This window comes from Caballeronia sp. GAFFF1, assembly GCF_023630705.1.
Classification (GTDB): Bacteria; Pseudomonadota; Gammaproteobacteria; order Burkholderiales; family Burkholderiaceae; genus Caballeronia.
The window spans coordinates 172,416-229,099 of the sequence record NZ_JALQEM010000040.1; the positions used below are offsets into that span (position 1 = coordinate 172,416).

The 56,684-nt window shown below is 63.4% G+C and carries 51 protein-coding genes and 1 pseudogene (1 of these 52 only partly in view); 27 read left to right on the top strand and 25 right to left on the bottom strand.

What is annotated here, in order from left to right; translation table 11 throughout:
- Window positions 1-400 carry the final stretch of a type VI secretion system membrane subunit TssM gene (tssM, locus tag NCR37_RS24995; RefSeq protein WP_250475491.1) on the top strand. The gene continues 3,041 nt to the left of window position 1, outside the view, so only the last 400 of its 3,441 coding nucleotides appear in the window; its start codon lies off the left edge, out of view; it ends in the stop codon at window positions 398-400.
- Window positions 400-972: a type VI secretion system-associated protein TagF gene (gene tagF / locus NCR37_RS25000; protein WP_250475492.1), complete on the top strand. Its 573-nt coding sequence runs from the start codon at window positions 400-402 to the stop codon at window positions 970-972. Before tssM ends, tagF begins: the two co-directional genes overlap by 1 nt.
- A gap of 932 nt (window positions 973-1,904) precedes the next feature.
- Here tagF and NCR37_RS25005 read toward each other — a convergent pair.
- Genes NCR37_RS25005 through NCR37_RS28450 form a run of 6 tightly spaced genes read right to left on the bottom strand, consistent with a single transcriptional unit; the run spans window position 1,905 to window position 7,610 of the window.
- Window positions 1,905-2,741 (bottom strand): PP2C family protein-serine/threonine phosphatase, encoded by an 837-nt coding sequence (locus NCR37_RS25005; protein WP_250475493.1) that lies wholly within the window; start codon window positions 2,739-2,741, stop codon window positions 1,905-1,907.
- Window positions 2,742-2,763: 22 nt separating this feature from the next.
- The gene (locus NCR37_RS25010; RefSeq protein WP_250475494.1) at window positions 2,764-4,113 is read right to left on the bottom strand and encodes a serine/threonine-protein kinase; all 1,350 of its coding nucleotides are present in this window, start codon (window positions 4,111-4,113) and stop codon (window positions 2,764-2,766) included.
- A 6-nt stretch (window positions 4,114-4,119) separates the two neighbouring features.
- A complete protein-coding gene (locus NCR37_RS25015) occupies window positions 4,120-4,998 on the bottom strand; it encodes a Tll0287-like and HAMP domain-containing protein (protein WP_250475495.1) in 879 nt (292 codons plus the stop codon).
- Entirely contained in the window at window positions 4,995-5,891 is an 897-nt protein-coding gene (locus tag NCR37_RS25020; protein WP_250475496.1) for a FecR domain-containing protein, read from the bottom strand. The genes NCR37_RS25015 and NCR37_RS25020 overlap by 4 nt, the downstream gene beginning before the upstream one ends.
- A gap of 12 nt (window positions 5,892-5,903) precedes the next feature.
- Window positions 5,904-7,439, bottom strand: a complete 1,536-nt coding sequence (locus NCR37_RS25025; protein ID WP_250475497.1) for a hypothetical protein — start codon at window positions 7,437-7,439, stop codon at window positions 5,904-5,906.
- A gap of 36 nt (window positions 7,440-7,475) precedes the next feature.
- Complete coding sequence (locus NCR37_RS28450) at window positions 7,476-7,610, bottom strand: hypothetical protein (protein ID WP_256465423.1); 135 nt, start codon at window positions 7,608-7,610, stop codon at window positions 7,476-7,478.
- 353 nt (window positions 7,611-7,963) lie between these two features.
- Here NCR37_RS28450 and NCR37_RS25030 point away from each other — a divergent pair, with 353 nt between their 5' ends.
- The 8 genes from NCR37_RS25030 to NCR37_RS25065 all read left to right on the top strand — a co-directional run bounded on the left by NCR37_RS25030 (window position 7,964) and on the right by NCR37_RS25065 (window position 14,456).
- Entirely contained in the window at window positions 7,964-8,914 is a 951-nt protein-coding gene (locus tag NCR37_RS25030) for a ketopantoate reductase family protein (RefSeq protein ID WP_250475498.1), read from the top strand.
- Entirely contained in the window at window positions 8,911-9,303 is a 393-nt protein-coding gene (locus NCR37_RS25035; RefSeq protein ID WP_250475499.1) for a VOC family protein, read from the top strand. Before NCR37_RS25030 ends, NCR37_RS25035 begins: the two co-directional genes overlap by 4 nt.
- 2 nt (window positions 9,304-9,305) lie before the next feature.
- A complete protein-coding gene (locus NCR37_RS25040; RefSeq protein WP_206470018.1) occupies window positions 9,306-9,767 on the top strand; it encodes a MaoC family dehydratase in 462 nt (153 codons plus the stop codon).
- Window positions 9,767-10,990 carry a CaiB/BaiF CoA transferase family protein gene (locus NCR37_RS25045; RefSeq protein WP_250475500.1) on the top strand — a complete coding sequence of 408 codons (1,224 nt, stop codon included), beginning with the start codon at window positions 9,767-9,769 and terminating at the stop codon, window positions 10,988-10,990. Before NCR37_RS25040 ends, NCR37_RS25045 begins: the two co-directional genes overlap by 1 nt.
- Window positions 10,987-11,820 (top strand): shikimate dehydrogenase, encoded by an 834-nt coding sequence (gene aroE / locus NCR37_RS25050; protein ID WP_250475501.1) that lies wholly within the window; start codon window positions 10,987-10,989, stop codon window positions 11,818-11,820. The genes NCR37_RS25045 and aroE overlap by 4 nt, the downstream gene beginning before the upstream one ends.
- Window positions 11,821-11,930: 110 nt before the next feature.
- Window positions 11,931-13,010 (top strand): Gfo/Idh/MocA family protein, encoded by a 1,080-nt coding sequence (locus tag NCR37_RS25055; RefSeq protein ID WP_250475502.1) that lies wholly within the window; start codon window positions 11,931-11,933, stop codon window positions 13,008-13,010.
- Window positions 13,011-13,019: 9 nt separating this feature from the next.
- A complete protein-coding gene (gene aroQ, locus NCR37_RS25060; protein WP_250475503.1) occupies window positions 13,020-13,457 on the top strand; it encodes a type II 3-dehydroquinate dehydratase in 438 nt (145 codons plus the stop codon).
- 51 nt (window positions 13,458-13,508) lie between these two features.
- Window positions 13,509-14,456, top strand: coding sequence for a LysR family transcriptional regulator (locus NCR37_RS25065; RefSeq protein ID WP_284507029.1), 948 nt, complete (start codon window positions 13,509-13,511; stop codon window positions 14,454-14,456).
- Between the two features lie 127 nt (window positions 14,457-14,583).
- Here NCR37_RS25065 and scpC read toward each other — a convergent pair whose 3' ends face one another.
- The 3 genes from scpC to NCR37_RS25080 form a co-directional block, all read right to left on the bottom strand.
- Complete coding sequence (gene scpC / locus NCR37_RS25070; protein ID WP_250475505.1) at window positions 14,584-16,122, bottom strand: succinyl-CoA:acetate CoA-transferase ScpC; 1,539 nt, start codon at window positions 16,120-16,122, stop codon at window positions 14,584-14,586.
- Between the two features lie 166 nt (window positions 16,123-16,288).
- Window positions 16,289-16,483, bottom strand: a complete 195-nt coding sequence (locus NCR37_RS25075; RefSeq protein WP_250475506.1) for a hypothetical protein — start codon at window positions 16,481-16,483, stop codon at window positions 16,289-16,291.
- A 126-nt stretch (window positions 16,484-16,609) separates the two neighbouring features.
- Entirely contained in the window at window positions 16,610-18,712 is a 2,103-nt protein-coding gene (locus NCR37_RS25080; protein WP_250475507.1) for an FUSC family protein, read from the bottom strand.
- A gap of 157 nt (window positions 18,713-18,869) precedes the next feature.
- Between NCR37_RS25080 and NCR37_RS25085 the strand changes: the two genes are divergently transcribed.
- Entirely contained in the window at window positions 18,870-19,865 is a 996-nt protein-coding gene (locus tag NCR37_RS25085) for a LysR family transcriptional regulator (protein ID WP_250475508.1), read from the top strand.
- Here the strand turns inward: NCR37_RS25085 and NCR37_RS25090 are convergent.
- The gene (locus NCR37_RS25090) at window positions 19,862-20,845 is read right to left on the bottom strand and encodes a helix-turn-helix domain-containing protein (protein WP_250475509.1); all 984 of its coding nucleotides are present in this window, start codon (window positions 20,843-20,845) and stop codon (window positions 19,862-19,864) included. The two genes, NCR37_RS25085 and NCR37_RS25090, sit on opposite strands and share 4 nt — an antisense overlap.
- A 93-nt stretch (window positions 20,846-20,938) precedes the next feature.
- Between NCR37_RS25090 and NCR37_RS25095 the strand changes: the two genes are divergently transcribed.
- From NCR37_RS25095 to NCR37_RS25105, 3 genes are all read left to right on the top strand, one after another.
- Window positions 20,939-22,183 (top strand): DUF1479 domain-containing protein, encoded by a 1,245-nt coding sequence (locus NCR37_RS25095; RefSeq protein ID WP_250475510.1) that lies wholly within the window; start codon window positions 20,939-20,941, stop codon window positions 22,181-22,183.
- An 80-nt stretch (window positions 22,184-22,263) separates the two neighbouring features.
- Entirely contained in the window at window positions 22,264-23,511 is a 1,248-nt protein-coding gene (locus tag NCR37_RS25100) for an ABC transporter substrate-binding protein (protein WP_250475511.1), read from the top strand.
- Window positions 23,512-23,546: 35 nt separating this feature from the next.
- Window positions 23,547-24,563, top strand: coding sequence for an aldo/keto reductase (locus NCR37_RS25105; RefSeq protein WP_250475512.1), 1,017 nt, complete (start codon window positions 23,547-23,549; stop codon window positions 24,561-24,563).
- Window positions 24,564-24,658: 95 nt separating this feature from the next.
- On the opposite strand, the gene NCR37_RS25110 is transcribed toward NCR37_RS25105, so the two are convergent.
- The 3 genes from NCR37_RS25110 to NCR37_RS25120 form a co-directional block, all read right to left on the bottom strand.
- Complete coding sequence (locus NCR37_RS25110; RefSeq protein ID WP_250475513.1) at window positions 24,659-25,579, bottom strand: NAD(P)/FAD-dependent oxidoreductase; 921 nt, start codon at window positions 25,577-25,579, stop codon at window positions 24,659-24,661.
- A 459-nt stretch (window positions 25,580-26,038) separates the two neighbouring features.
- The gene (locus NCR37_RS25115; protein ID WP_250475514.1) at window positions 26,039-27,391 is read right to left on the bottom strand and encodes an MFS transporter; all 1,353 of its coding nucleotides are present in this window, start codon (window positions 27,389-27,391) and stop codon (window positions 26,039-26,041) included.
- A gap of 317 nt (window positions 27,392-27,708) precedes the next feature.
- Window positions 27,709-28,587: a LysR substrate-binding domain-containing protein gene (locus NCR37_RS25120; protein ID WP_250475515.1), complete on the bottom strand. Its 879-nt coding sequence runs from the start codon at window positions 28,585-28,587 to the stop codon at window positions 27,709-27,711.
- Window positions 28,588-28,717: 130 nt separating this feature from the next.
- Here NCR37_RS25120 and NCR37_RS25125 point away from each other — a divergent pair, with 130 nt between their 5' ends.
- Together NCR37_RS25125 and NCR37_RS25130 are read left to right on the top strand one after the other, a co-directional pair.
- On the top strand, window positions 28,718-29,707 hold the full coding sequence (locus tag NCR37_RS25125; RefSeq protein ID WP_250475516.1) for a zinc-dependent alcohol dehydrogenase family protein: 990 nt from the start codon (window positions 28,718-28,720) through the stop codon (window positions 29,705-29,707).
- A gap of 15 nt (window positions 29,708-29,722) precedes the next feature.
- Window positions 29,723-30,019, top strand: a complete 297-nt coding sequence (locus NCR37_RS25130; RefSeq protein WP_250475517.1) for a putative quinol monooxygenase — start codon at window positions 29,723-29,725, stop codon at window positions 30,017-30,019.
- 173 nt (window positions 30,020-30,192) lie between these two features.
- On the opposite strand, the pseudogene NCR37_RS25135 reads toward NCR37_RS25130, so the two are convergent.
- A pseudogene (locus NCR37_RS25135) lies at window positions 30,193-30,561 on the bottom strand (antibiotic biosynthesis monooxygenase family protein).
- 215 nt (window positions 30,562-30,776) lie between these two features.
- Between NCR37_RS25135 and NCR37_RS25140 the strand changes: the two are divergent.
- From NCR37_RS25140 to NCR37_RS25175, 8 genes are all read left to right on the top strand, one after another.
- Entirely contained in the window at window positions 30,777-32,261 is a 1,485-nt protein-coding gene (locus tag NCR37_RS25140) for a sensor histidine kinase (RefSeq protein WP_250475518.1), read from the top strand.
- Window positions 32,246-33,622 (top strand): sigma-54-dependent transcriptional regulator, encoded by a 1,377-nt coding sequence (locus NCR37_RS25145; RefSeq protein WP_250475519.1) that lies wholly within the window; start codon window positions 32,246-32,248, stop codon window positions 33,620-33,622. The genes NCR37_RS25140 and NCR37_RS25145 overlap by 16 nt, the downstream gene beginning before the upstream one ends.
- 142 nt (window positions 33,623-33,764) lie before the next feature.
- Complete coding sequence (locus tag NCR37_RS25150; RefSeq protein ID WP_250475520.1) at window positions 33,765-34,547, top strand: hypothetical protein; 783 nt, start codon at window positions 33,765-33,767, stop codon at window positions 34,545-34,547.
- A 50-nt stretch (window positions 34,548-34,597) separates the two neighbouring features.
- A complete protein-coding gene (locus NCR37_RS25155) occupies window positions 34,598-35,149 on the top strand; it encodes a hypothetical protein (protein ID WP_250475521.1) in 552 nt (183 codons plus the stop codon).
- Window positions 35,150-35,181: 32 nt separating this feature from the next.
- Window positions 35,182-36,297: a metallophosphoesterase family protein gene (locus tag NCR37_RS25160; protein ID WP_250475522.1), complete on the top strand. Its 1,116-nt coding sequence runs from the start codon at window positions 35,182-35,184 to the stop codon at window positions 36,295-36,297.
- Window positions 36,298-36,300: 3 nt separating this feature from the next.
- Window positions 36,301-37,539 carry an MFS transporter gene (locus NCR37_RS25165; RefSeq protein ID WP_250475523.1) on the top strand — a complete coding sequence of 413 codons (1,239 nt, stop codon included), beginning with the start codon at window positions 36,301-36,303 and terminating at the stop codon, window positions 37,537-37,539.
- Window positions 37,536-38,789 (top strand): arsenic transporter, encoded by a 1,254-nt coding sequence (locus tag NCR37_RS25170; RefSeq protein WP_250475524.1) that lies wholly within the window; start codon window positions 37,536-37,538, stop codon window positions 38,787-38,789. The genes NCR37_RS25165 and NCR37_RS25170 overlap by 4 nt, the downstream gene beginning before the upstream one ends.
- A 22-nt stretch (window positions 38,790-38,811) precedes the next feature.
- Entirely contained in the window at window positions 38,812-39,258 is a 447-nt protein-coding gene (locus tag NCR37_RS25175; RefSeq protein WP_250475525.1) for a DMT family transporter, read from the top strand.
- Between the two features lie 156 nt (window positions 39,259-39,414).
- On the opposite strand, the gene NCR37_RS25180 is transcribed toward NCR37_RS25175, so the two are convergent.
- Entirely contained in the window at window positions 39,415-41,319 is a 1,905-nt protein-coding gene (locus NCR37_RS25180) for a hybrid sensor histidine kinase/response regulator (protein ID WP_250475526.1), read from the bottom strand.
- A 486-nt stretch (window positions 41,320-41,805) separates the two neighbouring features.
- On the opposite strand from NCR37_RS25180, the gene NCR37_RS25185 reads away from it, so the two are divergent.
- The gene (locus NCR37_RS25185; RefSeq protein WP_250475527.1) at window positions 41,806-42,417 is read left to right on the top strand and encodes a dioxygenase family protein; all 612 of its coding nucleotides are present in this window, start codon (window positions 41,806-41,808) and stop codon (window positions 42,415-42,417) included.
- A 45-nt stretch (window positions 42,418-42,462) separates the two neighbouring features.
- On the opposite strand, the gene NCR37_RS25190 is transcribed toward NCR37_RS25185, so the two are convergent.
- The 8 genes from NCR37_RS25190 to tauA all read right to left on the bottom strand — a co-directional run bounded on the left by NCR37_RS25190 (window position 42,463) and on the right by tauA (window position 51,508).
- Window positions 42,463-43,593, bottom strand: a complete 1,131-nt coding sequence (locus NCR37_RS25190; protein WP_250475528.1) for an SMP-30/gluconolactonase/LRE family protein — start codon at window positions 43,591-43,593, stop codon at window positions 42,463-42,465.
- A 40-nt stretch (window positions 43,594-43,633) separates the two neighbouring features.
- The gene (locus tag NCR37_RS25195) at window positions 43,634-44,806 is read right to left on the bottom strand and encodes a zinc-dependent alcohol dehydrogenase (protein ID WP_250475529.1); all 1,173 of its coding nucleotides are present in this window, start codon (window positions 44,804-44,806) and stop codon (window positions 43,634-43,636) included.
- Between the two features lie 11 nt (window positions 44,807-44,817).
- Window positions 44,818-45,579, bottom strand: a complete 762-nt coding sequence (locus NCR37_RS25200) for an SRPBCC family protein (protein WP_250475530.1) — start codon at window positions 45,577-45,579, stop codon at window positions 44,818-44,820.
- Between the two features lie 223 nt (window positions 45,580-45,802).
- Window positions 45,803-46,951, bottom strand: a complete 1,149-nt coding sequence (locus NCR37_RS25205; RefSeq protein WP_250475574.1) for a glutathione-independent formaldehyde dehydrogenase — start codon at window positions 46,949-46,951, stop codon at window positions 45,803-45,805.
- Between the two features lie 818 nt (window positions 46,952-47,769).
- On the bottom strand, window positions 47,770-48,126 hold the full coding sequence (locus NCR37_RS25210) for a hypothetical protein (protein WP_250475531.1): 357 nt from the start codon (window positions 48,124-48,126) through the stop codon (window positions 47,770-47,772).
- Window positions 48,127-48,825: 699 nt separating this feature from the next.
- Window positions 48,826-49,701: an ABC transporter permease subunit gene (locus NCR37_RS25215; protein WP_250475532.1), complete on the bottom strand. Its 876-nt coding sequence runs from the start codon at window positions 49,699-49,701 to the stop codon at window positions 48,826-48,828.
- The gene (locus tag NCR37_RS25220) at window positions 49,698-50,477 is read right to left on the bottom strand and encodes a taurine ABC transporter ATP-binding protein (RefSeq protein ID WP_250475533.1); all 780 of its coding nucleotides are present in this window, start codon (window positions 50,475-50,477) and stop codon (window positions 49,698-49,700) included. The genes NCR37_RS25215 and NCR37_RS25220 overlap by 4 nt, the downstream gene beginning before the upstream one ends.
- Entirely contained in the window at window positions 50,474-51,508 is a 1,035-nt protein-coding gene (tauA, locus tag NCR37_RS25225; protein ID WP_250475534.1) for a taurine ABC transporter substrate-binding protein, read from the bottom strand. The genes NCR37_RS25220 and tauA overlap by 4 nt, the downstream gene beginning before the upstream one ends.
- A 234-nt stretch (window positions 51,509-51,742) precedes the next feature.
- Here tauA and NCR37_RS25230 point away from each other — a divergent pair, with 234 nt between their 5' ends.
- A complete protein-coding gene (locus NCR37_RS25230) occupies window positions 51,743-53,074 on the top strand; it encodes an LLM class flavin-dependent oxidoreductase (protein ID WP_250475535.1) in 1,332 nt (443 codons plus the stop codon).
- Between the two features lie 183 nt (window positions 53,075-53,257).
- Here NCR37_RS25230 and NCR37_RS25235 read toward each other — a convergent pair whose 3' ends face one another.
- Complete coding sequence (locus NCR37_RS25235; RefSeq protein WP_250475536.1) at window positions 53,258-54,238, bottom strand: LysR family transcriptional regulator; 981 nt, start codon at window positions 54,236-54,238, stop codon at window positions 53,258-53,260.
- A gap of 107 nt (window positions 54,239-54,345) precedes the next feature.
- Here NCR37_RS25235 and NCR37_RS25240 point away from each other — a divergent pair, with 107 nt between their 5' ends.
- Window positions 54,346-55,440 carry a tartrate dehydrogenase gene (locus tag NCR37_RS25240; protein WP_250475537.1) on the top strand — a complete coding sequence of 365 codons (1,095 nt, stop codon included), beginning with the start codon at window positions 54,346-54,348 and terminating at the stop codon, window positions 55,438-55,440.
- A gap of 98 nt (window positions 55,441-55,538) precedes the next feature.
- On the opposite strand, the gene NCR37_RS25245 is transcribed toward NCR37_RS25240, so the two are convergent.
- Window positions 55,539-56,036 carry a response regulator gene (locus tag NCR37_RS25245; protein ID WP_250475538.1) on the bottom strand — a complete coding sequence of 166 codons (498 nt, stop codon included), beginning with the start codon at window positions 56,034-56,036 and terminating at the stop codon, window positions 55,539-55,541.
- Window positions 56,037-56,684 lie beyond the last annotated feature (648 nt).

A 56,684-nucleotide genomic window follows, 5' to 3' on the forward strand; every position in this document is an offset into this window, starting at 1 on the left:
CGGCAGCCGCACTGTCGCCATGCGCTTTCGCGTGAAGGCGCTCGCGCTGGATGCGTCCGTCGCGCGCCTGAATCTGGATGTCGACGGACAGCAGTTCGCCGTCAGCGCCGATGGCGCGCAGTCGGCGCTGCTCCAATGGCCGGGCAACAAAAGCACGGGCCGCGCGAGCGCCCAGTTCGATCCGCCTTCGGGCGACGCATCGTTTCAGGCGAGCGGTCCGTGGGCGCTGCTGCATCTGCTCGATGCAGGCAGGCTCGACGCGACGCGCGAACCGGATCGTTATACGCTGACCCTGCAAGCTGCGGGGCGGAAGGCTGTGCTGGAACTCGATGCGGCGAGCGTCGTCAATCCGTTCCGGCGCGCGCCGCTCGAACAGTTCCGCTGTCCGGATCTGCTGTGATGCGCGCGCTGGGCACCGCCGGATGCTTCGGCAAACTGCGCAGCAATGGCGACTTCGTGAGGCGGCGTCTTCCGTCATCGTTTGTCGAGCCGTGGGACGTCATGCTGCAAGCGGGCCTGCTCGCGAGCCGCGACGCGCTCGGTCCGGCCTGGCTCGATGCTTATCTGACCGCGCCGCTCTGGTGCTTCGCGCTGGGCGGCGCGGTGCTCGGCAGCGTGGCGTGGGCGGGCGTGCTAATGCCGAGCGTCGATCGCGCGGGCCGGCATTTCCCGTTGACGATCGCCGCGCCTATTGCCGCCGATGCTTGTGCCGACTGGATGCCGCATTCCGGTGGCTGGTTTGCCCGATGCCGCGTACTGGCGCTCACTACGCTGATGCCGCACGCGCGCCTCGCCGATTTCGACGCGGAGTTGAGCGCGCTTTCGAATGCGAGCGACGAGGGCGAAGCGCCGCCGAGGATGGCGGGAGCGAAGGGCCGGTGCGTCTGGTGGCACGAAGGGGATGTGCGCGCGGCGGCCGGTCTGCCCGACGCCGCTTTCGTCGCCGCGCTATTCGACGGCGGCGCTTTCTGATCGCCATTCGCGCAGGCCGTGACATGGTCGCGTGGTCTGTGCGGCATGCGGCCGGCCAGTTCGACTGGCACTTTCCACGTTGATGTTGGTCGCGCTTTCGGATGCGTGCGAGAAAGGCGATGCGCCGCCGCGCTTGGCAGGCGGAGAAGGCGTGTGCGTGCGGTACGGGGTCGCCGACTCCGCCTTCGCCGCTGCGCTGTCCGACGGCCGCGCTTCGTAGTCGCCACTCGTGCAGACGATCGCACGGTAGCATTCTGCGTGGGCATGCCGCCGACTACTTCGACTGGCACTCTCCACGCTGGTACGGAACGCGCGTCTCTAGGGTCTCGACGCGGAGTAGATCGTGGTTTCGGATGCGTGCGCCGCCGCCGCGCGGGCGAGTGTAAAGGGCGTGTGCGTGCGGTACGCGGGTCGCCGACTCCGCTTTTGTCGCCGCGCTATTCGACGACCGCGCTTTCTGATCGCCATCCGCGCAGGCCGTGACATGGTCGCGTGGTCCGTGCGGCATGCGGCCGGCCGGTTCGACTGGCACTTTCCACGCTGTTGCCGGACACGCGTCTCTCGGGTCTCGACGCGGCGTTGATCGTGCTTTCGGATGCGTCCGACACCGCTGCGCTTGGCGGGTGCAAAGGGCGTGTGCGTGCGGTACGCGGTCTGCCCGACGCCGCTTTCGTCGCCGCGCTATTCGACGGCCGCGCTTTCTGATCGCCAATCGCGCAGTCGATCGCACGGTAGCGTGCGGCATGCGGCCGGCCAGTTCGACTGGCACTCTCCACGCTGATGCCGAAAGCGCGTCTCGCCCCATGCGATGTGTCATGGTTTGCGCTTGCTGATGCGCCGCCGCAAGGGCGGGCGGCTGATGGCACGAAGGCGGCGAGGCCCGTTTGGCCCGCCGCCGCTTTCGTCACTGCCTCCCTAGACGGCCGCGCTTCCTAGCCGCCATCCACGCAAGCGATCACCGCGGTCACGTTGTCCTTGCCGCCCGCCTCGCATGCGAGCTCGATGAGACGCCGGCATGCCGCATCCGCGTGTTCGGGCTGCGTCTGCGCGAGCACGCGCTCGATCTCGCAATGCGAGACTTCGCCGTGCAAACCGTCGCTGCATAGCAAGAAGCGGTCGCCGGGGCGCGCGGCGTGCGCGCTGATTTCCGGCGTGATCGACGGCTCCGGGCCGAGCGCCTGCAACAGCAGGTTGCGCGGCGGCAGACACTCGAAGTCGCCGGTTTCGAGCGCGCGCTGCAAAAGCGTCTGATCGCGCGTCAGTTGCGCGAGCGCGCCGTCGCGGCAGCGATACAGCCGGCTGTCGCCCACATGAAACGCAAAGAGAACGGAAGCGGCGCGCGGCAGCCAGATTCCGGTGACGGTCGTGCCCATCGACCGATGCGTGCCGATACCCTCGCGCAGATTGATGGCGTAGAGCGTCGCGTTTGCATCGTCGAGCGCGGCCGCGAGCACGCGGGTCGCATTGAGCGATGCGTCGAGCACCGTGGCGTCGGGATCGTCGTCGCGCGATGCATCGGACGAAATCGCCGCGATGTCATCGACCGCGAGCGCCAACGATGCGGCGATGCGCTCCAGCGCAAGCGCGCTGGCCCGCGCGCCGAACGCGTGCCCGCCCATGCCGTCCGCGACGGCAATGAGACGCGCGCGCGGATCGATCACGAAGCGGTCCTGATTCTCGCGGCGCACGCGGCCCGCATCGGTGGCGCCGGACGCGCGGCAGCCCGCGAGACGAACCGGCGTAAAGGTGGGCGATGGCTTGCGGTTCATGCGGCAGTCTTCCGGTGTCGGGTCACAACAAACCGACGTCGCGTGAGAAAAGCTCACGGTCTCGCGGATTCGAGATGGCGGCCGCGAGCCTTGCATGCAGCGCGCCGATGTCTTGCACGCGCGCCGCTTCCCGTTTCGCAAGGATGACCGCGATGGGGCCGAGATAGACGGCGAGCTTGCGCGCCGCGGCCTGCACTTCTTCCGGGGGAAGCGAACTCTGCGCGTGGCCGGTACGCGAAGCGGCAATCGAAGCGTCGCTCGCGAATGCCGCGATGAACTGCGCCCGCGCTTTCTCCGATGGAATGCTCGGCGCGACCAGCGTAACGAGCGCGGCAAGGTCGGCCGCACGCTGCGCGCATCGCCGCACGAGCAGTCGCGCGACGGGGCCGATCTGCGCGGCGAGGCACGCTTCCAACTGCGCAAGCGTGCCGTCGGGCCACTGCGTGAGCGAAGGCAGAGAAGCGCACCGTGACGGTGGCGCATGTGAAGCTGTCCGCGCTTCTAGCACCGTGCGATCGTCGTCGCGGCGCGCCGCCGTGCCGGCCGCTTCGCGCAGCGCCTCGGCGAGCGCGGCTGCGGTCGCATAACGCGCCTCGCGTTCCTTGCTCAGGGCGCGCATGAGCACCGCGTCGAGGGCGGGCGGCAGGGCAGGATTGCAGGCGGACGGCAACGGCGGCGTGTCGTGCATGACCTGCTGCATGACCGCGGCCTGCGATGCGCCCGCGAACGCGCGCTGTCCGGTCAACGTCTGATACAGGACGACCGCCGCCGAGAACAGATCCGAGCGCGCGTCGATGACATCGCCCGAAAACTGCTCCGGCGACATATAGCCCGGCGTGCCGATCATGGCGCCGACCATCGTCAATGACGACGACTCGACATGCGCGATGCCGAAGTCCGTCACTTTGAGCCGGCCTTGCCCGTCGATCAGCAGATTGGCCGGCTTGATATCGCGATGGATGACGCCGCGTTCGTGCGCGAAGCCGAGCGCCGCGAGCAGTTGCGCGAACCAGTCGAGTGCGGTCGCGAAATCCGGTACGCGGCCGCCTTCGAGCACGCTCTTAAGGCTCTGGCCGCTCACGAGTTCCATCACGATGTACGCGGTGTCGGCGGTCTGGCCGAAGTCGTAGACGCCGACGATATTCGGATGCGCGAGCCGTCCCGCCGCCTGCGCTTCATTGCGAAAGCGCGCGATGAGGCTCGCCCTTTCGCCGTTCGCGAGCAGTTCGCGGCGAACCGTCTTGATCGCGACGTGACGCTCGATATCCGGATCGAACGCGCGATAGACGATACCCATCGCGCCCGCGCCGAGCGTCTCGCCGACGCGGTACTTGCCGAGCGAAGTCACGCGCGGTTCCGTGGTGGCCGTCATGGTTCGCTACGCCTCGATCATGCGGAATGCCTCGACGAGGCTCGTCTTCATGCGCGCGAACGATGCCGCGAGCGAAGCGATCTCGTCGCGGCCGCGTTCGTTGAACGTGGCGTCGTCGAGTTCGCCGAGGCTCGCCTGATCCGCGGCACGCGACAGCGCACGGATGCGGCGCGTCACGAGCAGATGCACCATCGCGTTGAGCGCGAGCAGAAGCAGCGCGAACACGCCGAGCAGCGAGGCGAGGAAGGTGCGCAGCAACGCATCGCTGCGCGCGACGGGCAGAGCCATCGGCACCGATACGAAGTCCGCGCCGATCACTTCGTGCATCGCCCAGTTGAAGCCGTTGTCGGGACCGTATTTGTCGATGAGCGTTCGCGGCGCGCGCGACGGCACGCTGTGGCATTCCATACAGGCGGCGTCGGTAATGCGGTTGGGGCGCGCGATATAGAGCGCCTTGCCCGACGGCGTATCGCGCAATCCGACGATTTCCTTCAGTTCCGGCTTGTCGTGCAGATGACGAATGACGTCCGCTTCCCAATCGGATGGGCGGTCGCGCGGGTTCGTCGGGTTCAGCATGGTCGAGCGATACGAGTAGCCGGACAAGTGCTTCTCCAGCGCCATCAGCGTTTCGACGGCGGAGAACGCCGGCACCGATTGCGGCACGAAGCCGTACTTGAGCTGCGTCTGAAGCAGCGGCGTGACCTGCGTGGCCGTGTAGTTCTGCGACGCGCCCGCCGCTTCCATGAGCACGCGCGCGTTCTGCACGGTTTCATCGATCGCGGCGCGGCGCAGCAATGCTCGCGCGGCAAGACCAGCGGATGCGAAGCCGATCATGAAGACCGCCAGGAATACGAGGTTGAATTTGACGGCAAGCGACAGTCTCATGATGGCTCCTCGGATATGGCTTCGATGGGTGCGTGGATGCGCGCGCGCGGCGGCGCTGGCGGCGGGCACAGCACGCGCCGCCAGTCGGGCAGGTCGCGCAGGTGCTGCTGTACTTGCGCGCGAAACGGTCGCGCCTGCGCGAGCGGCCTGAAGCGCGCGGCGAACGTGCGGCGCAGCGGCAGCGATGCCGTCAGCCAGTCGCCGATGTCCGCGTACGATGCCGTGCGCCCGTCCGCCAGCGCGTCGTCCTTTGCCGCCGTGCGTCGGACGATCGGGCCGAGCGGATCGCGAAACGGCGCCGGCATGGCGGCGATGAACTCGGGCGCGGGACGCGGTTGCGTCGCCAGCGGCTTGCCGGCGTCGCTTGGCGCGCGTTGCACGTAGCGTTCGCCCGAGACGGGCTGCGGCCGCTCTCCGCGCCCCGTCACCGTCAATACGATGCTGCCGCTTTCCACGAAAAGCGATACCGAGACCGCGTCCGCGTGCACGACAGCGGAGCCGTCGGAGAGCATCGCGCGCCATGCGGTCGTGTCGATCGACAACGCGCTCGATGGCAACGCGTGCGTTCGCGTGACCTTGGTCCAGCCGCTCAGCAGCGCAAGCGAGTCGGTCGACGCGGTGGCATCGACGGCGAGACGCGTATCGGCGGCAAGCGCGGCAAGGGTGCCGTCGTCGTATTGAATCTGCGCGCCTGCTTGCGGGCCTGTCGCGAGCAAATCGCCCGGCTCCAGCGCAACGGGCGCATTCACGCGATAGACGGTCGTGGCGCGAATCAGCGTGACCGGCCCTTCGGGCGTGAGCGTTGCATGGGCGGCATGCGCAGCCGACGCAGCACAAAGGCACGCCAGCAAGGCGCAGACACGCGAGCATCGCAGGGCAGAGCGAGCGTTCATCGTCCTGCCTTGTTATGCGTTGAGAAAACCGAGGACGGCCTTGCGGAGTTTCAGATCCCAGGTCTGTTCCTCCGTGTGGCTGACCGCCAGCTTGAGCAAGCCCTGGATCATCGGGTCGTCCGACTTGAACGTGAAGCCCGAGTCGTTCAGATAGTCGGCACCCCACACCTTGAGGCTGTCGATGTACCGGCAGCCCGATGCGAAGGCCGCCTCGCTAATGACCGTCTCGTCGTCCTTGAACATCGCGAGAAAGTGCATCTTGTCGCCGCAGATGCCCGAGTTCAGCGTGAGCACGGAGAGCGCCGGTATGGAGACCGCGTAGCCCTTGTACCAGCTGTTGAAGGCAACGGGCCGCGTATGCAGCGCATCGCGCTCCATGCGCGCCTGCCAGTGCTTTCGCGCCAGTTCGCAGAACCGTTTGATGCGTCGGATCTCCACCAGCTTCCAGATGGTCTTGGCGAGCGTTTCGACGATGGATACGACGACATCGACGATAGTCGATGCGCCCTGGCTCGCGAACTGCATGCCGAGGCTCGCGCCGCCTTTCACCAGGTCGTACACGCCCGCGCCGATGGAGAGCTTCATCGCACGCCGGATGGCTTCGATGATCGTGCCCGGATGCCCGGCAAGCACGTCGACATCGCGACCGGCCACCCATTCGCGATACTTGGTAATGCTGCTGTCGACCGTATTGGCGATGCCCTTCGCAATGTCGAGGCCCGCGCCGATGAAGGGCGCGACGCTCGCGAAGAGCTTCGCGCACAGCGTGTCCACGAGCTTGCGCAACAGTCCCGGCATGGTGTCGAGCGCGAACGCGCCGGGATCGTTGCGAATGTCCGTCACTTTGTTGCGTATCGTCTCCCACAGCTTTTTCGCGGCTTCTTCCACCTTCGCGCGGATCGAGTCGTAGAGCCGCCGGGCGGCGCTGCCAAGCGCGGGCAGGCTCACGGTGCTGTTATTCAACTCCTTCGCATCGACGCGTTTCTGGCCCTTGTGCTTCTTGATCTTCTTCTGCACCTGTTCGAGCGCGACGGACGCGGACTTTTGCACGAGACTGTTCTCGAGCACTTCGGCGGCGCGCGATGCCGCGGCATTCGATTCGGGCGCGAGCCCGAGACCGGCGTTCGTGACTTCGAACGCGCCGTCGAGCAACACCTGAAACGTGTCGTCCTCGATCTCCATATTGCCGAACAGGTACAGTACGCCGAGCCGCGAATTAATCAGCGCGGGCGTCATGAAGTCCATCGCGCCCGCGGCTGCGTCGGTGTCGCCCTGGCCGCGTAGCTGCCGGTCGAGAAGCGTGAAGTAGTCCGAATCGTTGCGCAAGCTTTCTTTCCAGGCATCGCCGGGTCCGATGGACGCCTTCCAGTTGTCGAAGGCGTTGACGAGTTCGTGGAAGCGATACGCGGTGCGATTACGTCCGTACTGGAGTATCTGCTCGTCGAGGCGCTTGAGCGCCGCGCTGCGAACCTGCAAGCGCGACGACGTCTTGCGCATCCACTTCTCGTAAGAAACGATGTCGGGCAGCCGGGCATAGGAATAAGGCATGAATAGTCTCCCTGCGGTGGAACGAAGCAGACGCTTTCAGCACCAGGTGATCTGGTTGAGCTCGACGTAGTGCGTTTCGATCAGACGGCCGCTGCGGCTGCGCACGTCGACGCGATAGAAGCAGCCGAGGTTGAAGAAGCTCTGATCCATGACATAGATGGCGCGGTGCATGACTGTCTCCGTGTACGTGCGTTGCGTCTGTGTTCGCTACGAAAACAACGGGCACGGCTGATTTGTTCCGCGGTGGGCGGGGAGAATATTTGTGGACCGAAAAGGAATAGAGGCGCGGGGTCGAGTGTTACTTGCGCGTGCGGTCCGGGTCAGGCGAAGCCCGCCGGGCGGCGTCGCCGGCCTTGGACGTGGAACGTCATTAAAAGATCAGACGGAATGTATTCGCCCGGTGACGTTCATCGGCTTCGCGAAGCCATCCGCCACATTGCCGGGGACAATGGTGCTATTGAAGCCATTGCATTGCCAATATGAGCGCATGGTCGTATCTTCGTCTCCATGTCAAGGAGACGCCAATGAAGATCGCTTTTCTCGGGGCGGGCGCACTCGGTTGTGCCATCGGCTCCGCGCTCACCGAAGGAGGCCACGAGACCTGGCTCGTCGATCGTTTCGCGGAACACGTTGAAGCCATGTCGCGCGACGGCCTGCAAGTCGACGACGAGCGCGGCACCCGCCGCGTCAAGGTCCGCGCGACGATGGACCCGGCCGAAGTCGGCGCGGTCGACCTGGTGATCGTGCTGGTCAAGTCGTTCCACACCGATTCGGCGATGCGCGGGGCGCTCGATCTCGTCGGAGCCGAAACGGTCGTGCTATCGCTGCAAAACGGCCTCGGTCACGAAGACGTGCTGAGCGAGATCGTCGGACGGGAGCGCGTGCTTGCCGGCAAGACATACGTTGGCGGCGTGCTGCGCGCGCCCGGCCATATCCAGTCCGGCGTCACCGGAAAACTCACGATCATCGGAGAGCTCGACGGACGGATGACGAGCCGCGCCAACGCGATCGCGGACGCGTTCAATAGCGCCGGTCTGACGACCACGGTCAGCGACAACATCCTCGGCACGATGTGGGACAAACTGCTGATCAACGTCGCCACCGGCGCGATTACCGGCATCACCGGACTCACCTACGGACAGCTCTACGACGAGCCCCTTCTCAAGGCCACATCGCTTGCAGCCATCGAAGAAGCGATGGCTACGGCGAAAGCCGCGGGCGTTACGCTTTCCATTGCAACTGCCGAGGACGCCTGGAAGATGGCAGCGGAGGGCCTGTCGCCCGCATTCAAGACCTCGATGCTGCAAAGCCTGGAGAAGGCATCGGTCACGGAGATCGACTTCATCAACGGAGCAGTGGTGCGTTGGGGCGAACGTCTCGGCGTGCCCACGCCCGTCAACTCGACGCTGGTCGCCTGCATCAAAGGCATCGAGCGCGCGATGAAGGATCGCCAAAAGGAAGGAGCCGCAGCATGAGCGCGCCGAAAGCCTATCTCGAACATGTCGCGATCTGGGTGAAGGACATTCACTGGCATATCCGGTTCTTCGAGCAGGTGCTCGGCATGACCATGCGCGAAGTGGACGGCTCCGTGGATGAGCCGCGTCAGTACTGGACGCTCGGCGGCCTGCAGTTCGTCAGCGAACCTCGCTATGAAGGCCCGGAGGGCCGGCTAGCGCATCTGGGCGTGATGTGCGAAGACCTCGATGCCGCCCTGCAAGCGGCGCAAGCGTTCGGTGTCAGCGAGATGCCGCAAGGCCCCAACTGGCTACGCCTGCCGGACGGACTCGCTGTCGAACTGATTCAGGCGAAACCGGTAGCGTGCGTCGCGCAGGCGCTGTCGATCAATCCACGCGCGGAGGCGTGAGCATGAGCACCATCACCGAAAAGTACTGGGACGACGCGCGCGAAGGCGACGAATGCGTGAGCCCAACTTACACCGTCACCAAAGAGCGCATTCTGGCTTACGCCGATCTCACGGGCGACCATACCCCGGTGCACGTCGACGAGGACTACGCCAACGCGAGCCACTTCGGTTCCATCGTGGCGCACGGGCTCTTCGGCTTGTCGATAGCAGATGGCCTGAAGACGCAGAGTGACTATCGGTTCCTGCCGGGCATGTCGCTCGGGTGGACGTGGGACTTCCTGCTGCCGATCAAGGTCAACGACGTGCTGCATGTCAAGTTTCGCGTCGGCTCGATGCGCGCAAGCAAGAGCAAGCCGCAATGGGGCATCGTCGTATTGCCATCGGAACTGATCAATCAGGACGGTCACGTCGTCCAGCGCGGGGAACATCGCCTGATGATTCCGCGCCGTCCGGGAGCGAACTGATGCAAGCCCGTCCGTTAGAAGGTATCCGCGTGGTCGATTACAGCCACTTTCTCGCTGGTCCGTATGTCGGCAGATGTCTCGCCGCCCTCGGCGCGGAGGTCATCAAGGTGGAGCGCCCCGGTAGCGGCGACGCGGGACGTCAGCACGCCACGATTCTGGACGATCAGCAAAGCGCCTATTTTCTGCAGCTCAACATGGGCAAGCGCGGCGTGAGCGTCAACATGAAGGACCCGCGCGGTAAGGCGTTCATGGAGCGTCTTTGCGATTCGGCCGACGTGTTCATCGAGAACTATCGCCCGGGTGCGCTCGACAAGCTCGGTCTCGGCTACGCTGCGCTGTCAGCGCGCAATCCGGGCCTCGTCTATTGCTCGATCTCCGCATATGGCCACACCGGGCCGGACGCGCATCGTGCAGGCTTCGGTCTCATCGCAGAAGCCAAGAGCGGCATCATGCAGATGATCGGCAATCCGGGCGAGCCGCCGCCGCTCATGCGCATTTCGCTCGGCGACATGTACACAGGCATCCACGCGGTTGCAGCCATCAACGCGGCGCTGCTCGGTCGTGTCAAGAGCGGACGCGGCCAGCACATCGACATGGCGCTGTACGACACGCTCTTTTCGATGCACGAGTACGCAGTGCAGTGTTACACCATGCAGGGCGTCGTTCCCGAGCAGACTGGCCACGATATGCCGACCTCGACGTTGTACGGCGTGTTCCGTGCAGCGGATGGCGACCTCGTGATTGCCGCCCAAGTGGATGATTCGTGGAAGCGGTTCGCCGCGCTCGTCGAACGTCATGGCGGACCCGAGGGATTCGGCACGGATACGCGCTTTTACAGCCTGAACGGGCGCAATGCAAATCGCGAAGCGATCCTTGCTGTCGTCAAGCCCTGGGTCGCATCTCGGCCTGTCGCCGAAGTGCTGGCCTTGCTCGACAGCGTCGACGTCCCGTGCGCGAAGGTTCAGCGTATCGATGAAGTCGTGGCCGATCCGCAGATCGTCGCGCGGGGCATGGTGGTGGAACAGGAGCACCCGCGTCTTGGCAAACTGCGTCTGCCGAATCTGCCGTTCCGTTTTTCCGATTGCGATACGTCGATCGCCGAAGTAGGACCGGACCTCGGGCAACACAACGAGGAAGTGGCGCAATCGCTCGGCTTCAGCGCGGCAGAGATCGACGCCATGCAAACCGACGGCGTATTGTTCTCGAAACGGAGCGTGCAATGAGCGACCGGTACGCGGTGATCGGCAACCCGATCGGGCACACCAAGTCTCCGCTTATCCACGGTCTGTTCGCGCAAGAGACTGGGCAGGAGATGACGTACGCTGCTATCGAAGGTCCGCTCGAACCCGAGGACGCCTTTGTCGATACGGTCAAAGCGTTCATCGCTACGAGCGGCAAGGGCATGAACGTGACTGCACCCTTCAAGCTACAGGCGTTTGCCTTGGCGGACGAACGTAGCGAACGGGCCACGCTTGCGGGCGCAGTCAACGCGATGAAGTTCGAGGACGGACGTATCATCGCTGAGAACTTCGACGGCGTTGGATTGGTGAGAGATATCGAAGAGAATCTGCATCAGCCGATGGCGGGAAAGCGGGTACTGATTCTCGGAGCCGGCGGCGCGGTGCGCGGCGCATTGCTGCCGTTCATTGCCGCAGGGCCGGGCGAACTCGTCGTTGCCAACAGGGATGTGGAGAAAGCAGAGGAGCTGGTGAATCGAGTCATGGCGGGCGATTTCCTGCGCGCGTGCGGGTATCACGCGCTCGGATCGATGGGCCAGTTCGATCTGGTCGTCAATGCGACGTCGGCGAGTCTCACCGGACAACTGCCGCCGGTGCCGCCGAGTGTCTTCAGTCCTTCTGGAGGCGCCTATGAACTGGCCTACGGAAAGGGGCTCACACCGTTCCTGCGCCTCGCTCGTGATGCCGGCGTTCGAAGCGTTGCCGACGGCGTCGGCATGCTGGTCGAGCAAGCGGCCGAGGCCTTCGCGTGGTGGCGTGGCGTTCGCCCGCAGACGCGCGCTGTCATCGATCGTTTGACTGTTCCGCTTGAGTGACGCTTTTCAGGGGCCTGGCAGTATCCGGAAGACTATGAGAGTCGGCTTCGCATTCAATCTGATTTCGATGCGGGCGACACACGCCGGCCCCGAAAACCACGGAGAGTGACATGGAGAAGACACGCATCGCCGTTGCCGGCGCCGGTTACATCGGTCTCGAACACATTCGCGTGATTCGGGAAAGCACTTCCTGCGTGCTGTCGGCGGTCGTCGATCCCTCGGCAGCGGCGGGCGAGGTCGCCGCCACCGCGGGTGTTCCGCACTACCGGTCGCTCGACGAGCTGATCTCGAAGGACCGCCCCGATGGTGTCGTGCTTGCCACGCCGAATCAATTGCACGTCCCGCACGCGCTGCTGTGCATGCAAGCCGGCTTGCCGATGCTGCTGGAGAAGCCGATTGCTTCGACCGTCGACGAGGCCGAAGCGCTCGTTGCCGCCGCCGACCGATACGACGCGTCGGTGCTCATAGGGCATCACCGCGCGCATAGCCCGATCATGGCGCGAGCCAGAGAGATCATCGAAAAGGGGACGCTCGGTCCCCTCGTTGCCGTGATGGGCAGCGCGTTGTTCTTCAAGCCCGATCACTATTTCACGGATGCGCCGTGGCGCAAGGCGCCGGGTGGCGGCCCGATCTTGCTGAATCTGATTCACGAGATCCACAATCTTCGTATGCTTTGCGGCGACATCGTGGCGGTGCAGGCGTTCTCATCGAACGCGAGGCGCGGGTTCGAGGTCGAAGATACCGCTGCCATCATTTTGCGTTTCGCGAGCGGCGCACTGGGCACGTTTCTGCTGTCCGATACAGCGGCGAGCGCGCGAAGCTGGGAGCAGACCTCGCAGGAAAACAAAGCGTATTCGTCGTACTTGGATGAAGATTGCTATGCGATCGCCGGCACCTTCGGATCGTTGTCGATTCCCACCATGCGGCTCAAGACCTACGCGAAAGCGGAAGATCGTTCGTGGTGGAAGCCGTTCGATGCGAGCGTCGCCGCAGTGACGCGCGACGATCCGCTCAAGCATCAGATGGAGCACTTCGGACGAGTCATACGAGGCGAAGCAAGTCCGCTCGTCACCGCTCGCGACGGCTTACAGAACCTTCGAATCACCGACGCGATCGTGACGGCCGCGAAGACGGGATGTGTTGTGGATACGTCCGTCGCGGCGGCTGCACGACGCGAATGCAAACACTAGGGCAAGACCATGAAAACGTTTCTGATGCTGCATGGCGTGAATCACAACATGTTCGGCAAGCGCGATCCTGTTCAATACGGAACGGCCACGCTCGCTGATATCGATGCGCAGCTTCACGCGCTGGCCAAAGAACTGGGCGTAACGGTCGAGAGTTATCAGACCAACAGCGAAGGCGACATGTGCGAGCGAATCCACAAGGCGTTCACCGATCAGGTCGACGGCGTGCTGATCAATGCGGGTGCATGGACGCACTACAGCTACGGCATACGAGACGCGCTCGCGATACTGACCGTGCCTGTCGTCGAGATTCACATGTCGAACATCCATGCGCGCGAAGCGTTTCGCCATCACTCGGTGTTTGCCGAAATCGTCAAAGGGCAGATTTGCGGGTTCGGCATCGACAGCTATTCGCTCGGGCTGCGAGCGGTGGTGTCGGCGGCTGCGTGATCGCTGCGGGTCCGACGCGTCGCATACACGGCGATGCATCCGCAAGGCGCGATGCAATGGCTACAATGGTTTCATTGCGCTAGACAATACGCCGTGATCCCAACCGAACTCCCCGACCTCAAACTGCTTCAGCTTTTCGACCTGCTGTATGACGTGCGTAGCGTCACGCGGGCAGCGGAGCAGCTCGGCCAAAGCCAGCCGACGATCAGCATCTGGCTGGGGCGTCTGCGTGAACATCTGCAAGACCCGCTCTTCGTTCGCACGCCGGGCGGCATGACGCCGACGCCTCAAGCCGACGCGCTCATCGGTCCGTGCAGAGAGATACTCGAATCGCTTCGACGCTTTGCCGCATGGGAGATTTCTTTCGACCCCAGCACCGCCAAGCGCCGCTTTCGCATCTGCATGACGGACGCCAGTCACATCACGCTTCTGCCGCGAATCCTGGCACGCGTGCGCGACGAGGCGCCGGGTATTCGACTAGAAGCCGCCCGGATTGACAGGAACACCGAAAGGGCACTCGAGTCCGGTGAAGCCGATCTTGCGATCGGGCATGTTCCTTGGCTCGGCGGCGGTATGTATCAGCAACAGCTGTACATTCAGGATTGGGTCTGCCTGGTCAATCGAAATCATGCGCGGGTGCGCAGCAGGCTGACGCCGAAGCAGTACCGTAGCGAGGGGCATGTGGTCATCGCAGGCGGCACGGGGGCTCAGCAGCTCGAACAAGCGTTATTGCGCGAGAACATCGAACGCGACGTTGTTCTCGAGCTTCCCGGCATGCTCGGGTTGGGATCGATCATCGCATCGACGGACTTGATCGCGACATTGCCGAGGAACATTGGCGAGACGCTGGCCCGAGTCAATGGCATCGCGGTACATTCGTGCCCGCTCCCGGTCGACCAGTTCGCGGTGCGACAACACTGGCATGCGAAGTATCACCATGAGGCAGGCAACCGGTGGCTCCGTTCTATCGTGGCTGATCTCTTTCTGGACAGAAGCTAGTCGCTGGTCTATACCAGCGTGCGCGCATTCTATGATTTGCAGCGATTGATTCCGGTAAGCCTTCGTAGAAAGACTCGTTCCAGAATGAGCGGGCGGCAACGTATTCGTCAAGGCCACGCGACGGCGGTCATCGTGCTTCTTCCTGGCTGCCCCGCTGAAGCGTGCTGGCGTCTCGCAGCATAGAGCCAGTCCTTGCGAAGCGTTCATGCAGTGCGAAAGCCTTCTCCAGACAATGCGGCGTGTGGCCGCCGCGTGCTTGTGCGTCGCGATAATAGTCGCGCAAGAAATCGCGATATAGCGGGTGCGCGCACTTCTCGATCACCGTCAGCGCACGTTCACGAGGCGCAAGTCCGGTCAGGTTCGCCAGTCCGCGCTCGGTCACGATCACGTCGACATCGTGCTCGTTATGATCGCAATGCGGCACCATCGGAACGATGCTCGAAATGCAGCCGTCCTTCGCAATCGATTTGGTCGCGAACACTGCATACGACGCATTACCCGCGAAGTCGCCCGAGCCGCCGATGCCGTTCATCATGTGCGTGCCGCTGACATGCGTCGAATTCACGTTGCCGTAGATATCGGCTTCGAGCGCGGTGTTGATCGCGATGAGTCCGAGCCGTCGAATGACCTCGGGGTGATTGCTCACTTCTTGCGGGCGCAGCACGAGCCGGTCGCGATAGCGGTCGAGATCGTTCAGGACCTGTTCCTGGCGTTTGGCCGAGAGCGTCATCGACGCGCCGGACGCGAAGGCGAGCTTGCCCGCATCGAAGAGATCGAAAGCCGAGTCCTGCAGCACCTCGGAATAGAGCGTGAGTGCTTCGAAAGGCGATGCGGCGAATCCCGACAGCACGGCGTTCGCAATGGTGCCGATGCCAGCCTGCAACGGCGGCAAGGTCTTCGGCAGACGGCCGCGCGACACTTCATGCTGAAAGAACTCTATGAGATGACCGGCGATCAGCGCGGTTTCTTCATCGGCGGGCAGCACGGTCGAGGGGCTGTCAGGCTGATTCGTGATGACGATGGCCGCGATCTTTTCGATGGGAACGTCGATGCAAGTGCCACCGATACGATCGCTCGGACTAACGAGCGGCAGCGGCGCGCGTGAAGGCCGCGGCGCGGGCGACCAGATATCGTGCAAGCCTTCAAGCGTCGAAGGCTGTGCAAGATTGACCTCGACGATGACCTTTTGCGCAAGCATCGCAAAGGTCGCCGAATTGCCCACCGACGTGCTGGGCACGATGCCGCCCGACTCAGTGATCGCTACAGCTTCGATGATCGCGATATCGAGTGCGCCGAGGCGTTGGTCGCGCAATAGCTCGACGGTCTCTGACAGATGCTGATCCACGAACATGACTTCGCCGCGATTGATGGCGCGACGCAACGTGGCATCGACCTGAAACGGCAAGCGACGCTCCAGCGCGCCCGCTTCCGTGAGATGGCGGTCGATGTCGTTGCCAAGCGAGGCGCCCGTCATGAGCGTAATACGCAGCTGATCGCTCTCCTCGCGTGCGCGGCGCGCAATTTCAAGGGGTACCGCTTTCGCATCGCCGGCGCGGGTAAAGCCGCTTGCGCCTACGCGCATGCCATGGCGCACGAGCTGCGCTGCATTGGCTGCGGATGTGATCTTTCCGCGTAGCGCGGCACAACGAATGCGGTCTTCGAACATCGGTATCTCCACCAACACTGCATGAACCACGCGCTCGCATGCGCCTTTAGCGTGACCGGTCACTGCTGTCGGCGCTGGATCGGTATGTTCGAATGCCGTGCATCACCGCACGGCAATTCACGATGAGACTCTTTTTGCGCTATGTCTGTTAGAGCGCCGTCGCGCTTCAACTGCCGCCGAAAAACACCGTGCAATAGCTGGCCGGACCGACGCATGATTGCGATTGATTCGACGGCTGGTTCGGGGACTGAATCGACGACTGATTCACGTTACTTTCAGCAGCGGGCGCGGACGTTTGTGCCATCGCGAGCGATGCGCCCGATACCATGATTGCAGCGACTACGAATTTAAGCGACTTCATCGAACTCTCCTTGGGACTTACCGCCGGCGTGAATTGCCTCGGCAATGGAGACACTATAGGCAGCCAGCCTCAGGCGATAAATCGTCAAGCACGGAAGGCACATTTCCATGCAGAAGAAAGATCGGTTCAGCGAGAAGCACCAAAAGGCGCATCCGAATCGATCAGCGCGCCGCGTATGCAATGCAGGCAGGCCAGAATCCGGCGCAGGTCGCGAATGCATTCGCCGCCACTTACGCTCGACGCTTTCGCGCATTCAACGAGGGCTTCCGCAGCGAGGATCGATCGCACGACCGAGTTGATCGCGCGCCGAAGCGACGCACTAGAGGGCATGCGAAAGAGCATGGCGACGTCACGAAGCATGAGCGCCACGGATGATGCCCATGTGAGACGAATCGGCGGTGGAATCGCATCGACGTCGAGCGCTGCTTTTAGCGTGCGCAGATCGATCATCGCCTGTCCTACTTCGAGCGTGACGAGCATCCACGCCAGTGCGCGACGATATTCTCGCGAAGACTGAGCGGAAAGCGCTAACAGTTGGGACATCAGATCATGCGTGCCTGAATGAAAGCGTTCGCTCAGGGAAGCCAGAGGGCCTTCGCAGGCGAGCGCGGCTTGAGCACGCAATGCGGCGAGTGTCTTGCCAACGAGCCACGGCGTATGAGGCGGCACGAGAATGGCGCATGTCGCCGACGTGACGAGCATCGAGACAAGAATGGCGATGCCGTTGTTCAACAGCGTAGCCGGGTCATAGACGATGACGTTATCGGGCGCTGCCAGCAGGCAGAAGAACACGCAGAACCCCACGCCGTAGCCCGCTGTCGGCCGGCGCATCGCCATGAAGGTACCCAAGGCAAGCGGTGCCGAAAGCAACGCGCAAAGCAGCGGAAAGCCATCTATCGCGGGATAGACCCGGCACAAGAAGAAATAGCCGATGAGCATGGCTACAGCGGTTCCCACAGCCATCTCTGCGACAAACCGCGCCGGCCGCGCCGATGCCGATGACAGCCCGCAAGCCAGCGTCGCGCCAATCAGCGCCAACCCGCCGCTCGGCCATGCAGTGGCGATCCAGAAGGCCGCGACCGCCGCCATCACCATCGCCGTGCGGGCAAATGTCGTGGCGACCACGAAGCCGTCCGTCTTCGCTACGTAGTGCGCGGGCGGCGCGTCATCGCGGTGACCTGCGGACAGTGCTGCGCGCAATTGCGCTATGCGGTCCATGTCGCTGATCAAACGGTCGAATAGCTCCGCGCATGTGACGATGTCTATGTGCGATGCATCGGGCAGGCGCGCCGATAGCGACATCTTGAAGCGCATCAGAGCGTGCCGGTCGCAATCGGTCGAATTGAGCAGATCTGCAAACTCACTCAGGCATGCCGCGAGCGCGGGGCACGCCATATCGGCGCGCAGCCGCTTGACTGACTGGTCGAGCGCATGAAGACGCGCGCAGGCATTCATGAACGCGTTATTCAATTGCGAGAGCAGCATGCGCTGAGGACGCAACGCGGGATTTTCATACGCGGCGAGACGCCGGGTTGCTTCGAAGCCGACGATATCCGCGACAAGCCCGGCGTAATGGCGCTCGCGCGCGCTTCGCCTGAGGCGGCCGCGCAGTATCTCCGCGGCAAGCGCCCTGAACGCGGCCTCGCGTTGGGCGAGCGTCGCGGTGAGCTTGGCGCTTGCATGGCGCGGTAGGAGCAACGCGCTGACAACGCCCGAGCACACGATGCCGAGCATGACTTCCGCGCCTCGCGTGAGCGTCGCGAGCAGAAGCTGGCCGGGCGCCGTGACGAGCGGCACGCCGATCAGCGCAGCCGTATAGCCCGCCAGCGCCCAGCCGTACCAGCGATACTGCCGATATCGCACCGCCAGCGCCGTGCAGGTCGCCACCCATATCGTCAAACCGATGGCATATAGCTCCGCTTGCTGCACGCATATCGCGCCAAGCACGAGCGCCGCGACCATGCCGAGCATCGTACCCGCGAAGCGATAGACGCTCTTGGCGAGCACCATGCCCGAGAATGGCTGCATCAGGACGAACGTCGTCGTCATCGCAATGCGTGGTTGCGGCAACTCGAGACGCATGGCAAGGCCCATTGCGAGAAACGCCGCAATGAGTGTCTTGGACAGATGCAGCCATAGCGCGCCGTCCGTTGCCAGCCAGTCGCGCAAGCCGTCGAAGAACTTTCGCGCGAAGGGGGCGCGCTCGCCCGGCCGATCCATGAACGACATGCTGTTGCCCGCTGCCTTCTTCGTGAAGGCAGCGATTCTAGACAGCGCTCGTCAGCCGATTAATGAGGGAATCAGGGAACATTCTTTCCAGAAACAATAACAATAGGTCTAACTATTCAGCGGACAATAGTGACCTTCTGGCAACTGTGACGTTTTGATGGACACCCTACAGAACATGCGGGTATTTGCTCGCGTGATCCAGACCGGCAGCTTCACCGCCGCTGCGCAGTCGATGAACTCGACGACTGGCGCCATGTCGCGCGCCGTATCGGAACTCGAAGCGCACTTGCGCACCCGCTTGATGAATCGCTCGACGCGGCGTCTTGCGCTGACATCGGCAGGCGAGCGTTATCTGAAGCGCGTCGTGCAGATTCTCGCGGACATCGACGGAGCGGAGGAGGAAGCGAGCTGCGCGCACGAGCACCCGTCGGGCACGCTACGCATGTTCAGCTTCGCGAGCGTAGGGCAGCACTACATTCTTCCCGCCATCGCGCAATACCGCGCGCTGTATCCGGACGTGAAGGTCGAATTGACGCTGTCGCAGCGCATGCCCGATCTCTTCGAAGGCAGCAGCGATGTCGCGGTCGTCTCGGCAGCCGCGCTGTCCGATTCGGAAGTGATTTCACATCGGCTCGGCAGCACGTTCAGCATTCTGTGCGCGTCGCCCGAGTACATTCGCGCACGCGGCGTACCGATGCAGCCTGCCGACCTCGCGGACCACGATTGCCTCACCTTGCAGACGCCGGCATTTCCCGCGCGCGAATGGACGCTCGAAGGTCCGCAAGACCGCGAGACCTTGCAGATCAGCGGGCCGGTGCAGGTGAATATCGCGGAGTCGCTTGTGGTGGCGATTCGCGAGGGCATGGGCATCGGCATGCTGCCGCTCTATGCCGCAATCGACGGCTTGCGCAACGGTTCGCTCGTGCGCGTGCTGCCGCAGCATACGCTTCAGCCCACGAATCTCTATGCGCTCTATGCGTCGCGCAAATTCATCGATGCAAAGACGCGTACCTGGGTCGACTTCCTGCGTGCGCATCTTCCCGGCGTGATCGCCCGCGACGAAGCCGCGCTTGCCGAGATCACGCAACGCGACGCGTCAGGCGGCGTCGCGTTGCCGGTGACTCAAGAGCACGCCGCGCAGGTGAGACACTAGGCCCTTCGGTCGCGCTCGCTTCGCCGCTTTCTCTCGCCGGATGGTTTGCGCTCGCGTTCGAGCGAAGGCGAGCGCTCGGTCAGCAAGGCCGCATCGTCGTGACCAGCAGGCGCCGCCGCCGCGAACTGCCGCCGGTATTCGGCCGGTGTCGTGTGCCTCGCGGCCTTGAACTGGCGATTGAAATTGGCGACGTTCGCGAAGCCCGAGCGGGCAGCGATCACGGCCACGGGAAGCGAGGTATCAGCGAGCATGCGGCAGGCGTGCCCGATCCGAACACGGGCGATATACCGTCCGACGCTCTCGCCAATATGCTGGACGAAGTATCGCGTGAGCGTGCGCTCCGACAAACTCGCCGCTGCGCACAGTTCCGACAGCCGCAGCGGTTCCGCAAAACGCGCATCGATCATCGAAAGCACGCGGTTGATTCGCTCCGGTTCATGGCCGGACGGCCCTGTCGTCGCCTGATCGAAGGCGCTCGGTGAAGCGAGCGGCCGGCCGGGCGCGTCGGCGAGCGTGCAGAGAATGTCGAGCGCCGCGCTCAGTCGTTCGCGCGCCACGTTCGAAAGCAACGCGTCCAGACGGCCGCGCATCCATTCACCGGCGGGCGCCTCGAACGCCAGCCCGCACGCGGCTCTGCGCAAGAGCCTGCGCAGCGGTTCATATTCGCGGCAGCAATCCGCCATGCGCCGCGCCCAGTCGCCGTCGAACCAGATAACGATGGCCACTTGCGGCGAAGACGGCTCGATAGAGCGGTTGGAGGCCCACGTATGCGGCAGATCGGGCGGGACGAGCACGAGATCTTCCGCGCCGTAGTCGTTGACCGAGTCCCCAATGTAGCGCTTGCCGTGACTGTTCATCGTCAGGGTCAACTCGTACTCGGGATGGTGATGCCACTCGAACGGGATACGCGGAAGCCGCCGATGGTAAACCCGGACCGAACAATCTTCGCCGAACTCGACATGCTCGTATGCAGGTTTCATGGCCGAAAGCGCAAATGAATCGACTGGATAGTATCACCCGGTTGCGAGTACGCGTCATATGCTATCGCCACGATGAACCACAAGGGGACAAGCATGGCGCTCATAATCGACGACGTGCCGGCGGCAATCCGGCAGGCTAAGAAGGAGCTTCGCGCGGCGTTGCCGAACTACCGGGAGGTCTTCGCCGAAGTCGAAGAATCGATCTGTGAAGCGGCAAAGCGAATCGCAGCGCAGCGGGATCGCGGAGAGAACGTCATTCCGGAGATTCAGTTCTCCAACATCACCGAAAAGCGCGTGACGGCCGACCAGATCGCGCTCGTCAAATCGCGCGGCGCATGCGTGATACGTAATGTGTTCCCGCGCGCGCAGGTGCAGCAATGGGATGACGATATCGCGCAATACGTCGAGCGGAATGATCTGGACAAGCGCCTCGAAAACCGGGCCGAGGACAAGTACTTCGGTCAGCTGGCTTCGAGCAAGCCGCAGATCTACGGCGTGTACTGGTCGAAGCCGCAAGTGCTGGCCCGTCAGTCCGAATCGCTGACCGCGGCGCGCGTCTTCCTCAACAAACTCTGGCGCAATGAAAGCGACGGACGCGTTCACTTCGATCCGGAACATGTGCCCGTCTACGCCGACCGTCTGCGCCGGCGGCCGCCGGGTTCGGCATCGCTCGGCTTGTCGGCGCACTGCGACGGCGGGTCGGTTGAACGCTGGATCGAGAGCAATTTTCGCAGAGTGTATCGCCACGTCTTCTCCGGAAACTGGCGCGAGTACGACGCCTTCGACGCGGCTTTCCGCACGGACGTCCAGGAGATCGCGTCGCCTGCCGTCTGCTCGATGTTCCGCACGTTCCAGGGCTGGACGGCGCTGACGCCGCAAGGCCCGGGCGACGGCACGCTGCAACTCGTGCCCATTGCCAACTCGATGGTGTACATCCTGTTGCGCGCGCTTCAGGACGATGTCGCCGACGACGACTTGTGCGGCGCAATGCCCGGTCGCGCGCTTTCGATCAAGCCGGAGTTTCATGCGCCGCTGTTCGAGGCGTTGTCGTCCATTCCGAAGATGGAGGCGGGCGACACCGTGTTCTGGCATAGCGACGTGATTCATGCCGTCGAGGACGAGCATCGGGGCGCGGGCTACAGCAATGTGATGTATATCGCCTCGGCGCCGGCGTGCGCCAAAAACGACGCGTATCTGAAGCGTCAGTTGCCGAGCTTTCTGAAAGGCGAAAGTCCGCCTGACTTCCCGACCGACCATTTCGAAGTCGACTTCATCGGCCGCGCGACGCCCGACGATTTGACTCCACTCGGCAAGGCGCAACTCGGTTTCAATCTGTAGCTGTAGTACCGGCATGCATGCGTGGTCTTTCTGATCGCGCATGCGTCGCTCGATCCATAACGATAAATTCGGAGACTGCAATGAAACAACAACTGACGTCGGTTGCGACGGCTGTCGCGCTGCTTGTCTCGGGCGCCCATGCTGCTCTCGCCGCAGAACAGGTTTCGGTGCTGCACTGGTGGACCTCGGGCGGTGAATCGAAAGCCATTCGGGTGCTCAAGGATGACATGAGCAAACAGGGCTACGAGTGGAAAGACTTTGCGATTGCAGGAGGGGCGGGCGCTGCGGCCATGACGGCGCTGAAGACGCAGGTGATCTCGGGCAATGCCCCTTCGGCGGCGCAGATAAAGGGGCCGCTGATCCAGGACTGGGCCGAGCAGGGAATGCTTGTCACGGTCGATGCGCCTGCGGCGGACTGGAAAGCGCACACGCCCGCGTTAATCGACAGCGATGTAAAGGCGGGCGGTCACTACGTGGCCGCGCCTTTCTCTGTCCACAGGATCAACTGGCTGTGGATCAACAAGGCGAACCTCGACAAGGTCGGCGGCACGCCGCCGACTACATGGCCGGAGTTTTTCGCGCTCGCCGACAAGTTCCGCGCCGCGGGTATCACGCCGGTCGCGCATGGCGGCCAGCCGTGGCAAGACATGACCATCTGGGAGACGGTCGTGCTGTCACAGGGCGCGGACTTCTATCGGAAAGCCCTTGTCGATCTCGACCAGAAGACACTGACATCGCCGCAAATGGTTCAGGTGTTCGAGACCGTTCAGAAAATCCGCTCTTACTTCGACAAGGGCTACCAGGGACGCGACTGGAACCTCGCCACCGCGATGGTCATTTCCGGCTCGGGCGGCATGCAGTTCATGGGCGACTGGGCGAAGGGCGAATTCGCCAATGCGAGCAAGAAGGCGGATGTCGATTATGTCTGCGCGGCTGCGCCTGGAACATCGAACGCCTACACGTACACGGCCGATGCCTTCGTGTTCTTTCAGCAGAACGGCAAGAAAGACGCGACACCGGGACAGATCGCGCTCGCGAAAACGATCATGTCGGTCGATTTCCAGCAGCAGTTCAGCCTCTATAAAGGCTCCATTCCTGTCAGGCTGGACGTGCCGATGGACAAGTTCGACAGCTGCGCCAAGAAGTCTCGCGCAGACGAGCAGGCGACGATCAAGACGGGCGGGTTCCTGCCGTCGCTGGCTTTCGGTGAACTTCAGTCGCCGGTCACGGCTGGCGCAATTTCCGATGTGGTGACGAACTTCATGAACTCGAACGAGGATGCGAAAGAGGGCGTGCGCAAGCTCGCGGCTGCTGCGAAGGTCAAGTAAGCGACGCGCAATCTCACTTACAAGAGGAGACAGACTTGAATCCAGTCGCCAAAAGAAAATGGCCGCGTTCAGGCCTCGAAACAACGGTGATGGGCTTCGGCGCCGCGCCGATCGGCAACATCTTCAGCCCGATCAGCGAAGAGGATTCGGCGGCTTTGATAAAGGCGGCATGGGACGCGGGCGTACGCTACTTCGACACTGCGCCGATGTACGGACATGGCCTGAGCGAAGCGCGCTGCGGGCAGGCGCTGCGCTGGTATCCGCGTGACCAGTTCGTGCTGTCGACTAAGGTCGGGCGCCTGCTCAAGCCGGGCAAGCGCGCCGACATTCAATTCGCACCGTGGGTGGACGGCCTGCCGTTCGAAATGGCTTTCGACTACAGCTACGACGGCACGATGCGTTCTATCGAAGACAGTCTGCAACGTCTAGCGCTCGAGCACATCGATATTGCGCTGATTCACGACATCGATGTGTTTACGCACGGAGAGCGCCAGCCGGAGATGTTCGAAGCGGCGATGGCGGGCGCATCGAAAGCATTGCTCAAGCTGCGCGACGAAGGCGTCGTGAAGGCGGTCGGGCTAGGCGTCAACGAATGGCAGGTTGCTCACGAAGCGATCCGCCGGAACGATTTCGACTGCCTGCTGCTGGCTGGCCGTTACACGCTGCTCGAGCAGGACGCGCTGGACGGATTTCTCCCGCTATGCGAAGCGAGACAGGTGTCGGTGGTTCTCGGCGGAGGGTTCAATAGCGGCATTCTCGCCACCGGCGCGATACCGGGCGCCAAATACAACTACGCCCCTGCGCCCGAAGCCATTCTTGAGCGCGTACGCCAGATGGAACAGGTATGCCGGGACTTTTCCGTGCCGCTCAAGGCCGCTGCACTGCAATTCGTTCTTGGCCATCCTGCGATACCGACCAGCATCCCGGGAGTGCGTACTGTCGCGCAACTCGAAGACAACCTGCGGACGTTCCGCACCGAGATACCCGCGGAATTCTGGGCGGAGCTTAAACGTCGCAAGTTGATTCGACACGACGCGCCGACGCCGGGATAGCAGCGGACGTCGGGGCGCGCGCTGCCGGTTCATTCTCAACGTTGCACCGATAAGCAGGCTAGCTGAGCGCATGCGTCAGACAGCATGCGCTCACGCTATAGCGGATTAGCCGGCAGACTTCGATGAATAGCCATCGAAGCTATTGCAGCTTCACCGACTGCGACGCAGATCTGATTGAGTGAATTCACTGCGTCACCCGCAGCGTAGAGCCCGTCTGAACTCGTTCGCTGATGCTTGTCGGTCACGATCATTCCGTCGCTGTCTCGCTCTACATCCAGGCCGCTCAACAGGTCGTTTTGAGTGAGGCAGCCGAGCACCGGATAGATGGCATCGAATGCATGAAGGTGCCCGTTCTCGCAGGCGACGTTTAGCGGCGCCTCGGTGCTATTTGGTAGATCGAGCGCCCCGGTCGCGATCAGATCGATGGCATGCTCCGCCGCGAGGGCACGCTCGTCTTGTGTCAGTGCATCGAGATCGGAAGCGATGACTGCTACCTGCTGACAGAACGTGCGAAAGAACACGGCATGCGATAGGGCACGTGACGCCGGACCTAGCATTGCGATTCGCTTGCCTTGGGCTTCGAATCCGTCGCATATCGCGCAGAAACGGAGCAATCCGCGCTGCGTCAGCCGCACGGCCTCGTCGACTGGCGGAAGCTTGTCGCGGATTCCACACGCAAGCAGTGCACGATGTGCGATCAGGCTGCGGGACGAAGAATCGCTATTGCTGCCGTATTCGACGAGGAACCTGCCGTCTGCCTCACTGATCGCCGTGACGCGTCCTTCGATGACTGGCACGCCGTAACACTCGATTTGACGACGCATCTTGGCGAGCAGCTCGTTCCCATTGATGCCGTTCTCGAAGCCAGCGAGGTTGCGCACGATGGGAATGAGAGACGCTCTGCTGTGACCGTCGTCGATCACGATTGTCGAGCGCCTGAATCGCGCGAGATAGAGGGCAGCGGTGAGGCCAGCGGGCCCGCCACCGACAATAATGCAATCGATCGGATCGTTCATCGATGTCTTCGTTTTCGGTCGATAGACCTGCGTTTTGCGTACGTGAGTGCGCACGCCGTTCCCGGACATGCCGCTTGCGTTTCAGACTGCTTGAGCAATAGCGATTCCCAGGATCAGGCACGACGGCTCCACCCGAGATCGAGCGCCGAGTCGGCGACGTCTCGATAGAGAATGAAACGGTCGGTGACTTCTCTAGCCGGGGAAACGGTAGGCGGCGACCTGGAAAGAATGACCGGCTAACGGGAATCGACGTCTTGGTCTTGCTACTTCTGCAGCAAAGGGCGCAGCGGAGACGGAGCACCTCGCGCATTCCGGGGCCGTGCGGCAGATGTCATTCGAGACGACGCCTGTAAATCTGCCCCGAACGTTCTATGAGGCAACACGCTGGCCGTGTTAGAAGCAGGGAGAAACGACAATGCCCACTCGAGAGTGGGCATTGTGCTTTTGAGGAGCGAAGCTTTAACGTTCTGCTCGCTCTACGTTGAGCATGTTCTTGGGAATCGCCAGAATCAGCACGCAACTGACGAGTAAGCAGGCCCCAAGCGCATACGTTCCGTTATTGATGTTCCCGGTCAAATCCTTGGCGACGCTCGTAATCATCGAGCCTGTAAAGCCCGACAGGTTGCCGACAGAGTTGATGAGCGCAATGCCTGCCGCTGCTGCCGTGCCGGACAGAATCTGTCCGGGAAAGGTCCAGTAAATGGGCATGAGGCCGAGGATCGCGCAAGTCGCAACGGTCAACAGAAAGATAGACAGCGGCACATTGTTCGCGAAGTGAGCGCTCAGAATGAGGCCCAATCCACCGATGCACGCCGGAATCGCTGCGTGCAGACGCCGCTCCCCAGTCTTGCGTGAATGTGCCCCGTTCCAGATCATCGCGAAAACGGCGCACATATACGGAATGGCCGTCAGTAATCCGATGTTGAACGTGCTCTTCACTCCCGAGGCTTTGATAATCGACGGCAGCCAGAATGCCAAACCATAAAAGCCAGTGTTGAACGTCAGGAGGATGAACGTCAGCAGCCAGACGCGCGGACTTTTGAGCGCCGCAGCCACGCTATGCGTCTTCTTGGCGCTCTCCTGCTGGAGATTCTTTTGCAGCAATGCCTTTTCCGCGTCCGTCAACCATTGGGCGGACTGAATGCCGTCGCCCATGCGCAATAGCACGACGAACGCAACCAGTATCGACGGAATGCCTTCCAGCAACAGCATCCATTGCCAGCCACCCATGCCGAAGAGCCCGTGCGTATGCTCCATGAGCCAGCCCGACACCACGCCGCCGAGCGTAAGGCTTACCGGAATTGCGATCAGGAACCCGGACATGGCGACGCTTTGACGCCGAGCGGGGAACCAGTAGTTCATGTACAGGATGATGCCCGGGAAGAATCCCGCTTCGCACACGCCGAGGAGGAAACGAAGGGTGTAGAACATCGTTCCTGTTCCGACATGGAAGAAACTGGCCAGCGGCGAAATGAAGGCAAGCGCCGAAGACACGATGCCCCACGTCACCATGATCCGGGCAATCCAGAAGCGTGCTCCGTACTTGTGGAGCAGAAGGTTGCTCGGCATCTCGAAGAGGAAATATCCCCAGAAGAAGATGCTTGCGCCGACTGCGTAGACGCTGTCGCTGAGTCCGAGTGCATCCAGCATCTGCAACTTCGCGAAGCCGACGTTGACTCGGTCCAGATACGCGACCACGTAGCAAAGTAGTAGCAAGGGCAAAATGCGCTTCAGGACCTTCCGGTACAACTGGTCTTCGGCCTCGTCCCCGACGGCTGCCGTGGAGGCGGCAGCCTGAGTGATTGTTGGCATCGTGTTTGTCTCCGTACTATGTGTAGTCAGCTAAGTGTGGTTTGCGCCCGAGCGATGGCGTTACCGGCGTTGTCGAGCAGGTCGTCCGCCGCTCCGGTGCGCATGTGCATCGTCGAACCGCGCATCGCTAGTTACCGGTAACATCTCGGGCTCGCGGGGCTGGATCGAATAATATGTTATCGGTAACAAAGGTAACACGATCGCATCTTGTGCCGCAAGCTGCGGGAAGTGCCGAGCCGCGACAGAGAGGTCCGCTCGACCAAGCGCAATGTGGGTCGTCCGAAGCCTGACAACGGCCAGGCGATCACCCCCTTGGGCTATGTCTTCCGCAGAACCGGCTCGGATCGCAAGCTGTCTTCGATGAACTGGATCAGCGCGCGCAATGCGCGGCCATTGTTCGCTGCCTCGCCGTAGACGGCGATCTCGCATGCGGGCAGCGGCGGCAAGTGCGGGCTCAGGTCACGCAAGCCCGGGTTCCGTGCGAGCGATGACTGACCCAGTATGGCAAGGCCCGACCCTGCGGCGATGGCCGCCTCGACTCCGAGCAGACTGGTGCACGCGTACACGACGTCGGCGGGACGTCCGACGGACGCGAGGGCATCGATGGCCATGCGTCGATAGGCACACTGAGGAGGCAGCGCCACCAGCGGCACGGGCCCGCTGTCGCCGAGCTCGAAGTCATCGGCTGCGACCCATCTCAGTGGCTCGGTCCACACCACGCGCCCCCCGCGTTCGTCCCCCTCGCGGTTAGCGACGACAACCTCGAGCGCCCCCGATCGCATTTGCTCCAGCAGATCGGCCGACAGTCCCACTTGCACCTCGAGTCGGACTTTGGGATGCGCTTGCCGGAAGCGCGTCAGCACGCGCGGCAGATGATCCGGCACGAACAGTTCGCCGATGCCGAGCCGTATCGTCCCGGTCGCCTCGGAGGCCCGCAAGTGCGCGAGCGCGGCGTCGCTGTCACGGACGAGGCGCCGAGCGTAGCCCAGCAGCAGTTCGCCAGCGGGCGTGAGTGTCGTGCGGTGAGCGTTGCGCTCGAACAGCTGCTTGTCTAGCGCTTCCTCCAGCTTCCGAATCTTGAGGCTGATGGCCGATTGCGTCCGTCCAACACTCGCGGCCGCTGCCGTGAAGCTCCCGCCGTCTGCGATAGCCAGGAATGTCCGGAGACTGTCGAGATCGAGCCGAGGCGTCGTCATTGCAATGCGCGCTGAAAAGAAAAAGGCCGGATCTTAGCATTAGCGGCACTCATGCACGGGATTGGAATTAGTCGTTTTGCAAATGCTGCCGCGGGCGCTATCGTCCTTCTTCCGGTTAAGAAGGTCATCTATGAAAGCTTTTGTATTGAACAATTTCGGCGTCGAAGGGCAAGTCCTTGATACGCTCGCGGTCCCCGAACCCAACGCGGGCGAACTGCTCGTCGCCGTGCACGCGTCAGGTGTCAACCCGGCCGATCTCAAGATCAAGGCGGGCGAACTCGGCCCGGCCGCGCCCGCGCTCCCGGCGATCCTGGGCATGGACTTCGCCGGGATCGTCGCGGAGGTCGGGGCAGGCGTCGAGGATTTCGACGTGGGTGACGCGGTGTACGGCTGTGCTGGCGGCGTCAAAGGCAGAGCGGGATCGCTCGCCGAATACATGGTGGTCGACGCGCGCCTCGTCGCCCCGAAACCGGCCCGCCTCTCGATGCGTGAAGCCGCTGCGCTCCCGCTCGTCGCAATCACGGCCTGGGAAGGTCTCGTGGATCGCGCGAAGGTCAGCCTCAATGAGAAGGTCCTCGTCCATGCGGCGGCAGGCGGTGTCGGCCATATCGCCATTCAGCTCGCGAAGATCTTCGGCGCGCAGGTGTTCGCGACGGCATCAACGCCCGAAAAGCTCGCGCTGGCCGAGCGCCTCGGCGCCGTGGCGATTCCCTATCGCGACATGCCAACCGAGGACTATGTTGCCCGATACACGGATGGCCGAGGCTTCGACATCGTGTACGACACGGTGGGCGGGCCGACGCTCGAAAAGTCCGCCATGGCGACCCGCCTGTACGGGAGGCTCGTAACTTGCGCCGCGTGGGGGCAGCACAATCTCGCGCCGGTGCTCGGGCGCAGTCTGGACCTCATCGGCATTTTCATGTTGTTGCCGATGTTGACGGGCCAGCGGCTCGAGGACCACGGCGTCATCTTGCGCAAGATTGCCGCGCTGGTGGATGAAGGCAAGCTGTCACCGGTCGTTGATCCCGTCCGCTTCCAGCTTGCGGACACCGCAGCCGCTCACGCACGCCTGGACAAGGGCGAAGCGGTGGGCAAAGTCGTTATCGAAATCGTCAATTGAAGAGGAGCAGGTCTCATGTCCGAAGAAGTCACTGTCGTTGCAACGGTTCAGGCGCGAGCCGGGATGGAAGCAGAAGTAGAAGGCATCATCAGAACTTGCGTTTCCGCCACGCGTCACGAATCCGGCTGCCGGCTCTACACCGCGCATACCGATCCAGAGCATGCTGGGCGGTTCGTGTTCATCGAAAGATGGGAGAGCCGCGAAGCGCTCGCCCAACACGAGCAGGAACCGCATTTTCTCGCCATGGCCGAGGCGTTCAAGACGCGCCTTGAAGGGCCGATCGAAGTGCAACTGCTTCGCGAGCTGGTGTGATTCGCTGAATGGCAGTGTGGCGCGTTGAATCGCTGGTGGCCCTTTGTATGGGCCGCCGCATGGTTTTGGAACGCGTCCGCGAGAGGGGCGGTGAGCACCGGCGTGCCGGTGTCTGAGGGCGAAGTGTCGGTGCGGATCTCGATCACGTCGAGATTGAGCAAAGCCGGTCGATCCTATCCGACGCAGATGCCCGGCACCGCGACCTTCTGAAAGAGATGCGGTGAAGTCATCGCCGACGAGGGTTAAGCGGCGAGGCTCGCCCTGAAATCCGGATGACCGAATGCCGCGCGAAAGTGCGCATTCGATTCCCAGACAGCATAGTTCAAATACGTGGGACTGGCTCCGACTGCCCGGTGCAGTTGCGTCGAAATGAAGCCCGGCTGCTGCTTCATGAATGCCGCGTCGTCCTGCCAGACTTTCAGAAAAGCCTGCTCGTCGGCCGGGTCCAGCGTGAAGACATTCACCAGAACCACAGGGGCAGCGTCGATGGCAAGTTGACGCTCGATCGGGAAAGAAGGGTCAAGCGGTTTCAATTGCAGCATGGTCGGCTCCGTTGGTCGAAAAGACAATGACAGCGATGATCGAGTCGATGGCCTGTTCTCGCCGATCGGATGGTCACTCACGTCCGAAGGGCGCGACGTCGCCGCTCCGACAGGGGGTTCGGTCCCGCGTGCCCCCAACCCGGCGTCGATAAGCGCTGCGCTTGGCAAAGGACTTGCTTCACAGGCCGCCACCCCCGTTCGCCGATGATCCTGTCATGCCGAGACCGTCGTTTTCCACGCAGCTTCTCACGCTCTGGACGTTGATCGCCGTGCTGTGCGGTCTGCTGAGCGTCGCGGTATGGCTCATGTTGTCATCGGCGCTGGGCGAGCGTGTCGTGACCGCCAAGCAGCAAGCGGAGGCGGCCTGCACGGCAGTGGCGTCGCGTTATGACCTGTCGATGCAGCGTTCCGGCGAGACGAATCTCGACCTGATGCACGCAGTGCTGGATCTCGTGCTCGTCCAGACCGATGGCATCGAAGGCGGCTTCTGGACCAGCCAGCCGCCGTCGAACGCGTCCAACGGCTTCATCGCATACGCATTTCCTACCTATGGCGGCAGCGGCGTCAAGCGCGACATTCCCGAAGCCGAGACGCCGCTCATTCTTCGTACGCTCAAGAGCGCATCGAGCGCCGGAGCGTTGCACGCGGAGACCGTGTCGAGCGGAACGGACGCGGTGCTCGCGGTGGCCTGTCCCGTGCCGCGGCACGCGGCGCTGTTCGCATGGACGCTCACGCGCGCGCGCCCTCCGCTCGGACCGTACGGCGAGCGCGCCACCGCTATTCTGGCGAGCGTGCTCGCCGTCATCGTCGTGCTCGCGTTGTTTCTCGCATTGACGCTGAAGCGCTGGCGACAGAACCTCACGCTGCTGGAACAGGCGCTTGCGCCCGGCGGCGAATTCGAGCGCGGCAAACGGCTCGACCGCATCGGCGAGCGCGATCTGGATCAGATCGTCGATGCGCTCAACCGTTACGCCGAGCGCGCCGAGCGGCTCAAGCACGACGCCGACGCGCTGAACCGGAAGCTCGCACAGGCGGAACGGTTCAGCATGCTGGGAAAGATGGCCGCGCAAATCGCGCATGAGATCCGCAACCCTGCAGGCGCGATGCGTCTCAAAGCGGAGAACGCGCTGGCCGGCGACGGCGCGCGCCGCGAAGCCGCGTTGAGGACGATCATCCAGCAAGTGGGACGCATCGAGTCGCAGGTGACGAGCCTGCTCGCGCTGACGCAATCGGTGACGGTGCATGCGCGCGAAGTCGATCTGCGCGCCTGGCTCGACGATATCGTTCATACGCATGAATCGCGCGCCGAAAGCAGGATGGTCGCGCTGAGTGTGGAAGTCGCAGCGAGCAAGACGCAGCCTGTTTTCGATCCGGCGCAGCTCGCCCGCGCGCTCGACAATCTCCTTGTGAATGCGCTCAGGCACGCGCCGTCAGGCGGCAGCGTGACGGTTCGCGCATACGGCGTCGAAGCAGAAGCGGGCGAAAGGCTCAGGCTGGAAGTCATCGATAATGGAGCCGGCGTGGCGCTGGCCGAGCGGGAGCGGATTTTCGAGCCGTTCGTGACCGGCCGGCCCGAAGGGTCGGGTCTCGGTCTCGCTGTCGTGCGTGAGATAGCGTCGGCGCATGGCGGCCGCGCTTACCTTGCCGACGATTCCAACGTGACGCGCTTTGTGATCGACTTGCCATGGCGACCATCCTGATCATCGACGACGACGACGCGTTTCGCGAAGGCCTCGCGGAAACCGTGCAAGACCTCGGCCACTCGACGGCCGAGGCCCGTTCCGGCGAAGAAGCGCTGGAGCTGTTGCGCGGGCGCACGGCGCCTGCCTGCATCTTCCTCGACTTCCGCTTGCCCGGCGCGGACGGCGTGGCCGTGCTGGAGACGCTGCGCGCGACGCCAGGCTTGCAGACCGTGCCGGTGGTGATGCTCACCGCGCACGCGACGAGCGACAACACCATCAGCGCCATGCGCCTCGGCGCGTTCGAGCATCTCGCCAAGCCGGTCGGACGCGAAGAGATCGCCGCGCTGCTCGATCGCGTCCTGTCGGCGCAGATGGACACGCCCGCCACGCGCGCGTTCGCGGACGAAGTCACGTCCGACGAGCCGCAATTGCTCGGCGTGAGCGAGGCCATGCGTGAGGTGCAGAAGCGCCTCGGCCGCGCCGCCGGCACGAACTCGACCGTGCTGATCACCGGCGAAACAGGTACCGGAAAGGAAATCGCCGCTCGCGTGCTGCATCGCGCGTCGGCTCGCGCGAGCGGTCCGTTCGTCGCCGTGAACTGCGCGGCCATTCCCGAAGATCTGCTCGAAAGCGAACTGTTCGGACACGGGAAGGGCGCTTTCACGGGGGCGCAGCGTGACAGGCGCGGGCGAGTCGAGGAGGCGCATGGCGGCACGCTCTTTCTCGACGAAGTCGGCGACATGCCGCTGCCCATGCAGGCCAAGCTGTTGCGCGTGCTGCAGGAAAGGCAGGTCACGCCGCTCGGCACGAACCGGGTCGTCACGGTCGATGTACGCGTGGTCGCCGCCACGCATCGCGACCTCGCTTCGATGGTCGAGGCAGGCACGTTCCGGCAGGACTTGCTGTTTCGTCTGAACGTGATCCCGTTGCACATGCCGCCGCTGCGCGAGCGCGTGGCCGATATTCTGCCGCTGGCCGAACACTTCCTCGCGGCGGCATCGACCGATGTCGCGCGCAAGCATCTGTCGGCCGACGCTCAACGCATGCTCGCCACGTTCGCCTGGCCGGGCAACGTGCGAGAGCTTGCCAATGCGATAGAGCGGGCGAGCGCGCTTGGCGCCGGACAGGTTCTCACGCGCGACGATTTCGCGTTCCTGACCGCGGCGCGAACTAACGCAGACGACGCGATTCCGCAGGCTTTGCTCGAGCTTCCGCTGCCGCAAGCGGTCGCGCAGCTGGAGCGTGCGCTGATCGTCCACGCGCTGTCGGCGTCGGGCGGCAATCGCGCCGAGGCGGCAAGGCGGCTCGGCATCAGCCGGCAGTCGCTCTATACGCGCATGTCGGCGCTCGGCATGTCCGAGGCTTCGGCAGGCGTCTGAAGACGTCAACAAAGCGGACACCCGCTGTCGGGTTCCTTGACACATCGAGCGGCTTGTCGCGCGTGGCGCATTGATTTATCGGCGTTTCTCGAATGGCATGGCCCTTGCAGTTCACTCCTCATCAAGATTCAAGGAGTGAATCATGCAATCGACTCGATACCCCAGCCCGAGAAGCGCCGTGCTTGCGGTCCTCTTCGCGGCGAGCGCAGGCTGCGCGGCGCAAGTGCCAGCGCCTGCCTCGGCAACGCCGGCACCGCGGCCGGTATCGTCCGACGCTCCGGCGCCTGCCGTCGCGGGCGCGCCGATGCCTCCGCCTGCGCCGCCACGTCCGGGCGCAGCGCCGGGCCCATTTGCCGACGCCGTTTCGACGGCGACCACGCAAGGCACCGTCGCGCGCTTCCTGACCAATCCGGACGGCGATGTGGACGGCTTCATGACCGAAGACGGGACGCTCGTGCGCTTTCCTCCGCATATGAGCACGCAACTGACTTCGGCCGTTCGCCGAGGCGATCCCGTACAGGTGACTGGCCGGCGCGACGAAGACGGCAGCTTCGCGGCGCAACGCATCGTCGATACACAGAGCGGCCGGCAAGTGATCGACGAGCCGCCGATGCGCGGCACGCCGGCGTGGCCCCGCGAAGCACGCGCGGAAGGACTCTCGCGCCTGAGCGCGCAAGGACAGGTAGCGCGCGTCACGAGTGCGCCTCGCGGCGAACCCGATGGCGTGATCCTGTCCGACGGCACGGTCATCAAACTCACGCCACCCGTGGCTCAACGGTTCGCGGCGCTGGTTCGCGCCGGCGCGACGGTATCGGCGCAAGGCTACGGCACGCGCAATCAATACGGCACCGCGCTACAGGCGACGGCATTCGGCACGCCGGGCAATCTGACGCCGCTCTACGACCGCTCGTCGCCCATGCCTTGACGCGGGCTGTCGCAAGCGTCTATCACTCATACTCATTAAGGACAACGAACATGCACTGGATCGACCCTGCAAGCCTTCCCGAAACACGCGGCCAAGTCACGCACTTTCTATTCAATGCTCACGGTGAAATAGACGGCCTCGTTATCGGCTCACGTCAGGTTCACTTTCCTCCGCATTTGTCGAAGCAACTCGCGCGGCATGTCGCGCTGGGCGATGAAGTGCGCGTGCGCGGCGTCAAGCCTCGCCATGCAGACATGATCGCCGCCGTTTCGCTGACCACCCGCCGAGGCGTGGTCATTCTCGACGACGGTCCGCATGCGGGCGGCGAGAAGCATCACAAGCCGCACGTCGAACGCAAACCGATGGAAGCCTTCGGCGAAGTGGTGCTGTCCCTCTTCGGTCCGAAAGGCGAATTACGCGGGGCCTTGCTGGACGACGGCACGTCGCTGCGCATGCCGCCTCATGCCGCGGCCGAGCTGGCGGCTTACCTGAGTCCGGGCGCGCACGTTCACGCCTGGGGACACGGCGTCAAAAACCGGCGCGGCCGCACGATCGAAGTCGATGAAATTGCCGAACTCATCGACGCGCCCGAAGCGGCCTGACGAGGTTTCCATTCGTTCAAGGAGCATGTGTCATGTTGAGCTGGGTGCACTTCGGGGACCTTCATGCCTCGGGCGACGACCAGTACGAGAGTCTCGATCATCTGAAGTCGATGATCCGCCTGGTCAATCGCCACTTGTCCGACCGGTTGGACTTCGCGTTTCTTCCGGGCGACAACGCGAACAACGGCACGCCCGAACAGTACCGCAAGATAGCCGATGAAGTGGCCCGCTTGAAGCTGCCGCTTCATGCGATACCGGGCGATCACGACTTCGAGCCCGGCCATCTCGACGCCTTCAACGCCTTTGCGAACGCCGCGTTGCCGATGTCGCGCATCGTGAATGGCCACCGGTGCATCTTTCTGGACGTCGTATCCGCCGGACGGGGCGGGCCGGACTTCAGGCTGTCGGGTCCTGATTTCGAGTGGATGGAGCAAGAACTCGCGTCTTCCGCGCGCGACCCGGATCCGCCCGTCGTCTTCATGCACGCCTATCCCGGCGATATCGCCGATGGACACGCATTGGCTTCGGCGTTCGCGCGCGCGAACGTCGCGATGGTCGACACCGGGCATACGCACTACAACGAGTTGCTCAACGACGGTTGGGTCGTCTACGCAGCGACCCGTTCGACCGGACAGATCGAAGAAGACGATGGTCGCCCGGGATTTTCCGTCGCGGCGGTGGATAGCGGTGTCGTGAGCTGGAAGTTCCAGCCGCTCGATGCCTCGTGGCCCTTCGTCATGATCACGCGTCCGTCCGACCGGAGACTGCATCGCAGCCGCTCCGCGCCGAGAAAAGTGGACGCGACGCGCGTGCGCGTGCTGGTTTCCAATGACGATGTCGTGTCCGTCACCGGCCATCTCGACGGCATGCCGATCCCGTTCTCTCGCAGCGCGGACGAGACCGGCATCTGGCAAGCGGTTCTTCCGGCTGCCGTAACAGGTTACCGGGCGCGCTTGACGGTGACTGCCCGCACCGCTGACGGGCGAAGCGGCGAGGACTCGATCACCTTGCAACCGGCAGGGCATGCGCAGAAGCATCTCAAGCACCACGCTGCGCTCGGCACGGATGCGCACGCCGTGGAACCCTGGCCCGAGCACGGCATCCTCGGCTCGCAGCTCGGCCCCAACAAGAACGGTCGTCATTGGTGAACCATGAATCCTCAGTACGCGCTCGAAGGACTGAATTTCTTCATGGCCGATGTGCAGGCGGGCATCGGGCCGTTTCTTGGCGTCTTTCTTCAGGCGCAGGGCTGGCATCCCGAAGCGATCGGCACGGTCATGACGCTCGGCGGCATCGCGGGGATGCTCGCGACCTCGCCAGCCGGCGCTCTCGTCGATGCCACGCATCACAAGCGCGGCATCATCGTGATCGCCGGGGTGATGACCACGCTCGCGTCCCTCGTGCTGTGGTTCTCGCATGGTTACTGGATCGTGGCGGCTTCGCAGATTTGCACGGCCGTGACGGGGGCCGCGCTCGGTCCGGCCGTGGCCGGCGTGACCTTGGGAATCGTGCGCGAGAAGGGTTTCGACCGGCAGTTCGGCCGCAATCAGGTGGCCAATCATGCGGGCAACGTGGTGGGCGCCGCGCTCTCGGGCTGGCTCGGATGGCGATACGGCTTCGGCGCGGTGTTCGTGCTCGCCGGCGTGTTCGGCATCCTGACGGTGATAGCGACGCTGCTCATCCGGCGCGACGCGATCGATCACGACAGTGCGCGCGGTCTCGGAGGCACGGCATCGAACGAGCATGAACATGAACATGCAAGCGGCTTTCGCGTCTTGTTGACCTGCCGGCCCTTGCTGCTGCTCGCGGCGGCGCTCGCCATGTTCCATCTGGGCAATGCGGCGATGCTGCCGCTCTACGGCCTCGCGGTCGTCGCGGCGCATCAGGGTGATCCGAGCGCGTTCACGGCCCAGACCATCGTCGTCGCTCAACTCGTGATGGTTGCCGCGGCGTATTTCGCCAACCGCCTGATCCAGCGAATCGGCTACTGGGGCGTGATGCTCATCACGTTTCTCGCGCTGCCAGTGCGCGGAGTGGTCGCCGCGATGTTCATTACCGCGTGGGGCGTCTGGCCGGTGCAGGCGCTCGACGGCATCGGCGCGGGGCTGCAAAGCGTCGCGGTGCCTGCGCTGGTCGTGCGGCTCTTGCAGGGCACGGGACGGGTGAATGTCGGGCAGGGCGTGGTCATGACGGTGCAAGGTCTCGGTGCCGCGCTGAGTCCCGCGCTCGGCGGCGTGCTCGCGCAACACTTCGGCTACGCGAGCGCCTTTCTCGTGCTGGGCGCCGTATCGACGGGATCGCTCGCGCTGTGGCTCCTCTTCGGCAAAACGCTCAAGCAAGCGTGCGGCCTTCGCCGCGACGTCACTCACGAATCTCGTCTCGCCATATGAATCCGACCTTTCTCTCATGGGGCATTGCGTTCGCCGCCACTGCCGGCGTGATCTTGCGGCCATTTCGCTGGCCCGAAGCGATATGGGCGGTGGCGGGCGCCGTCATGCTCGTCGCGCTCGGGCTGCTTCCTGCGCAGCTCGCGTGGCAGGCGGTCGGCAAGGGCACGGACGTTTATCTGTTTCTCATCGGCATGATGCTGCTTTCGGAACTCGGCCGTCGCGAAGGCCTTTTCGACTGGGTCGCGGTCCATGCCGTGAACTATGCCCACGGATCGCCTCGGAAGCTCTTTCTGCTGGTCTATCTCGTCGGTGTCGTGGTGACGACGTTCCTGTCGAACGACGCAGCCGCTGTCGTGCTCACGCCCGCCGTGTTCGCCGCCGCGAGGAAAGCGCGAACGAAGCCGCTCCCGATGCTCTACGTGTGCGCGTTCATCGCCAACGCAGCGAGCTTCGTCCTGCCGATCTCGAACCCGGCCAACCTCGTGCTCTATGCGAACCACACGCCGGCGCTCGGTCTTTGGGTCGCGCGCTTCGCTTGGCCCTCGGCGATGTCGATCGTCGCCACTTTTTTCATGTTGCGCTGGACGCAGCGTAAGGCGCTAGACGGAGAATGCGCGCGCGACCTCCCTGTCGAAAGACTCAGCGCGAACGGCAAGGTCACGCTGGCGAGCATCGGCGTGACGGCGGTCGCGCTGCTCATCGTCTCGGCGTTCGATCTGCAACTCGGTTTGCCGACGGCGATTCTCGGCATCCTGACGGCGCTGGTCGTGTTGATCAAAGAGCGCGAGTCACCGGTCAAGCTCGTCAGCGACATCTCGTGGAGCGTGTTGCCGCTCGTCGCGGGCCTTTTCGTGCTGGTCGAAGTGCTCGATCACACAGGCGTCATACGTGAGGTCTCGGCGCTGCTGAGACAGTCGACGCAGCACGATCAGCCTATGACGGCGGCGGTATCGGGACTCGTCATCGCCTTCGGCAGCAACGCGATCAACAATCTGCCCGCCGGACTCATCGCGAGCGCAACGGCCTTGCAGGCGCACAGTCCCGAGCGCGTCATCGATGCCCTGCTGATCGGCGTGGACCTCGGCCCGAATCTTTCGATCACCGGCTCGCTGGCGACGATTCTCTGGCTGTCGTCGATTCGGCGAGAAGGCGAGGAAGTGAGCTTCATGCAGTTCCTGAAGGTCGGCATCGTCGTCATGCCTCCCGCGCTTCTTCTGGCGCTCGGCTGCCGGCTGCTGACCGGGCATTGATCTTCACAGACGGAGGACGAGAATGAGCAACGCGTGGATCTATCCCTTCATCATCGTGGGCGGCATGCTTCAGGCTGCGGGCGCACCGGTCAACGGCGAGCTCAAGGCCGCGCTCGTCAATCCGTGGCTTGCGTCGAGCGTGTCGTTCCTGCTTGTCACGTTCCTCGCGATCGCCTTGTTCTGCATACAGCCGACGCCCTTGCCGACACTCGACGCTTTGCGCGGCATGAAGTGGTGGGCGCCGCTCGGGGGCATCGTAGGCGCCGTCGCGGTGTTTGCCGGTCTGACGCTCGTGCAGAAAGTGGGAGTCGGCACGCTCAATGGCTTGACCATCTGCGCGAATCTGGTCGCATCGGTGGCGATCGACCACTTCGGATGGATCGGCGTGGCCGAGCATCCGCTGAGCTGGCTGCGTGCGCTCGGCACCGTGTTGATGGTCGCGGGCGTCGCGCTCGTCATGCGATTTTGAGGTTCCTCTATTGAATGGCCGCTTCCCGGATAACGCCAACGCGCGCGCTCGTTATATTGGCGAGACGTGCGGCGCATGGCGTTCATGAAGCGCTTGAGATACGACCGCCTGCCGCTTGTTCAGCGGGACAGGCGGCGCGCACCTCGTCTCGTTTCACTAGGTGGCGAGGACGGCGCTCTCGATCGCGCGGTTGAGTTGACCTACATCGACTGGTTTCGTGAAGTGGAAGTCGAAGCCGGCGTCCGCCGTGCTTGCCCGGTCTTGCGGCTGACCCCATCCGGTGATGGCAATGAGCGTCACGTCGTTCGTAGAAGGTGTTGCCCGTATATGGCGAGCCACGTCGATTCCGCTGATCCCCGGCAAGCCGAGATCGAGCAGAATCAGCTTCGGACTGTAGTGGCCGAGAAGCGCGACGGCTTCCTCACCGGAATAGGCGGTCCGTACTTCGTGCCCCTCCATTTCCAGGAACGCCGTCATTGCGTCGGCTGCGTCGACATTGTCATCGACGACCAGGATGCGATGCGTCGGAACCGACGAACGATCGGCAGCCGGGACGCGCGGCGAAGCCGGCGGTGACAACACGCGCGACGCGGCTGGAAGATGAATGGAGAAGCGGCTTCCGCGATCCTTTCCACCGCTCGACGCGGTCAGTCGGCCTCCATGCAACTCGATCAGCGATTTCGACAGCGCCAGTCCGATACCAAGACCACCCTGGCGGTGCTGATCGCGATTCACCTGCGAGAACATAGCGAAGATGGCGGACAACTTGTCGGGCTCGATACCGATACCGTTATCCTCGACCGACAGGACGATCTCAGCGTCATTTGCCGTCGCCGTGAGTACGACGCGCCCGCCCGGCGGCGTGTATTTCGCAGCGTTTGTCAGCAGGTTGGCGAGCACCTGCGCGAGTCGAAGGCGATCTGCCTTGATATGCAATGGCCTGGCGGGAGGCTTTATGACAAGCTCGTGCCCTTTGCCTGCGAGAATCGGCCGCGCGACCTCGAGCGCCTCCTCGACCACCTCCCGCAGCGCGACCGTTTCTCTGCGCAGTTCCAGCGCCCCGCGCGTGATGCGCGACACGTCCAGCAGGTCATCGAGGAGAAGCGCCATGGCGGCCGACTGGCGGCGCAGCACGTCGATACACCAGCTTCTTCGTTCTTCGCTCAGGCTCGGCTGTTCGAGTATCTCGGCAACCTGCCTGATCGGCGCCAGCGGATTGCGCAACTCATGCGCGAGCGTGGCAAGAAACTCGTCTTTACGGCGGTCGGCCTCCGAAAGCGCCCGTTCGGCGCGCACGCGCGGCGTGACGTCGACAAACCAGGCGACGACGGAACCTTCCAGCGACGCCGCGACTACATGAAACCACTGTTCGCCGCTTTCACCTTGGACGCGTACGTCGAAAGCCTCGCGTCCCGGGCGCTCGGCAAGCGGCGCGAGTCGCTCGAGCAGAACGTCTGCGTCCCAGCCAGCGGGACGCACAAACGAAGTCGAGCTGCCGATCACGACCGCGGCGGTTTGGTTGAATAGCGCTGCCGCCGCCTCGTTGAGGTAGTCCCATCGAAGTTCGGCGATACGGCGTTCGCGCACGACGGGCGTGAGGATACAAAACGGCACGCCGGCGCTGTCCAGGGCCACGTCGAACCGGTGCCGGGCGTCGCGCTCGACTTGCAAGAGCAGATCGGCGGCATCGCGTGTCGCCGCTTCTGCTTTTCCGGCGCGCCGGGCCACTTTAGCCAATTGCTGTCCGGCCGTGACCAGAAATGCGCCGACCACCGAGTACGCAAGCAGCACGATTTGATCGTCCTGCTGCGGGACCGCGAAACTGCCGAGAGGCTGCATCCAGAGCGCGCCGAACGCGATGCCGCTTACGAGAAGCAGCAGCCCCGACAACGCCCCGAACAGCACCGTGATGAGCGGAAGGCTGGCGCTGATGAAGAGGAATGTCAGCCGTCCGTGGGCAACGAGTGTCAACGCTTGCTGAGCCAGCAACACGACGGCGGTGGATGCAGCACCGAACAACAAGCGCTGCTTCAGGGGGTGTTGTGCGATGCGAACGATCATCGCTTCGACTCCGGTTGTTTCAAGGTGTCTCGTTTCATTCTGGGTGTCGCCGTCTATCTCTCGGTATCCTCAGCGATGCCAAACGCTACGCTCGGACTTCGCCGACCTGCAACCGATCAGTCATCCTCGCGACAAACAAAAAAAAGCGCCGACTCCGTTTCCGGAGCAGCGCGGAAAGTTCGTCAAAATCCGAGGGCCGTTGACGAACCTGAGAGAAACCTAATTGTAAGGACAACCCGGATTCAGGTCTAATATCGTATTCTGATGCGCTTAATCACTGATCCTTATAGGCGGGTTTTCGACGACTCGCGTTCGATCTCGGTCTTTTACCTGTTCGCTCTGCGCATCCGACAAGACGACGATTCCGGCTTACCATGACGGGTACAGGCGAGCCAGGCTGCGCCGCGCTCAGCGGCATGCTGCAAGCCGTGCGGCCGCCGTCGCGGGTGCAGTGGCGGGACGGCCGGAACGCAAGGATCACTCATCATGCAGACACGAAACGCGGGTCGAGGCCGGCGCAATTTTCTTCGCAAGTCTGCGGCATTGCCGTCGACGTTGCTGCTGCTGGCGCTCGGCGATGCCTATGGGCGGCCCGGCGAAGTGTCGGCGACGCCCGCCTGCGCAGGCGAAGACGAGCCGACGCGGCAGCAGACGGCGGGTCCGTTTTTCCTGCCGCACTCGCCGCAACGGGCATCGCTGCTCGAACCCGGCATCGATGGAACGAGGATCGTCCTTACTGGCCGGGTGTATTCGACGCAGTGCAGGGCGATTTCCAGGGCTTTGCTCGATTTCTGGCACGCCGACGACGCCGGCGAGTACGATCTCGAGGGATTCCGGCTCCGCGGCCATCAATTCGCGGACACCGACGGGCGGTACCGGCTGGACACGATCCTTCCCGGGCTTTACCCCGGACGAACCAGACACATCCATGTGACGGTGCAACCGCCCAACGGGGCCATTCTGACCACGCAACTGTACTTTCCCGGCGAGCAGCGCAACGCTCGGGATTCCCTGTTCGATCGCCGGCTATTGGTCGCGATGGACAAGGGCAGCGAGCCAAAGGCGGCCCGGTTCGATTTCGTCCTCGCGCTCAAGTAGCGCGTGGGATTCTCGAAGGCGGGGCGGTCCGCGCGCATGCGCGTGTTACTGGGACGCCCCGGAACGCTCGATGCGCCACAGTTGCGTCTGGAGGCGCGGGCCGTTTTCGGGCTTGAACCAGCTCATGTCCTGTATATGGGAGCTGGTGACATAGAGCGTGCCGTCGGGTCCTTCAGAAAACGTGTCGGGCCAGCGTAGCCGCTTGTCCTGAACGAGGGTTGCGATGCGATCCCCGTCGCGAACCTTGACGGCGTCCTGCTCGATAGCGCTCAAATAAAGCCGCCCGCGCGCATCCATCCAGAGACCGTCCGTCGGCTCCGTCTGCGCGACGGGCTCCACGCGAGCTTCGAGGTCCTTCTCGGCGAGACGCGCGTTCTGCAATGCGTTCGTCGCGATCCGGTAGAGCGTGCGGCCGGTCAATGCTTTCCAGTAGAGCGTGCCGCCATCGGGCGCGAGCGCAAGGCTATCCGCGGCAAACTCGACGCCACGTCCGTCGGGCCGGCGCAACTCGTGCCCATCGGTCCGTACCACGACGTTTTTCTCCGGTTGCGTGCTCGGGTGGCCGTCGAGAACGCGTCGAGCCTTGCCGGTCTGCAACTCCACGACGACGAGCGCTCCCTTGGCACCGGCATCGGTCAGATAGGCATACCGCCCGTCCGGCGAGAGACGAACATCGTTCAGATAGCTTCCCTGAGGCGCGACGGCGTCGTCGAAGCGGATCACCTGCGCAACCTTGTTCGCCTTGAGATCTATTTTCACCAGCTTGGGGCCGTCCTTCACGAGCGGTGCCGTCGCTGGCGCGGCCGGGTCCACGACCCAAAGATTCCCACGCGCATCGGCCACGACGCTCTGAACGCACACGAAGTGATCTCCGGCAGACAACTGGTTCTTCTTGGCGTTGCGCCATGAATTCCATTCTTCGTCCGGATAGGCTTTGATCTGGCCGTCGGGCGTCAGTTCGGCAACCGAGATCGGCGCATCTTCTGTCCAGCGCGGGAAATTGACAAAAATGCGCCCATCCTTGGAAACGGTCACGCCTGTGACCTGATGCTCGAAGCTGGCGACCTGCTGGAGTCGGGCCGTGTCTGGTGTAGCGCCGGATTGCTCCTGAGCGAAGGATGCGTTCGCAAGAAGTGTTATCGCCACAAGGGCGGATGCGGCTCTGAGTCGGGTCATGTGGTATCTCCTCGGGCGGCACTGGCGACATGCGTCGAACTCACGGCGCGAATACGGCACGGACGCAGCCGTCGGTCTTATGCTTGAACATGTCGTAGCCGCGCGGCGCCTCTTCCAGCGAAAAGCGGTGCGTGGCGAGATAAGCGGGATTCAGCTCGCCTTTCTGTGCGTGCGAGAGCAGCCGGTCCATATAGGCTTGCCCGTGCTGCTGTGCACTGCGCACCGTCATGCCCTTGTTCATGATGGCGCCCATCGGAAACTTGTCGATCAATCCGTAGACGCCGAGCACCGACAGCGTGCCGCCTTTGCGGCAAGCCATCACGGCCTCACGCAGCGCCTGGCCGCGGTCCGTTTCCAGACGCAGGGCCTGCTTGACGCGGTCATACGCGTATTGCGGCCCGGTGCCATGCGCCTCCATCCCTACGGCGTCGATGCACGCGTCGGGTCCGCGCCCGCCCGTCATTTCCATGAGCGTGTCGAGAACGCTGTCGACTTTCGTATAGTCGATCGTTTCCGAGCCGGCATGCTCGCGCGCCATCTGCAACCGCTCGGGGAAGCGGTCGATCGCGATGACCCGCTCCGCGCCCATCAGACGCGCGCTTTGCTGCGCCATCAGCCCGACACCGCCGCAGCCCCACACTGCGACGGTGTCGCCCGGCTGGATGTTGCAGAAATCGGCACCCATGTAGCCGGTCGGGGCAGCGTCCGAAAGAAACAGCGCGGTCTCGTCCGCTACGCCATCGGGGATCTTGAAGCAGTCGTTGTCAGCAAACGGCACGCGCACGTATTGCGCGTGCGCGCCCGCATAGCCGCCGAAGGCGTGAGTGTAGCCGTAGATGCCGGCCGTCGTATGTCCGCCCAAAAGCGGTGCCTGTAGTTCGGGCTTCGGGTGCGTGTTGTCGCACAACGAGTAGAGGGAATGCTGGCAATACCAGCACTGTCCGCACACGATGAATGAAGGAACGACGACGCGGTCGCCCTTCGCGAAGCGCTTCACCTCGGGGCCGATGTCCTCGATCACGCCCATGAACTCGTGGCCGATGACATCGCCGGACTTCATCGTCGGGATATAGCCATCGATGAAGTGGAGATCGGAGCCGCAGGTGGTCGACAAGCTGACGCGCAGGATCGCGTCATGGGGGTTGATGATCTCCGGGTCCTTCACAGTCCCGACGCGCAAGTCATTGACCCCGTTCCAGTACAGTGCTCGCATGGTCGTTCTCCTTAGCGCTTCGTTTCGCGAGCAGCGGGCTGCCGCTCAGTGGTGGGAATCTCGCCGGTTTCGACGAGGCTCTTGAAGCGCCGCAGCGCGTTGTCGGCGATCAGTTTCAGCGGCGTGGCGCCCAACAGTTGAACCAGGCCTTGGCCAAGCGTGCCGCCGGGCGGATCGAATCGAACATGCAGTGTCGCCACCGTGCCGCGGTCGTTCGGGGCGGCGTCGAAGCGGATGGAACCCTCGTTCGGAACGGCCGCGCCGGGCAGCGAGCGCCAGCCGATGCTTCCGCCGGGCCCATCGACGATCTCCGATTCCCATTCGTAGAGTCGACCGAGCGGCGTCCTTATCTCCCAGCGCATGCGGCCGTCTCCAATCGAGTGCAACGTCGCGAAGCCGGCCATGAGTTGCGGCAGCGTGCGGGGATCGAGCCAGCGCTGACGGAGCGCGTCCGCCGGCTTGCCGATCGTGATGACACGCTTCGCCTCGGGCTCGGGGCGGGCGATCCCGCTGTGCGCCTTGTCATTCGCTTTGCCGCGATGGAGCGGGACACCGCGCCCCGCGCTCAACACGGCCGTGCCCGCGCAAGCCGTGAGCGCGAGAGCCACGGCACCCTTCTTCCGGCCTACGAGTCCTGAGACGATGAGGGCCGCGCTCAGCGCCACCGGGATCCAACCCATGCTTTGCATGAGCTCACCGGGCGAGACGCCCGACGGAACGTGGCCGCGCCCCGACGATCCGTGCGATCCGATAGCAACGATGTTGCCTGCCATGATGAATGCTCCTGGGAATTCACTGCCTCGCTACGCGGACGGGCTCCGTGCAGCGAGATTGCTGACATGTAGCGCGACGTTCGTGCTCACGCCACGCGTGGCCATGAATCGCGGAACTGCGCCGTGGGCTGCATCGCTCAAGGTGTAGCTGGCCGGTTCGCGGTTCCATGGATCTCGACAAGTGCTTCGACTCCGTCGCCGCTACGATCGCGGCGTCGCTTCGCTAGCCTCCGGGATGCAGGACAACTTTGGTCCAGCCATGTTCGCGCACGTCGAAGTGTTGATAGGCGTCGGGCGCCTCGTCGAGCTTCAACTCATGGGAAACAATGAACGACGGCTTCGCGCGTCCGACTGAGATGAGGTCGCGCAACTGCCGGTTGTAGGCCTTGACGTTGCATTGGCCCGTGGCGATGTGCTGGCCTTTGAACCAGCACTTGCCCCAGTCGAACGCGATCTTTCCCTGCTTCGCCAGTTCGTCCTGCGCGCCCGGGTCCTCGGGAACGAACACGCCGACGACGCCGATCCCGCCAGTGAACTTGACCGATGACACCAGATTGTTCATCGTCAGATTGGGATGCTCCTGGCGTTGCGGAGCCGGATCGTGACACTGGTAGCCGACGCATTCGCAACCCACGTCCGCACCGATTCCGTGCGTCAGGTCCATGACGCGCTGCACCGGATCGTCTTTGGAATAATCGATCGCAATGGCGCCGATCGATTCGGCCAGCTTGAGCCGGTCGGGATGGCAGTCCACCACCATGACGCTGCGCGCGCCCTTGATCATGGCGGAGTGCGCGGCCATGAGACCCACCGGTCCCGAGCCATAGATCACGACCGAATCGCCGGGCCGCATGCCGGCTAGTTCAGTGGCGTGCCAGCCGGTGGGGAAGATGTCGGCGCACATCACGTAGTCGGTCTGTTTCTCCTCGGCGCCCGGCGGCAGCTTCAAAGACATGAAATCCGCCCAGGGCACTCTGAGATACTCGGCTTGGCCGCCCGGCCACGGTCCCATGTCCGCAAAGCCGAACGCACCGCCTGCGATATCCGGCCCGTTCGCGCTCAGGCAAAACGCGGTGAGGCCGCGCTCGCAGTTCACGCAGTGGCCGCAGCTCACGTTGAATGGCAGGCAGACCCAGTCGCCGGGCTTGATGCGCTCCACGGCCGGTCCAACCTCTTCGACCACGCCCAGATTCTCGTGACCGAAGATTCGCCCTTGCTCGAAGTCGGTTCGACCTTCGTACATGTGCAGGTCGGACCCGCAGATGTTGGTACTGGTAATTCTGACGATGGCGTCAGTCGGGCGCTCGATCTTGGGATCAGGCACGTCTTCTACGGCGACCTGGCGAGGACCGCGATATACAACTGCTTTCATAGTTATCTCCTGAAAAGGCGACTGCAAAGAGCCTGAGCCGCGGAAAGCGCGTTTGCGGCTGCCGGCGTCGAACACCCGCAGGCGTACCTGCCGGACGGTTGGTCTCCTGGTTTATCGACACGTTGCTTTCGGCGCTAACGTCCTTGTGGTCAGGCAGATGAAAGAGTCTTTTGGCCAGTACGGCAACACCATATAAGTAGTTCAATAGGAGTACTAAGTGCATAACGAAGTGCCGTCCTATCAATGTCGCCCGTGCGAGTAAGGCAGCGATCCGCGTGCCCGCCGGCTATCCGTGCCTTGTTGACTCACTAGTTCGGTACCATTGACTTCAGCAACTTACATTGAAGTTAGGCCTTGCCGCAGAATTACTGCCTTGGTGAATCGACGTCGTCGCGCGTGGTTGAAGTTTCCGTTACGGACCCGTCATGCATGACTTGCCTGTAAGCGCGTCACGAAGCGTCGTGCCTTGCGGAAAATTGTTTTACCGGTCGGATGGCAGATTTTGCAAGACGGCTTGAAGGAAGTGGTTCTCGGACACGCGTGCTTGCGTGGTGCAAGACCATTCACGGCGACGTGGAGCGGCACGTCGCTCGGTAGTACTGAGTGATGTCTGCGTGTGATGTCGACGGTAGCCCGTTTTGCTTCCCCGGTGCCATGCCGCGTGGGCTGCCGCTGAAGAGGCCATTAGCGGTTCGGCGCATGGTCGTCGCCGTCGCTGAACGATGGGCGTTTGCAAGCGACTCGTGAACGAGAATTCTAATCAATCGCCAAGCGGTCGGACTTGGCCAGCGTCGCAGTGCATGACGCAGCGCCGGTCGTCAGTGAACCCGAAATCTCGATCGGAAGATGTATTGGCTGTGCAGTGCTTCCCTCGATCGCTTCAAAGCGATGAGGCTGGATTGGTAAATTGACAGTAGCTTCTGGGAGTGTGTCGGGTCGTTGCCGGCCTCTATCTGTCTCAACAGCCGGTCCGCTTGCAATCGGACTTGTTCCTCGCAGTGTGCGATCGCCTTCTCGATTGCACTGAGCCCAGGGGCGTCGCGATGTCCCAAGGCCGGCGCGGGCGCTTCGTTTTTTCCGTCGTTCGCTTCGTGGAACGTAGGCGTGGCGCCGAGCTCGTTATTCGTCGGCATTGCATCAAGTTCGGACGTCGCTTCGCCGTGAAAGTCGATCATGGCAATCTCTCAGGTATGCACGGACCAGCGCTCATGGGCACCAGTCTCATTCGTAGTCGTCACGCCTCGCCACGCAAAAAGCGAATGGCAATCAAGGGGGCGCCGATCAGTTCTTCGTCTGAGACCGAACGCCGCTTCATTGGAATGATGTTAGCCGCCGAACTTTTGTCTGCGCAGACATTTAACAACTCTTACAAATCTTCAGAAGCCGCTTAAGCGCGGACCAGCTTATGAATGCTACGTCTGCCGTTGTGAGACCTCGCGTGGATTCGACGAGCGACGACACTTGGGCGGTCGTGTGCCTGTGGTAAATAGAAGGGGCGGGGAGCTGAAGGGGCTGCCTCGTTCACGGCACGCTGTCGCTCCTGCGGGCGGCGGCGCCGGAAACCGCGGGAGCAATGTCCACGCACTGGAAGTAGTGTTCTCCGCGTCTTCCGAAGGGCGAACGATCATGCGGCGTCGACAGGACGTGGAGCCGTCGCATGACGCTTGCGCCGCGAGCGTCCGTCTCGATGCCGGATAGTCGGCTTCGCAGATCGATACGCGCACCGACGCGCGGCCGACCTGCGCTTGCAGCTTTCAATAGCTGCCAGCATCGGATTGCTGACAAGCGTCGTGCGGCGAAACGTCGTGCGACCGCGTGCGCCGCACGACGACAGCAATCCCGACAATCGAGCACCGCAATTCCTGCAAGCACCTTTAACGTCCCTTCCACGGCACGAGCCGCCGTTCCAGCGCGCGCATGCCGTAGTCGAAGATCCACGCAATCGCCCCGATCAGCATGATGCCCATCACGACCACGTCCGTGCGCAGAAAGCTCGACGCATTGAGGACCATCTGGCCGAGGCCGGCCGTGGCGGCAACCATCTCGGCCGCAACGAGCGTCGTCCAGCCGAAGCCCACGGCGATGCGCAAGCCCGTCAGTATTTCAGGCAGCGCCGCAGGCAATACGACGTGCCACACCACCTGCCGGAAGTTCGCGCCGAGCGACCACGCCGCGTTCACCTGCTCGGCGCTTGCGCTGCGCACGCCGGCACGCGCGGCCATCGCAATGGGCGCGAAGCACGCGAGCCAGATGACGACGATCTTCGCGGTCTCGTCGATGCCGAACCAGATGACGACGAGCGGCAGATACGCGAGCGGCGGCAGCGGCCGATAAAACTCCAGGGGCGGGTCCAGCAGCCCGCGCGCAATGCGGCTCACGCCCATCGCGATGCCGACGGGCACCGCGGTGACGACCGCCAGCGCGAACGCGCCGAACACGCGGATCGCGCTCCACAGCAAATGGTCGGCGAGCGGCAGGCCGCCCTGAAGGCGGCCATGCCAGGCGTCGACGAATGCGCGCCATACCGCTTCCGGGGAAGGCAAAAAGAGCGGCGGCAACCACCCGAAATGCGTGGCGGACCACCAGAGCAGCGCCAGCGCAGCGACGCACAGCGTGCTCGGCACCGCCGTCGGTCCCGCGCCGGGCATGCCTCGATAGCGCGCGCGGCGTTTCGCGCGGGCGGTTCGCCGCGTCTGGCGCGACGCCGCCGTTGCGCCGGAGAACGACGCATCGGAAGCCGGCCGGTTCACGCCGCCTCCTTTTCCGTTCGATGCAAACGACGCGTCAGCCGCTCGCGCCATTCGATGAACGCGGGCGACGACTTCACCGCGCGCGCATCGCGACTGCGAACGTATTCGCGCGCGAAAGGCAGCTCGTGCACCTCTTCGATGCGTCCCGGGCCGGGCGTCATGAGCACGAGCCGCGTCGCCAGAAAGAGCGCCTCTTCGACGCTATGCGTGATGAAGAACACGGTCTTGCCGGTGCGCGCCCACACGTCGAGTATCAGCTCCTGCACGCTTTCGCGCGTGAGCGCATCGAGCGCGCCCATCGGTTCGTCCATCAGCAGCACTTCGGGATCGCTCGCCAGCGCGCGCGCAATGCCGACGCGTTGCTGCATGCCGCCCGAAAGCGCGTACACCTTGTCGCGTTCATGCTCCGCGAGGCCGACGAGCGCGAGCGTGCGCCGCGCGATCTCATGGCGCTCGGCGCGCTTCATGCCGCGGAAACGCAGGCCGAGTGCCACGTTGTCGAGCACGTCGAGCCACGGCATCAACGCGTGCTTCTGGAACACCACGCCGCGGTCCGCGCCCGGTCCGGTGATCGGCTCGCCGTTGAGCGATGCCTCGCCCTCGGTCGGATCGAGAAAGCCAGCTAGGCAGTTGAGCAGCGTGGTCTTGCCGCAGCCGGACGCGCCGAGCGCCACGACGAACTCGCCGCTGCCGATGTGCAGATCGACGCCCATGAGCGCCGGCGTGCTCGCGCCTTCGTAACTGACGCCGAGATTGCGGATGGCAAGCGCCGTCATTTCGCGGCCTGCTGCGCGTAGCGTGGCTCGACGCCGGCAGAGTAGTCGGCCAGCACGTTCTGGATGGTGCCCTGCTGCTTGAGAAACTGCGCGGTCGCGGCGAGCGACTTCGCCGCGCCGGACTGTTGCCCGCCGCCGAGCCAGGTCGGCGACGCCTGCTCGCCCGCGGTCGGGAAGGCGTACAGCGCCAGGCTCGCGGGCACGTCCGCGGCGTTCGCGCCGGACTCCGCGGCCACGGCCTTTACCTGCGCGGAGCCCGCGCTCCAGTCCGCTTTGTGATCGCGATATTGGGCGTCGGTATCGGCGAGCACTTTGACCAAGCCCGCCATGAACGCCGCGTTGTCCTGTGCGAACTTGCGCGACGCGACGAAGCCGTCGAAGGTCGCCTTGCCGGTCTGTCTCGCGACTTCGCCCGAGGTGACGAGCACCTTGCCGTTCTGCTTGACGCGGGCGAGCACCGGATCCCAGATGTAGGTCGCGTCGATGTTGCCGCGCTCCCAAGCGGCCGCTACTTCGGGCGGACGCAGGTTGACGATCTTCACCGCCGACGGATCGACGCCCGCCTGCTGCAATGCGACGAGCGCATGGAAATGCGAGGTCGACACATACGGCACGCCGAGCGTCTTGCCCTTGAGATCGGCGAGCTTGCTCACGCCCGAGCCGTTGCGCGAGACGAGGGCTTCGGCGTCGTTGATATTGTCGAGAATCCAGAAGAGCGACAGATCGACGCCTTGCGAAAGCCCGGCCGCGATGGGACTCGATCCCGCCTCGCCGAGTTGTATGGAACCCGAAGCCAGCGCGCGGATGACGTCCGCGCCGCTGCCGAGCTTGCGATAGGTCACCTTGTAGCCCGTCGCCTTCTCGACAGCGCCGCTTGCCTGCGCATAGCGCCACGGCACGACCATATCCTGATAGCCGATAACGACTTCGCGTGTCTCGGCTTGCGTCGAAAGGGGCGAGAAGGCGGCAGTGCCGAGCAGCAAAGAAAGGGCGGTCGCGACCAGCCGGCGACGATGGAACGTGTGTGTCATGGAGCGGGGGAAGTGAAGTGAAGTGATGTGATCAAGCCATCGACTATAGGCACTTCGCGTTCCAAGGCTACGAATCTTTCATGCATAGCATGCGAGCGCCAACGGCATAAGCGTTGTGCCGTTTTCGTGCTAGCCATATTCGTTGCGGATTCAAAAGCAAACTCCCAGCCGATCCGAGCACGTTTTCGCCAGTTGCAGTACCGTGGCGCGAATCCACTTCTGCCGAACCATGCGATGCCGCACTCACGACAACTCCATCTCGGCGCGTTCATGCGCCCGGTCAGCCTGCATACCGGCGCGTGGCGCTACCCAGGCGCTTACGCCGACGCCAACTTCAACTTCCGTCATTTGAAGCGCTTCGTACAGACGCTGGAGGCGGCCTGCTTCGACGCGTTCTTCATGGCCGACCATCTGGCGGTGCTCAACATGCCGGTGGATGCGTTGAAGCGCAGCCATACCGCGACTTCGTTCGAACCGTTTACGCTGCTCTCCGCGCTCGCCGCCGTGACCGAACGCATCGGGCTGGTGGCGACGGCATCGACCACGTTCGACGAGCCGTATCACATTGCGCGCCGTTTCGCGTCCCTCGATCACTTAAGCGACGGTCGCGCCGGGTGGAATCTCGTCACTACGTCGAATCCGGATGCAGCACGCAACTTCGGCCGCGAGGAGCATATGGAACACGACGAGCGCTATCGGCGCGCGCGCGAGTTCTACGATGTCGTCACGGGCCTCTGGGATAGCTGGGCCGACGACGCCTTCGTGCGCGATACCGAAAGCGGCCTTTTCTTCGACCCGGAGAAGCTGCACGTGCTCGACCACCAGGGACCGTATCTGTCGGTGCGCGGGCCGCTCAACATCGCGCGGCCGGTGCAGGGCTGGCCGGTCGTGGTGCAGGCGGGATCGTCGGAAGCCGGCAAACAGCTCGCCGCCGAAACCGCCGACGCCGTGTTCACCGCGCAGCCGACCCTCGCGGCGGGCAAGCGTTTTTACGCCGATGTGAAGGGCCGCGTCGAGCGCGCCGGCCGCGCGCGAGACCATCTAAAGATTCTGCCGGGCGCGTTCGTCGTGGTCGGCGACTCGCGAGACGAAGCGCACGAAAAGCGCGCGTTGCTCGATACCTTCGTGCATGACGACAGCGGCTTCGCTTCGCTGTCGATCGCGCTGGGACACGATGTATCGTCGTTCGATCTCGATGGCCCTCTGCCCGAGATCCCCGAGACCAACGCGAGCCGGAGCGCGCGGGAACGCGTCATCGACATGGCGCGCGCCGAAGGGCTGACTGTTCGCGAACTCGCGCAGCGCGTGGGTGGCTATTCGGGCTTGCAGATGGTCGGCACCGCCGCGGATATCGCCGACGAGATGGAGCAGTGGCTCGTCGAGGAGGGCAGCGACGGCTTCAACGTCATGTTCCCGACCTTGCCCGCCGGACTCGATGACTTCGTCACGAAGGTGGTGCCGGAGTTGCAGCGGCGCGGCATCTTCCGGCGCGCATACGAAGGAACGACGCTGCGAGAGCATCTGGGGCTGCCGAGGCCGCGGAATCGGTTCTTCGACGCGCCGTGATTGGACGAAGCTTCGGTGCGGGCATCGGCGAGCTTCGGCTTGCGGGAAACGTGCCCGTTAGCCACAGCCGACTCGGCCCGTTCAGCCCTAAAACGTAGCAGCGCGCGGCCTTGTTGTCATTCGGGGGGGCTATGCAGTCAGATGTCGGTTTCAAGGGACTGCAACGACTCCTGACGCCAACGGTCATTCAGCACCGTCGCTCGGAACATCCGTTCTGGTGCCGCGCGTGACTGACCATCCAGCGCCGCCATTGGCTTCGCTCTGAAGATCCTCTGCGATGAAGTCGACGAACGCGCGAATGCGATTCGACAGCTGATGCCGTTGCGAATACACCGCGAAGATATCGGCGTTCGGCGTATCGTGATCGGGAAGGACGGCAACGAGCGAACCATCGGCCAGATACTGCCTGATGTCCCATTCGGCCCGCATCAAAATGCCGTGTCCCTCCAGCGCCCACTTCACGGCGATTTCGCCGTCGTTGGTCGTGAGCGTGCCTTTGATTCGCACGGCTTCGGCGTTGCGTGAAGCGCCCCGGCCAGAAGTCAGACGCCACACGCCATAGGCCTCGTCTCCCTGCCGAATCCCGATGCAGTTGTGGCGCGTCAGATCGTGCGCGGTCGTCGGCAGTCCGTGCTTCGCAATGTACGACGGCGCGGCACAGAGCAAGCGTCGATTGCCAGCGAGACGCCGTGCGACGACTCTCGCGTCGGGCGGCTCGCCGAAGCGGATGCAGACATCGAAGGTGTCGTCAGTCAGCGGCGGCGGCGTGACCGACAGCTGAAGCTGTACCGAGACTTGCGGATATTTCGCGACGAACCGCGAAATCGCCGGCGCGACATGACTGCGTCCGAAGCCGAGCGTCGCATTCACTCGCAATAAGCCCCTTGGATTATGTTTGGCTGTGCCAAGCAATTCCGCCAGCTCGTCGATCTCATCGAGAATGCGGCGCGCGTGTTCGAGATAGAGCTCGCCCTCTGGGGTCAGCGTCATCCGGCGAGTCGTGCGATTGATCAGCGCCACGCCTGACCGGTTCTCCATCTGCGTGAGGCGCTTGCTGATTGCCGCCGGCGTCAGCCCTAATTCGCGAGCCGCGGCGCTCAGGCTGCCCGAGGCGGCGAGCGTCGCGAAGAAGCTCAGATCGGACGGCTGGACGGCGTCGCGCAAGAGTCCACCTGTGAATGCAGGTTAAAGATGCTTTGAGTTTAGCACCGGTTCTTGCGTCCTTAGCGGGGTAAAGTTCACTTACACGACGACACCTGAAGGACGCAGACATGAAGACGTATCGCATCGCGACCATCCCCGGCGACGGCATCGGCAAGGAGGTCGTACCCGCTGGCGTAGTAGTGCTCGAAGCACTTGCCAAGACCACGAAGTCATTCACATTCGAGTTCGAAAACTTCGGCTGGGGCGGCGACTATCACCGCAAGCACGGCGTCATGATGCCGGCGGACGGTCTCGATGCCCTCCGCGACAAAGATGCGATTCTCTTCGGCTCGGCGGGCGACCCGCACATTCCCGATCACATTACGCTGTGGGGCCTGCGCCTGAAAATCTGTCAGGGATTCGATCAGTACGCCAACGTGCGTCCGACTCGCATTCTGCCGGGCATCGACGCGCCGCTGAAACGCTGCAAGCCGGAAGAGCTCGACTGGGTCATCGTGCGCGAGAACTCGGAAGGCGAATATTCCGGCGCCGGTGGACGCGTGCATCAGGGTCATCCGATCGAGGCTGCGACGGACGTGTCGATCATGACACGCGCCGGCGTCGAGCGAATCATGCGTTTCGCGTTCCGCCTCGCGCAATCCCGTCCGCGCAAGCTCCTGACCGTCATTACCAAGAGCAACGCCCAGCGTCACGCGATGGTGATGTGGGACGAGATCGCGCTCGAAGTCTCGAAGGAGTTTCCGGACGTGAAATGGGACAAGGAACTGGTCGACGCATCGACGGCGCGCATGGTCAACCGCCCGGCGTCGCTCGACACCATCGTTGCCACCAACCTGCACGCCGACATTCTCAGCGATCTCGCCGCCGCGCTCGCCGGCAGTCTGGGCATCGCGCCGACGGGCAACATCGATCCGGAGCGCCGCTATCCGTCGATGTTCGAGCCCATCCACGGTTCCGCGTTCGACATCATGGGCAAGGGCGTCGCCAATCCGGTCGGCACGTTCTGGTCGGTCGTCATGCTGCTCGAACAACTCGGCGAATTCGATGCCGCGAAGCGCGTGATGCAGGCGGTCGAAGCAGTGACCGCGGACAAGTCGCTTCATACCGGCGACCTCGGCGGCACGGCAACGACCGCGCAGGTGACCGCAGCCGTTTGCGCTTTCATCGAGAAAGCGGCAGCACCGGCGGCCGACGCGGCGTAAGTCTCGTCAGCGGCTTCAGCAAAGCCTGTCCTCATCTTTCCGAGCGAAGACATGAAGGCCACCTCGTGTTGCCGCCGTTCGACAGGCGGCGGTGGCCGTCAGTCATCGCAGCGGTGAAAATGACTGTCCAGCAAATCCGTCACGCGCCATACCGAACACGGCCGCCGCACGTGGCCATCGAAACCGGCTTCTTTCAAGGTCGAGATCGAATCCAGCGGATAGATGTTGCTCATCGCGAGAATGAGCAGCCTGCCGGCATGATCGTCCCTGCGCACACTCCGGACAAACGCATATTGAGCATCCGCATCCAGCCGGGTATCCAGAATGAGCGCATGAGGGCGCCAGCTCTCCATGTAGCGCCGTAGCTCGGTGATTTTGCTGGCGTGAACGACTTGATACTTCTTCAGTGCCAGCAGCAACGTGAGCGATGCACCGATCGCTTCATCCTGGTGACCAATGAGTATCCGCCGATCCTCGGTCGCCCCTTCGGCTTGCGCACCCGTCCTCCAGAACGCACACTCCTGCTCATCGTCCAACGGTACGCGGCGCGTCATAAGTCCCCCGGCCTGCTTCGCCCGGTCCTGATGCTTGCGCAATCCGCGCACCACGACCGCGCTGTCAGCGTCACGCGCATTAGCTTTAGAGCCGGGTAGAGGTTCAGCATGCGGCCGGTCCGCGCACTGCAAAAAGCACTCCAATCGGAGACTGCCGAGTCGGTGATGTAGACAGTCGTTTGCCATGCGATCGTCGCGTTTGACTGTGGCTGACAGAGTCGTTTCCCGGGGAGTTTCGTGCGGCTTCTCTGCGGTGGCTTGCCATGCCAAGATCGAGTGACTGCTCGGTGAGCATGTGAGATTGCGCGATAGGTGGGCTCGCGAACGGCCATCATCTCCGCGAAGTCGGGACGGTCCCGCTGCGTACGACACGTTCTGTCGCGCACCGCTGGCGCTACATCATGTGTCTTCGTCGTGGATAAGTCCGCCGCCCATTAGACGACGAGAGGCGCAGTGAAAAAGCCAAAGCCGACACTCCAGCGAGTCACGCATTCATCGATCACGGTCGAGAGCAGCGTTCGGCGTCGCTTACTGGCATAGGAAAGCAGTGTGAAAGACTTGCAGCTTTTGCAAACGCGAAAGCCCGCGTGAATCTGCGGGTCTTTTTTCTACTCCAGCTACTCAGGAGCAGGGCGCGTCCGGAAGTTTGAGCGCGCTCCTTCAACCGTGCGCTTCGAAGCGCGGACAGCC

Excerpts from the sequence above, each read along its gene's own strand:
- NCR37_RS25005 (WP_250475493.1), bottom strand. The coding sequence starts at position 2,741 with ATGAACCGCAAGCCATCGCCCACCTTTACGCCGGTTCGTCTCGCGGGC.
- tagF (WP_250475492.1), top strand. The coding sequence starts at position 400 with ATGCGCGCGCTGGGCACCGCCGGATGCTTCGGCAAACTGCGCAGCAAT.
- NCR37_RS25200 (WP_250475530.1), bottom strand. The coding sequence starts at position 45,579 with ATGGCAGGCAACATCGTTGCTATCGGATCGCACGGATCGTCGGGGCGC.
- NCR37_RS25150 (WP_250475520.1), top strand. The coding sequence starts at position 33,765 with ATGCAATCGACTCGATACCCCAGCCCGAGAAGCGCCGTGCTTGCGGTC.
- NCR37_RS25155 (WP_250475521.1), top strand. The coding sequence starts at position 34,598 with ATGCACTGGATCGACCCTGCAAGCCTTCCCGAAACACGCGGCCAAGTC.
- NCR37_RS25240 (WP_250475537.1), top strand. The coding sequence starts at position 54,346 with ATGAAGACGTATCGCATCGCGACCATCCCCGGCGACGGCATCGGCAAG.
- NCR37_RS25160 (WP_250475522.1), top strand. The coding sequence starts at position 35,182 with ATGTTGAGCTGGGTGCACTTCGGGGACCTTCATGCCTCGGGCGACGAC.
- NCR37_RS28450 (WP_256465423.1), bottom strand. The coding sequence starts at position 7,610 with ATGCACCGCGCCATCTATGTCATGGATCAGAGCTTCTTCAACCTCGGC.
- NCR37_RS25190 (WP_250475528.1), bottom strand. The coding sequence starts at position 43,593 with ATGACCCGACTCAGAGCCGCATCCGCCCTTGTGGCGATAACACTTCTT.
- NCR37_RS25145 (WP_250475519.1), top strand. The coding sequence starts at position 32,246 with ATGGCGACCATCCTGATCATCGACGACGACGACGCGTTTCGCGAAGGC.
- NCR37_RS25140 (WP_250475518.1), top strand. The coding sequence starts at position 30,777 with ATGCCGAGACCGTCGTTTTCCACGCAGCTTCTCACGCTCTGGACGTTG.
- NCR37_RS25020 (WP_250475496.1), bottom strand. The coding sequence starts at position 5,891 with ATGAACGCTCGCTCTGCCCTGCGATGCTCGCGTGTCTGCGCCTTGCTG.
- NCR37_RS25205 (WP_250475574.1), bottom strand. The coding sequence starts at position 46,951 with ATGAAAGCAGTTGTATATCGCGGTCCTCGCCAGGTCGCCGTAGAAGAC.
- NCR37_RS25015 (WP_250475495.1), bottom strand. The coding sequence starts at position 4,998 with ATGAGACTGTCGCTTGCCGTCAAATTCAACCTCGTATTCCTGGCGGTC.
- NCR37_RS25055 (WP_250475502.1), top strand. The coding sequence starts at position 11,931 with ATGGAGAAGACACGCATCGCCGTTGCCGGCGCCGGTTACATCGGTCTC.
- NCR37_RS25165 (WP_250475523.1), top strand. The coding sequence starts at position 36,301 with ATGAATCCTCAGTACGCGCTCGAAGGACTGAATTTCTTCATGGCCGAT.
- NCR37_RS25085 (WP_250475508.1), top strand. The coding sequence starts at position 18,870 with ATGGACACCCTACAGAACATGCGGGTATTTGCTCGCGTGATCCAGACC.
- NCR37_RS25220 (WP_250475533.1), bottom strand. The coding sequence starts at position 50,477 with ATGACGGCGCTTGCCATCCGCAATCTCGGCGTCAGTTACGAAGGCGCG.
- NCR37_RS25065 (WP_284507029.1), top strand. The coding sequence starts at position 13,509 with ATGCAATGGCTACAATGGTTTCATTGCGCTAGACAATACGCCGTGATC.
- NCR37_RS25045 (WP_250475500.1), top strand. The coding sequence starts at position 9,767 with ATGCAAGCCCGTCCGTTAGAAGGTATCCGCGTGGTCGATTACAGCCAC.
- aroE (WP_250475501.1), top strand. The coding sequence starts at position 10,987 with ATGAGCGACCGGTACGCGGTGATCGGCAACCCGATCGGGCACACCAAG.
- tauA (WP_250475534.1), bottom strand. The coding sequence starts at position 51,508 with ATGACACACACGTTCCATCGTCGCCGGCTGGTCGCGACCGCCCTTTCT.
- NCR37_RS25010 (WP_250475494.1), bottom strand. The coding sequence starts at position 4,113 with ATGACGGCCACCACGGAACCGCGCGTGACTTCGCTCGGCAAGTACCGC.
- aroQ (WP_250475503.1), top strand. The coding sequence starts at position 13,020 with ATGAAAACGTTTCTGATGCTGCATGGCGTGAATCACAACATGTTCGGC.
- NCR37_RS25125 (WP_250475516.1), top strand. The coding sequence starts at position 28,718 with ATGAAAGCTTTTGTATTGAACAATTTCGGCGTCGAAGGGCAAGTCCTT.
- NCR37_RS25075 (WP_250475506.1), bottom strand. The coding sequence starts at position 16,483 with ATGAAGTCGCTTAAATTCGTAGTCGCTGCAATCATGGTATCGGGCGCA.
- NCR37_RS25025 (WP_250475497.1), bottom strand. The coding sequence starts at position 7,439 with ATGCCTTATTCCTATGCCCGGCTGCCCGACATCGTTTCTTACGAGAAG.
- NCR37_RS25195 (WP_250475529.1), bottom strand. The coding sequence starts at position 44,806 with ATGCGAGCACTGTACTGGAACGGGGTCAATGACTTGCGCGTCGGGACT.
- NCR37_RS25170 (WP_250475524.1), top strand. The coding sequence starts at position 37,536 with ATGAATCCGACCTTTCTCTCATGGGGCATTGCGTTCGCCGCCACTGCC.
- NCR37_RS25115 (WP_250475514.1), bottom strand. The coding sequence starts at position 27,391 with ATGCCAACAATCACTCAGGCTGCCGCCTCCACGGCAGCCGTCGGGGAC.
- NCR37_RS25210 (WP_250475531.1), bottom strand. The coding sequence starts at position 48,126 with ATGATCGACTTTCACGGCGAAGCGACGTCCGAACTTGATGCAATGCCG.
- NCR37_RS25080 (WP_250475507.1), bottom strand. The coding sequence starts at position 18,712 with ATGTCGTTCATGGATCGGCCGGGCGAGCGCGCCCCCTTCGCGCGAAAG.
- NCR37_RS25095 (WP_250475510.1), top strand. The coding sequence starts at position 20,939 with ATGGCGCTCATAATCGACGACGTGCCGGCGGCAATCCGGCAGGCTAAG.
- NCR37_RS25180 (WP_250475526.1), bottom strand. The coding sequence starts at position 41,319 with ATGATCGTTCGCATCGCACAACACCCCCTGAAGCAGCGCTTGTTGTTC.
- NCR37_RS25030 (WP_250475498.1), top strand. The coding sequence starts at position 7,964 with ATGAAGATCGCTTTTCTCGGGGCGGGCGCACTCGGTTGTGCCATCGGC.
- NCR37_RS25120 (WP_250475515.1), bottom strand. The coding sequence starts at position 28,587 with ATGACGACGCCTCGGCTCGATCTCGACAGTCTCCGGACATTCCTGGCT.
- NCR37_RS25230 (WP_250475535.1), top strand. The coding sequence starts at position 51,743 with ATGCCGCACTCACGACAACTCCATCTCGGCGCGTTCATGCGCCCGGTC.
- NCR37_RS25035 (WP_250475499.1), top strand. The coding sequence starts at position 8,911 with ATGAGCGCGCCGAAAGCCTATCTCGAACATGTCGCGATCTGGGTGAAG.
- NCR37_RS25100 (WP_250475511.1), top strand. The coding sequence starts at position 22,264 with ATGAAACAACAACTGACGTCGGTTGCGACGGCTGTCGCGCTGCTTGTC.
- NCR37_RS25130 (WP_250475517.1), top strand. The coding sequence starts at position 29,723 with ATGTCCGAAGAAGTCACTGTCGTTGCAACGGTTCAGGCGCGAGCCGGG.
- NCR37_RS25090 (WP_250475509.1), bottom strand. The coding sequence starts at position 20,845 with ATGAAACCTGCATACGAGCATGTCGAGTTCGGCGAAGATTGTTCGGTC.
- NCR37_RS25185 (WP_250475527.1), top strand. The coding sequence starts at position 41,806 with ATGCAGACACGAAACGCGGGTCGAGGCCGGCGCAATTTTCTTCGCAAG.
- NCR37_RS25175 (WP_250475525.1), top strand. The coding sequence starts at position 38,812 with ATGAGCAACGCGTGGATCTATCCCTTCATCATCGTGGGCGGCATGCTT.
- scpC (WP_250475505.1), bottom strand. The coding sequence starts at position 16,122 with ATGTTCGAAGACCGCATTCGTTGTGCCGCGCTACGCGGAAAGATCACA.
- NCR37_RS25040 (WP_206470018.1), top strand. The coding sequence starts at position 9,306 with ATGAGCACCATCACCGAAAAGTACTGGGACGACGCGCGCGAAGGCGAC.
- NCR37_RS25110 (WP_250475513.1), bottom strand. The coding sequence starts at position 25,579 with ATGAACGATCCGATCGATTGCATTATTGTCGGTGGCGGGCCCGCTGGC.